Origin of the sequence: Myxococcus xanthus (assembly GCF_013116825.1) — a bacterium.
GTDB classification, from domain to species: domain Bacteria; phylum Myxococcota; class Myxococcia; order Myxococcales; family Myxococcaceae; genus Myxococcus; species Myxococcus xanthus_B.
The window spans coordinates 1-49186 of the sequence record NZ_JABFNS010000062.1 but is presented as its reverse complement, the minus strand read 5'-3'; the positions used below and the strand labels follow the sequence as shown (position 1 = coordinate 49186).

Sequence of the window (49186 nt, the reverse complement as noted above, 5' to 3'; positions counted from 1 at the left end):
TGTTTTAGGGACAGCCCGAAGAAGGTGAAGGCCCCCGCGCCCGCGCCCTTCCACCCGGGGACGCCCACGGGCGAATTCGTGGAGGCCGCCTGGCGTTATCTGGAGGACGACGAGAAGACGCGCACGCGCTTCACCCATGCCTTCGAAAACCGACAGGACGCGCTGCTGGGCGCGCTTGACGCGGCGGCGCTCACGGACGAAGGATATGGCGTCGCCCGCCACCTGCTCCTCGAGCTGTACGCCATGCTGGAGCTGGGCTGGCCGCCGGGACTCACGTCCGTCAAGCCGGCGGTGATGGAGGCGGACACGGATGCCCCGCCAGTGCCTCAGCCGCTGAAGGACTACGCGGACGAGGCGCTCTTCGAGGCGGAGCAGGACGAGGAGCAGCCCCTGTCCTCCCAGGAACTGGAGGTGGTGCGGCGCCTCGTCCATCGCGGACTGGCGGCGCTGTGGGGCGCTCGCAAGGAGAGATGAAGGATGGCCAAGGACAGGGACGACAACGGCGGCGGCGGCTTCTCCGGCAAGCGCAACAAGAGCTGGCGCGAAATCGACGCGGGGCGCGGCAAGGGCAGCAAGTACGCCTCCCGCCAGGACGACCCCGCGCAGCAGAAGCTGGAGCGCAGCGCGAGCTACCAGAAGTACAAGGCCGCCGCGGACGCGCTCTTCACCGGCGGCGAGCTGCCGGAGGGGCTGGCGAAGACGTTCGACCCCGAGGGCAAGCGCAAGGCCCAGAAGCAGGCCATGCAGAAGGTCACCGAGTCCGAGACGCGCGCCGACTGGGTGAAGGCCGTGGTGGACTACCTGGAGAAGTACCCGGAGCTGCCCGAGGACGCGTACTTCCTCGACAGCCTGCTGGACCACCCGCGCGAGCGCATCGTCGACAAGGCGCTGGCGAAGCTGGAGGTGCTCGGGGAGGAAGGCAAGCTGAAGGCCAAGGTGCCGCAGAGCCTGGACCAGCGCCTGAAGTCCGTCGAGCTGACGAGCATGGATCCAGACATGCAGGGCCGCGCCAAGGCGCTGCGCGAGAAGCTGCGCGCCTGAGCTTCAACGCACGACGGCGGCGGGCCCAGGAGGCGGCGGTGGCACGCTCCGTCCGCCGCGGTACACCAGCACCACGGCCCGCTGGTTCCCCTCGCCCGGCTCGTGCACCACGCGCAGCTCCTCGCCCGCGCGCACGTAGAAGGACGTCTCCCCTTCCTCCAGCCTCCAACCCGCGCGCGTGAGCGCCTGGGCGTAGAAGGCGTCCACGGCCTCGCCGGACAATGGGACGTGGAAGGCGAGCGTGCGTGAGCTCTCGCTGTTGACGCGCAGCACCTGGCTGGCCAGGGGCGGCATGGGCGCGAAGTCCCCCGCCGCCGCCGGGTCCCTGCGCAGGGCGTGATTGGCCTCACCGAGGTACATCAGCGTGGTGCGGTCCGGCCGCGGCTGGAAGATGACGGTGTAGGTGATGCCCCGGTGGCCGTCGATGGCGGTGAGCATCACCGCGCCGCTGGCGAGCTGTGGCTGCTCGTGGCCCGGCGGCAGGTGCAGGCCCGCCTGGATGAAGGCGTCCGCGAAGCGCTGCACCAGGTCATCCATCCGCTCCTTCGCGTGCACGGCGCGCAGCGCGACGGGGATGCCCCCTGCCTCGACGATTTCATTCGACTCGACGGTGTCGATGACCTGCACGCGGGGCCAGGCGAAGCGCGGCCGCGCGGGAGCCTCGGGCTGTGCCGGGGACGCGGCGGGTGCCTTGCTCGCCGTGCCCTGGGCGGCCACGGGTGCCTTCGCCGCCGTGCCCTGGGCCCCCACCGGCGCCGCGCCGAGCAGGCACGCCGTGACGAGCAGCCTCCGGCGCCACGTCACCGCGGCACCCCGAGCCAGTGGTTCGCGCGGCCCACGTTGTACGAGCGGATGTTGGGCGCGTCGAAGGGCGTCACCTCCCAGCGCGTCTGGCCGCCGGCGTGCGTGGAGCCGAGGTTCTCCTCGTAGTTGTCCTCCTCGCCGCGGAAGCTCATGAAGAACTGGTCCTCGTTGACGCCGGCCGCGCCGGTGATTGCCGCGAGCGCGGAGCCGGCGTTCCCGCCCGCGCCGTTGGCCCGGTACACGCGCTGCGCCCACTCGTAGTAGTCCGGGTTGGCGCACCGGCGCGCGCCGTTGATGTTGAGCGCGCAGGCCCGGCCCTCCTCCACGCCGCCCAGCCCCCAGTCATCCAGCAACATGCCGAAGCGCGCCGTGCAGCGGCCGCCCGAGGCGCGCCCGGCGGCGCACACCGTGAAGGCATCGGCGGCCCGGCGCTGCGACACCTTGAAGAACCCCTCCCGGCCATTCTCCAGATAGCGGCCAATCCGGACGCCGCGAATGCTCGAGGACGCGGTGCACCCCATGCCCTGCGTCCCCATGGTGATGGTGCCGGCCAGGCCCGGGGCCGCGTCCGCCATGGAGAGGCCGCGCACGGTGCCCGGCAGCTCCGGGCGGCAATCCACCTGGATGGGCTGCGCGCGGGCAATGGCCTGCTGGACGGCCACGCCCGTGCGGCCCATGCGCTGACGTCCGTCGAAGTCCGCGTAGCGGCCGTTGGCCTCCGCCTCGGCGGCGAGCACCGTGCCCCGCCGGCCCCACTCGTTGTCCTGCGGGTCGTGCATCACCCGGCCGGTGGCGTTCCACATCGCGAAGTTGGCGGCCTCCTGCACCTTGAGCGTCAGCGCGCCCACCTCGGCGAAGTAGATGCCGAACAGCAGGATGGTGACGAACACCATCACCCCCAGCGCCGTCTCCACCAGCGACTGGCCTCGTGCATGGCGAACCCGCATGTCAGTAGCCCCTGTCGCCGGGGCCACCGCCCCGGTAGCCCACGGAGTGCAGCTCTCGCAGCGCCCGCGCGTGCCCGGAGAAGCCGGCGGCGGACAGGCTGTCCGCGGGCCGGTCATCCCGGGCGCCCTCCGCGCTCACCAGCGTGGCGCGCCAGAAGGGGTTGAGGAAGTTGGGAGGCTCGCGCCAGCCGCCGCCCTGCGCCGCGGGCCGGGGCCGGTGGTAGTAGACCATGCCGGCGGAGAGGGCCACCTGGTTGCGGTGCACGTCCTCGCGGCCCGTGGGGCGGATGCGGCCCAACGGGCTGCTGTTGTCGAACTCTGTTTCGGTCCCCGCGAAGCGGAAGCGGAAGAAGAGGTTCCACGGGTCCGGACGGGCCTGGCGCTCCGCGCTCGCGTAGTCCCGGTACAGGATGCTGTACAGCTTGGGCTGGCCGTAGTGGTTGGACGCGCCCGCGTGCAGCTCGTCCACGTTGTAGCCAACGGAGTAGGGCCAGATGCCGGGGCACACCACGCACGCGCCCAGCGTGTGCGTCTCGTAGGTTGGCTTCCCGTCCTCCGGCGCCTGGCCCGGGGGCAGGCGCGCGCCGTAGACGTGCTGGTCCTCGTGCGTCTGCTCCTCGTCGGACATCACCCACGCATCCGTCGCGATGGGCGGAAGCGTCGGCGCTCGGGTGCAGCGCGTGGGGATGACGACGCGCCCGTGGTCATGCGCCGTCGAGTTGCGGCCCGACACGGTGTGGTACGTCGCGGGGTCCATCTGCGACACCGAGCCGTAGCGGCGAAAGCTGCTGGAGATGGCGGCGCCGCCGGTGCCGAAACCAGCGGTGCCTCCCGGACGGTTGTGGACCCACGTCCACCCCATGCTCCCCATGGTGGCGTTGAGCGCGGGGGTGCCGCCGCCCGAAGGGCAGAGCGCTCCGTCCCCCACGCCGCAGCCATAAGTGCCCGCCTTGATGGACTGGATGACGGCGTCGCGCTCCGGGACGTCGTTGCCACCATTGAGCTCGGAGAAGCTCTTGGCCGCGCCAGCGGACGGCGCGCGGAGCTCCGAGTTGACCGCCTGCGCGACACGCCGGGTGAGCTCCTGCTCCGCGATGTGCTCGCTCAGGAGCTTGCCGTAGATGTTGAGCCCGGCCTGGAACAGGTTGCCGGCCCGGCCCTGGAGCTGCCGCACCTGCGTGGCGGCGGCGGCGTCCGCAGCGAACCACACCGGCGGCGGGATGGAGCCGGGGCAGGCCACGTCATGCGCCGCGTATTCCTGGCTGCTGTGGCTGATGAGCGACTGGGTGCCGGCCATGGCCACCATGTGCGCCACCTGGGCGCGGTTCATCACCGAGATGGCGTTGAAGGCGCGCGCCGTGGCCACCGCCTGGCTGTAGGCGGCCGCGTCCGCGGCCATCTGGATTTCGACGCGCTCCTTGGCGCGCATCCCGAAGCCCAGCGTCATCAGCACCATCAACGTCAGCAGCAGCAGCGTCAGCGCGAACAGCACCAGCGCCTGGCCTCGCCGCGAGCGCCTCACGAGCCGTGGAGATTGCACGCGGGACCTCCCATGAAGTACTCGGACATGACGGGCGTCATCATTCGCATGGCCGCGTTGACCTGGATGGGGAACACGAAGTGTCCCTGGTCGCTCCAGCGCACCATGCGCGTGCCCAAATCACCGCCGGGCCAGCCGTCGCGCCCCAGCGTGGCGCTCGACTCGCCCCACCACGCGGAGCGGCGCTGCACTGGCATCAGCGGGTTGGCCGCCGTGTAGCGCCGGAGCCGGAAGTGGGCCAGCAGCATGCGGCTCATCACCCAGTTCGCGAAGGGGACGCGCATGTAGTACCAGGCCACCATGCGTATCTCCAACGTGCGGGCCCGAAGCGCCGCCGCGTTGTCCGTGGGCTGATCAAAGAGCAGGTCCTCGCCCCCCGTCAGCTCCTGCGCCCAGCCGGCATCCGGCGACTCCCGGACGATTTCAATCAGCGGCTCGTTGAAGTCGCGCCCGTAGGAGCTGCGCACCCGGAATTGGTTGTGACGGCGCGGGGAGAAGGCCGCCGCCAGGGTCTCCGAGCTGTCCGTGCGCGCCACCGTGGGCAGCATGGTCACCAGCGCCGCGTGCATCATCGGCAGGCAGTTGCCGTGGTTGATGCTGCCCGCGCGCACCGCCCGGTATGCCGCCACCTGCGCCAGGATGCGGGCCTGGAGCATCATGAAGAGCTGCAGTGTCCCCAGGACAAGGAACACCACCAGCGGAAGGGTCAGCGCCGCTTCCACCGCGGCCTGTCCCGACTGACGTCGTGTGCGTGGGGTGCCTCGGTGGATCATACGAGCCTCCACCATCCTATTTCTCGTTGATTGAGGAATCGGTCAAATGGCCCGGCATCCTGAAGACGCGCGATTTCACTGGGAGAATAAAATCAGCAATTCTTGAAGTCCCAGCAACACGCCATCACGCGTCAACAGGTGGACATTGGGGGGCGCCTTCAGCGGTTGAGGACGAAGCCGCAGGCGGAGTCGAGCACCACCTTGGCCCCCGCCAGCGCGTCCAGCAGCCGGGCGTAGTGGGTGCGCTCCGCGTCCAGTTGCGCCTCCACGGCCTCGGTGGAGAGGCCCTGGTGTCCCAGGGACAGGCGCAGGCGGGCCACGGCGGCGTCGCGCTCGGCTTCAATGGCCTTGCGCGCCCGGGTGGCCAGCTTCGCCAGCTCCGCCTCGGCGGCCTTCTGGCCCACGGGCACCGCCGCGTCCACGAAGTCCGCGAAGCCGGGGAAGGCAAGCGACACCTCGTCGCCCTTGAGCGACTTCCCTTCCTTCTCCAGCGCGGGCAGCAGCGTGGGGTCGGGCTTGGGCTTGCCGCCCGCATCCACCACCGCGACGTGCACCAACGTGCGCTCCAGGAAGCGCGCCAGCTGGCGGCTGGGCACCCGGGCCCCCGGGGACGTGTCCTCTGGCTCCGGCAGCTGGGCGTGGAAGAGCAGCTCCACGCCGCGCCCCTTCTGGGGTCCGCGCCGCTCGATGAAGCGGAAGGCGCTGCGCCCGTAGGGGCCGTCACGCAGGAAGCCGAAGAGCGCCTCCACCAGCGGGTGGCCGGTGGCGAAGTACTCCAACTCCTCCGCCTCCACCGCGGTGTCGCGCCAGAAGGTGCCCAGCTGCGTGCGGTCCTCCATCACGTCGATGCCCGGCAGTCCGTCCACCTTCAGCGCGTGGCCGAACTGGAAGGCCACCTGGAAGGCCTCCACCTGCTCGTCGGTGTCCACGCCGATGCCCACCCGGCGCGCCAGCTCCGTCACCGTCTCCTCCAGCCGCTCGTCCAGGTCGCGCGCGATGCCCCACAGGCCATCCTCCACGCCGGACGCCTCCGCCTCGCCGTCCTCGTCCTCCTCGTCGGCCTCGATGCCCATGCGCTCCTGGGCGCGCTTCACCAGGCGCTCCACCGCGGGCCGGTCGAAGCTGCGCACGTCCAGGAGCGGGTCATAGGCGCGCTTCACCTGCGCGCGCGCCGCCTCCACGCGGGCCTTCAGCTCCTGCGCGTAGGCCATGCGGGCCTCGCGCGGCATCAGCGCCAGCTCGGCCAGCCGCGCCTCCACCTCTTCCAGCACCGCGTCCAGGCCGCCCACCGTCTCGCCGAAGACGCCTACCGCGTCCGCCAGCAACATCAGCACGTCGGAGGCCAGCGTGCCCGCCGGGTCGAAGACGTGAATCTCCACCGGGTGCGTCTGGCCGATGCGGTCCAGCCGGCCAATGCGCTGCTCCACCGTGGCCGGGCTCCAGGGCAGGTCGTAGTGCACCAGGTGATGCGCGAACTGGAAGTTGCGGCCCTCGCCGCCCACCTCCGTGCACAGCAGCACCTTGGGCCCCTCCGGGTCGCGGAAGCGCGCCACCTGCCGGTCACGCTCCACCAGGGGCAAGTCACCGTGGTAGCCCAGCGCCTCCACGCCCTCGCGGCCCAGCTCGGACTGGAGCGCGTCCAGCGTGTCGCGGCTCTCCGTGAAGACGAGCACCTTCGCCCCAGGCTCCGACTTCCAGACGCCGCGCAGCACGCCCAGGAAGGCGCCAAACTTCGCGTCGCGCGACGGCAACCGCAGCGCGTCCGCATGCCCCTTGAACACGGGGTTGGCGCGCACCGCGCCCGCGAAGGCGGCGGGGCTGGACTCCAGCCGGCGCAGCACGTTGCCCAGCGGCGCGCCGCGCAGGCTGGCCCCGGCGAGCACCGCCAGCGCGGCGTCGCGGACCTTCAGCTCCTCGGCGGGCAGCGCCACCGGGTGGCGGTGCAGCCGGCGCGTGGAGAAGCCGCCCACCACCGCGCGGCGGTTGCGCACCAGCCGGTCGCTGAGGCTGTACGTCTCCGACAGGTGTTGCAGCAGCGCGTCCCGGTCCTTCAGCGAGGACAGCTTCGCGTCCTCGGGGAAGCGCTTCGCCAGCGCCTGCACCGCGGCGGACGGCTTGCCGCCCTCCATCAGCGCGCGCACCGCGGCGGACAGCTCCTCCTGACGCTTGAGGCGCTCCTCGAAGCCCGCGACGGAGGGCGCCGTGGCCGCGTCGATGAGGGTGAGCAGGCCGTGGTACTCCGCCGGGTCCAACTGCATGGGCGTGGCGGTGAGCAGCAACAGGCCCCACGTGTTCTTCGCCAGCACCTGCGCGGCCTCGAAGGCGCGCTCGCCCTTGAGGTGGTGCGCCTCGTCGATGATGACCAGGTCCCAGAAGGCGTCCTCGCCAGCCAGCGCGCGGCGGTGCTCCTCGCTGCGCTGGAGCAACTCCAGGCTGGTCACCACCAGAGGGAAGCGTGCCCAGGGAGACACCTCCGGCGCTTCCTTCAGGGACTGCGCGTAGCGGTCCGAATCCATCAGCGTGAAGAGCTGGTTGAACTTGTGGAACAGCTCCACCAGCCACTGCACGGTGAGGTGACTGGGCGCCACCACCAGGCAGCGGCGCGCCAGTCCGGACAGGCGCAGCGCGCTGAACACCATGCCCGCCTCAATCGTCTTGCCCAGGCCCACCTCATCCGCCAGCACGAAGCGCGGACGGCTGGCGGACAACACGCGCTGCACCACGCCCACCTGGTGCGGCTTCACCATGATGCGGCTGGCCAGCAGCGCGCCCAGCGCGTCGCAGCGGCGCTCGTCATCCAACACCAGCGCCTGCTTGCGCAGCGTGAAGGCCCGCGCCTCGCCCACGCGGCCCTCGCGCAGGGTGGACAGCAGGTCGGAGCGGGGCGGCAGCGCGCGCAGCGAGGACTCGGGGAGCTCGTCCTCCTCGTCGTTCTCCACGTAGCGCAGCACGTAGCGGCGCAGGCCGCGCGCCCCCGGCTCCTCGCGCACCACCAGCGCCAGGCGGCCCTTGTAGGTGATGACCGGCTCGCCTGGAGGCAGCGGATACTGCACCAGGGCTCCACCCTTGGTGGACACCAGCACCGGAGCGTCTTCCCGGGCAGGGAAGGCGACGAGCGCCTTGGCGCCCTCCTCCTGCAACGACAACAGATGCCCCACACCCCATTCGGGCTGCGGGAGGTAACGGACCTTCGAACCTTCGACTAGAGACATGGAGCGTCCGCTCATAACCCCCTGTCCGGACGAAGGCCATTCCATGACGGCCTCCCGTGACGGCCTTTCGTCGGACGAAGCGCCCTCCGGAGGCCCGCACCGCACCGCCCGAGCGCCCCTGGGGTGGCCCCACCCCGTCCACCAGGACGATGTCCTCCAGCATGCAGTCTGGGTGATGCTTTCCTCACCGACGGCACGCCCGGAAGGGTGCCTTGGGGGGGAGTCACCACATGATGCGCCGTTGGACATTCGCCCAGCGAGTGAGCGCCGGCCTGTCCGCCTGCCTGTTCGCCGGGTTGCTGCTGCTCGCGACGCTGCTGTCCGCCGTCTACGCGCAAGCCAGCATGCCCCCGGGCCACGGCGCCCTGCCCCAGGCCGTCCTGGCGGGGCTGCTGGGTCTGGCCTGCGTGGCGGCGCTGGGCTTCGTGCTCCACCGCGCGCTGGCGCCGCTGCATGCGCGCCACCAATCCAGCGAGCAGCACCTGCAGCTCCTCATGGACGGGGTGACGGACTATGCGCTGTGCTTCCTGGACCGGCACGGACGGGTGACGGCGTGGAACGCGGGCGCCGAGCGCCTCACCGGCTGGTCCGAGGTGGAGCTCGCCGGACGCGACGCGGACCGCATCTACCCGGTGGACGAGGTGGCCGCGGGCGTGCCCCGCGCGCACCGTGAGCGGGCCGCGCGCGAGGGGCGCCTGCTGGCGGAGGGCTGGCGGGTGCGCCGCGATGGCAGCCGCTTCTGGGCGGAGACGCTGCTCACCGCGCTGTACGACGCGCACGGGCGGCTGCGCGGCTTCGTGAAGGTGACGCGCGACATCACCGAGCGCCGCCGGATGGAGCGGGCCCAGGCGCTCTTCGCGGAAGCCGGCCGCGTGCTCCAGCCGCTGTCAGGCGCGCGCGAAGTGGGCGAGGCCCTCACCCGGCTGTGCGTGCCCGAGGTGGCCGACGCCTGCATCCTCTTCCTCCCCTCCGAGGACGGCACGGTGCGCCCGCACGCGGTGGCCTGCGAGGACATCGCCGCCACCCACCGCATGTGGGAGCCGCTGCTGCGCTGTCCAGAGGATGGCGAGGTGGGCCCCTCTCGCGTGGTGCGCACGGGCCGCAGCGAGCTGCTCCCGGAGCTGGACCTCGCCCGTCTCCCGCCGGCGCTGGAAGGCAGCGCACACGGCGAGCTGCTGTGCGCGCTGGGCGTGACGTCCGCCCTCACGGTGCCGCTGGCGGTGGGCTCCCGCGTGCTGGGCGCGCTGTGCCTGCTGTCCACCGGCACGCACCGCCGCTTCGGCGAGGTGGACCGGGCCTTCATGGAGGAGCTGGCGGCGCGCGCCGCGCTCGCGCTCGACAACGCCCGGCTGCTGGCGCAGGCGCAGGACGCGCTGGAGCTCATCGGCATCGCCGCGCATGACCTGGGCAACCCACTCAGCTCGCTCCAGCTGCGGCTGCGGCGCCTGTCCATGCAGAGCGCCGGCACCTCCGACACGCGGCTGCGCGAGGGCCTGGCCGGAGCCGAGGGCGAAACGCGGCGCCTGGGCCGGCTGGTGCACAACCTCCTGGACCTGTCCCGCCTGTCAGCGGGCCGCATGGTGCTGGACACGGAGCCGCTGGACCTGGCGCACCTGGTGCGCGAGGTGGTGGAGCGCCACCGAGACCAGGCCAGCGCCGCGGGCTGCGCCCTCAGCATCCGCGCGGAGGAAGGCGCCACCGGCCAGTGGGACCGGCAGCGCCTGGACCGCGTCGTCACCAACCTGCTGAGCAACGCCCTCAAGTTCGGCCGCGGCCACCCCGTGGAGCTGCGCGTCCAGGCCGACCCCCACTGCGTCCGCTTCGCCATCCGGGACGGCGGCATCGGCATGGGCGTGGAAGCACAGCAGCGCCTGTTCCACCGATTCCAGCGCCTCCATGCCGGCGGGCAGCACCCCGGCACCGGCCTGGGGCTCTACATCGTCCGCCAGCTCGTCGAGGCCCACGGGGGCACCATCCACGTCCAGAGCCGAACCGGGGAAGGCTCGGAATTCACGATTGAGCTTCCCCGCAGGACAAACAAGGCATCCTGCTCAGTGAATGAAGCGCAGGTATGACCCTGTGGGTGAGGCAGCCCTGCGGGGCAGGCATTCATCTCCTTGAAAACACAGCAGGTTTGACTCCAGGCGGATTGTTTTCCCAGAAGTTGAACAAATCTGTTCGTTGCAGATAATCTTCGTACGGCTAAAAAGGCCCGAACCGGGGAAACCCGGAAACGGGAGAGGCCCGGCCCACACCGCCCCACAGGCGACGGGTGACACGGCCCACTGGCCCCAGACGCCATGGCGGCGTCGGCTTTTACACGTACGAGGAGTTGCACCATGGGTGGACTTGGAGCCCCCCGGGCCCTGCTCGCGTCGCTCGCAGGGCTGATGCTCGCCTGCGGCGGGCAGGACACCCCGGACGCAGCCTCGCTGGACACGCAGGCGCCGGACACGGTCTCGCTGGAGACGCGCTCGCGGGACACACGGTCCGTGGAGAAGGCGCTCCTGGACGTGGATCCCCAGGCGCTGCTTGGTGGCTGGCCCTGGCCTGGCAACAAGACGCCCGCGGTGGCGCTGGCGCTCGACGTGAAGAACGGCGAGGGACAGCCGCTGCGCGTGCGCGAGGGCGCCACCTTCTTCATCAACCAGATTGATATCCGCACCTTCGTCACCTCCACCCGGGACGAGGGCCTGCGCAACCTCATCGCCCAGAGCGACTTCGGCGGCCTGGGCTGGTGGGGCGTGCGTCAGGTGGACCAGGAGTCCATCGGCGCCCCGGGGCCCTACACCCGCCGCCGCTTCTTCCGGGACGCGGCGTGGATGGACCTGCCCAGCCACTTCATCGTGGAGCCGGTGGACTCGCGCGGCCGGCTCACCGGCGTCCCCATCCTGCTCAACGCGGGCACCGAGCATCAGCGCCGTGCGGGCATGGACGACTTCTTCATCCGCCGCTTCCGCGGCATCCAGACGGCCTCCGGCTGCGCCACGCCCGACGACTGCTCGGCCTCCACCCACTTCGAGGAAGAGGCCATCCTGGAGCTGCGCAACGCGTACGAGCACGCCCAGCGCAAGACGCTCACGCTGCGCTCCGACACCCGCACGCTGCGCCTGCGCTGGAGCCTGCGTCCGGGCGCGCCCTACGAAATCCCGGTGGAGCAGGTGCGCGACGCGCGCTACGCCTACGGCTTCCGCATTGGCGTGGAGGCCCTCACCCCGCCTCGCCCGGACGGCACCTATGCCCCCGGCACGGAAATCAGCTTCCAGCTCACCCTGCGTGACGGCGCGGGCAACCGGCTCCACGACAAGGGCTACCTGCCGCCCTACAACGAAGTGGCCCCCGACGGCACCGACTCCGGGCTGCAGTACTACCGGGCCTTCGTCGACGCGACGACCACCTACTACCGGCGCAAGCACCGCGAGCGCATGCTGATGACGCAAATCATCGGGCCGGCGCAGAACATCCAGCCCATCCGCTCCATCGTCGCGCTGGAGGCGTTCCTGGACCCCGAAGTGGACGAGCAGGTGGTGGCCACGCCCGAGCGCGACGGCGTCTTCTCGCAGTTCGCCACCCTGCCCTTCGCCAACGTCCTCTTCGGCGGCGCCTTCATCGACCCGAACCTCTGGAACCAACCCAACACGGACACCTGGCAGTTCAAGCTGCCGGACAACGCGGCCCCCGGCACCTACCTGGTGACGGTGAAGGGCCGCCGCGTGTACCTGGGCGAGGACCTCCCCGGGTCGACGACCATTGAAATCCAGGTGGGGACCCCGCAGCGCACCCAGCCCAAGCACACCACCGGCCCCTGCACCTCCTGCCACAGCAAGGGCGGTGAGCTGGGCGTGGTGCTGCACGCCAACGACAACCGCGCCGCGTGCGCCGGGTGCCACGCCCCGCTCGCCTTCGAACTGGAGGGCCCCATCTTCGTGCGCACCCACTTCATCCACTCGCGGTCCAACCGCTTTGACGCGCCGCTCCAACAGTGCTCGTCATGCCACCTGACGAAGGAGAGCATCCAGCGCACCAGCAAGGCCGCGTGCCTGTCCTGTCACAAGAGCTATCCTGACAGTCACGTGGCGCAATTCGGACCCATCGAGAGCATGTATGTGGGGGGCGGTGCTGAGTCTTTCCAGCAGTGCACCGGCGCCTGTCATACTCGGCACCCCGGCAGCGGCCTCTAACCCCCGCTCGCGCACCTCGGAGTTCCTCCATGGCTCAGGTCAAGATGCAGACGGCTCGCACCACGCTGAGGGAGCCAGATGCCGCCGCGGAGGACCTCCTCAGTCAGCTGGGCAGCGACACGCCCCGCCTGGTGACGATGTTCGCCTCGCGGGAGCGTGACCAGCACGCGCTCAACCGCGCCGTGCGTCAGCGGCTGCCGGCGGACACGCGCCTGATTGGCGCCACCACCGCGGGCGAGCTGGACAACACCGGCATCCACGAGGGCAGCGTGGTGATGAGCGCCCTCTTCGGTGACTTCGAGGTGGGCCTGGGCCTGGGCACCGGCCTGTCCGTGGACGCCATCAGCGCGGGGGCAGCCGCCATCAAGCGCGCGTGCGAGGACCTGGGCGTGCGGCAGCAGGACCTGGACCCGCGCCGGTTCGTCGGCCTCGTGATTGACGACGGCTTCCGTTACAAGAAGGAAGAGCTGCTGCTCGGCATCCTGGAGAAGTGCCAGACGCTGGTGCTGGTGGGCGGCGGCGCCAGCGACACCAACCGCGACCCGGCCAAGCAGTCCGCCATGGTGCACGTGGATGGCGAGGTCGCCACCGACGCGGTGCTGGTGGCCCTCTTCAAGACGAGCGCGCCCTGGGCCGCGCTCCGCTCCCACTGGTACGTGCCCACCGGTGAGAAGCTCACCATCACCAAGGTGGATGAGAGCCACACCCGCGCGCTCGAAATCGACGGGTACCCGGCCGCCAAACGCTACGCGGAAATCCTGGGCGTGGGCGTGGAGGAGCTGGAGTTCGGCACGCCCCGGGGCTTCGCCGTGCGCCCCACCGCGCTGCGCGTGGGCCGGGAGTACTTCATCCGCGCCGCCTGGAGCCCGCAGGAGGATGGCTCCATCCTCTTCGCCAACCTGCTGGAGGAAGGCACCGAGCTGGAGCTGATGAAGCTGGGGGACATGGCCGGCATGACGCGCAGCTTCTTCACCGACGAGGTACCCCGCAGGGTCCAGAACCCCCAGGCCGCCCTGCTTTTTCACTGTGGTGGACGCATGTGGTACGCCAGCGCCACCAACACCGCGCAGCAACTGGCGGAAACGCTGAAGACCGCGCCAACCGCCGCTGGGATGAACGTGCACTTCGAAATCTATTCGGGGTTCCACATCAACACCACGCTGACCGCGCTGGTCTTCGGGGCGAACTGAGCCATGGCCTCCTCGCAGCCTCCCTCTGACTCTCCGGCGGACAATGCGTCGCTCCTGCTCGTGGCCGGCGAGCGTGAGTGCCAACGCGTGGAGGAAGCCCTCCAGCACGCGGGCGTGACGGTGGTGACGGAGCGCGCCACCACGGCGGCCGCGGCGGAGGCCGCGCTGTCGCGCACGTGGGGCCTGGTGCTGTGCGGCTCGGAAGTCCCCGACATGGGCTTCGCCGAGGTCCAGGCGCTGTGGAGCAAGCACGGCAAGGAGCTGCCCTTCGTGGTGCTGTCGCGTGACTGGTGCGAGGCCACGCTGGAGGCCAGCGTGCGCGCTGGAGCGCTCGACTACATCACCGAGGACCGCTTCAGCCGCCTGGCGCCCGTGGTGCAACGCGAGCTGCGGATGACGGCGGACCGCCGCCGCCACACCGCCACCGCGGTGCAGTTGGAGCGCACCAACTACCTGATGGAGAACATCATCGACGCGATTCCGTTCGTCCTCTTCGTGAAGGACGCGGACACGCGCCGGCTGGTGGTGGCCAACAAGACGTTCGCGGACGCCTTCCGCGTCACCAAGGAATGGCTGCTGGGGAAGCTGGACCACGACTACTTCCCCAAGGAGCAGGCCGAGTCGTTCATCGCCATCGACACGGAGATTCTCGAAACCAAGCAGATGAAGTCCTTTGAAGAGGTGGCCCGCGCCGACGGCGTGGACCGCATCTTCGCCACGCGCAAGCTGCCCCTGCTCGACGAGCACGGCGTGGCCCGCTACGTGATGGGCGTCACCGAGGACATCACCGAGCGCAAGCAGCACGAAGAGATGCTGCGCGCGTCCAAGGCGGAGCTGGAGGCGGCCAACAAGCAGCTCGCCGCCAGCCTGGAGGAAATCAAGCGCACCCGCGCCGTGTCCGCCCGCTCGCTGGCGTCCTACCAGCAGCGCGCGCTGCAGATGGAAATCATCCGTCAGCAGAACGAGGACCTGGACCGCCTGGCCCAGGAGCTGGCGGTGGCCAAGCGCAACGAAGAGGAGCGCGCCCGGGAAGCCGAGGCCGCCGCCCGCCTCAAGAGCGAGTTCCTGGCCAACTTCAGCCACGAAATCCGCACCCCGCTCAACGGCATCATCGGCTACTGCGACCTGCTAATGCGCGAGGAGGGCCAACGGCTGACGGCGCACGGCCGCCGCGACCTCAACGTCGTGAAGACGAACGCCAAGACGCTGCTGGCGCTCATCAACGACATCCTGGACCTGTCCAAGATTGAGTCCGGCCGCGTGGAGGTCGTCACCGAGCAGGTGGACGTGCAGGAGCTGGCCGAGGAGTGCCTGGCCACGGTGAAGGAGTACCTCAAGGGCAAGGACGTGGCCCTCACCACCCACATCGACCCGTCCGCCCGCATGCTCCGCTCGGACGCGCTGAAGCTGCGGCAGATCATGCTCAACCTGCTCAGCAACGCCGCCAAGTTCACCGACGCGGGCGAGGTGGCGCTGAGCCTGGTGCCCGCGGGCAGCGAAGTCATCATGACGGTGGAGGACACCGGCGTCGGAATCCCCTCCGACGAGCTGCCCTTCATCTTCGAGAAGTTCCGCCAGGTGGACGGCTCCACCACGCGCAAGGTGGGCGGCACCGGCCTGGGGCTGGCCATCGTCCGCGAGCTGTCCCGCGTGCTGGGCGGCAACGTCACCGTGACGTCCACCCTGGGCCGCGGCACCACCTTCACGGTGCGCCTGCCCACCACGCTGGAGACGCCGGACAACGGCGGCGGGCCGCACCTGGAGCGCGGCGTGCCCGTGTCGGAAGTGGCCCAGCACGTGGGCGCCATGGCCCAGCCGGGCAGCACGGTGCTGGTGGTGGACGACGACCCGCTCATCCAGCAGCTGGTGGCCGGGCAGTTGGAGCCCGCGGGCTTCAAGGTGGTGGTGGCCGAGGACGGCATCGCCGCGCTCAAGCGGGCCCGCGAGCTGCGGCCCCAGGCCATCCTCCTGGACATCCACCTGCCCAAGCTGGACGGCTGGTCGGTGCTCAGCCAGCTCAAGAGCGAGCCCTCGCTGGCCGGCATCCCCGTCATCCTCATCTCCGTGGAGGAGCAGCGCGCGCGCGGCTTCTCCCTGGGCGCGTGCGAGTACCTGGTCAAGCCGGTGGAGCCGGACCGCCTGGTGGAGGTGGTGCAGCGCAGCCTCCATCAGTCCTCCGGCACCTCCACCAGCGTGGGTGAGGTCCTGGTGGTGGACGACGACTCGGCCACCCGCGAGCTGGTCAGCCGCAACCTGCGCCGCGCCGGCTTCTCCACCTCCGAGGCCCGCAGCGGCGAGGACGCCCTGCTCAAGGCGCGCGTGTCCCCGCCCGCCCTGGTGGTGCTGGATTTGATGATGCCCAACCTGGACGGCTTCGAGGTCCTGCGCCGGCTGCGCGCGGAGAAGCTCCAGGTGCCCGTGGTGGTGCTCACCGGCAAGACGCTCTCCGCGGAGGAAGAGGCCCTCTTGCGTGACGGCTTCGCCGGCTTCGTGAAGAAGGGCGGCCACGCGCTGGAGGACGTCATCGCCCAGGCCAAGGGCCTGCTGCTGTCCCAGCGCGCCGCCAGCGCCGGCAAGCTGGCCCGCATCCTCTATGTGGAGGACAGCGCGCAGAACCGCGACATCGTCCGCCGCTACCTCAACGGCCACTTCGAGGTCATTGAAGCGGAGGACGGCGAGCACGGCTTGGAGCGCGCCATCCGCGACGCCCCGGACCTCATCCTGATGGACCTGTCGCTTCCCCGCCTGGACGGCTGGGAAGTCACCCGCAGGTTGCGAGCCCTACCCGCCGCGGCCAATGTTCCCGTCATCGCGGTGACGGCACACGCGGGGCGGGAGTACCAGGACAAGGCACACGCGGCCGGTTGCACCGCGTATCTCACCAAGCCCCTTGATCGTGACCAGTTGCTCGAGATGATTCGAAAGCATCTAGGGAGAACCCATGTCTGAAGAAAAAGCGCGCGTCCTGGTGGTGGACGACGACCCGGACCTGCTCGACCTCGTACAGCGCTCGCTGAGCGCCTACGGCTTCGAGGTGCTCACGCACACCTCCGCGCTGGGTGTCTCCAACCTCGTCCGCTCGGTGGAGCCGGACTTCGTCCTCATCGACGTGAACTTCCCCGCGCTCAAGGGCGACAAGGTCGTCAACCTGGCGCGCCAGTACGCGCTGCCGAAGACGAAGTTCATCCTCTATTCAGCATCCGACGAATCGAAGCTGCGCTCACTGGCGCTCGCGTCCGGTGCGGACGGATATATCTCCAAAAGCGTGCAGGGCGAGGAGCTGGCACAGCGCCTGCGCGCCTTCCACCTGAAGCCCCGGCCGCCCACCCCGACGCCCGCTTCCTGAACGCCGGATGACATGCCCGCGGGTCCCGTTGGGACGGGGCCAGCGATTCCACACCTTCCGAGCTCCCCCACTCAGGAGGGCCGTATGAGCGCGTCCATCAATTACAGCCACGCCGAAAAACTACGACTCGAACTGGCAGAACCCCTCTTCAACCCCCTCTTGAAGAAGTGGGTGGGCAAGGGCGAGCTCGATTACGAGGTCTACCTCAAGACGCCCACGCTGCTGTCGCTGCAGGCGCCGGACGGCGAGCGCGTCGCCCACGACGAGCTGATGTTCCAGGTGGTGCACCAGGCGCAGGAGCTCTGGCTGAAGCTGGCCTCGCGTGAGGCGGTGGAAGTCGTTGCGGAGCTGGACCGGGACGCGCTGTGGGCCGCCTCGTCGCGGCTGGAGCGCATCTGCCGGGTGCTCCAGGCCGTGAAGCAGGAGCTGGCCATCCTGGAGACGATGACGCCGGACACCTACCAGGTCATCCGGCGCAGCCTGGGCAACGGCAGCGGCCAGGAGTCCCCCGGCTACAACATGCTGCGGCGGGTGGCGCAGGGGCTGGAAGGCGCCCTGGACCGGCTGCTCGCGCGGCGCCGGCTGGCGCTGGCGTCCGTGTACATGGCGGGCGGCCCGGACGACTTGAAGCGCATCTGCGAGCAGCTGGTGGACATGGACGAGGCCTTCCAGGGCTGGCTCCATGCCCACTTCCAACTGGTGCGCCGCACCATCGGCGTGGACCGCTCCGTGAAGGCGCTGGATGGCCTGCCCACGCAGGTGCTCGCGGGGCGGATGACGCTGCCGCTGTTCCGCCAGCTCTGGGACGTGCGGCTGGAGCTGACGTCCGGGTGGCAACGCGAGGGCGGCATCGCCCCGGGCGCCAACCGGGCCCCTCCAGGCGGCGGCTGCCCCATGGCACACGCGGCCAGGATGCAGGTGGAACAGCCATGAAGGGGGAGGCCACGGCCCTGGCCACCACCCCTCGCGCACTGCTCCACCTGCTGTACAACGGCGCCCGCGCCGTGGACGTGTTGAGGACCTCCCTGGACCTGGGGCTGCTGGACGCCCTGGAGCCGGGCCCCGTCACCCTGGGAGAACTGGCGGCGCGGCACCGGCTGGTGCCCGTGCGGCTCTACAAACTGCTCGACTGCCTGGAGAGCCTGGGGCTGGTGCGGCGCGAGCAACCCACCGACGCATTGGAGTCCGCGCGCTACCAGGCCATCCCCGGCCTGCGCGCGGCCGCCCAGGCCGTGCTGGGCCCACAGTCCCTGGAGAAGGACCGGGAGCGCTACGCCTGGCATGAGCTGCACGGGCAACTGCCCCAGGTGCTGCGCGGTGAGCACTCCATGCCCCCCGCCGCCTTCGACTGGCCTCCGCGCACCGCCGAGCAGGTCGCGGGCTTCGAGGCCAGCATGGCCGCGGGCCTGCCCCCCATCCTGGAGACGTTCCGCGCCCACCGCGGCCGGCTCTGGGAGCGCGGCGGCCGCGTGCTCGACGTGGGCGGTGGTGACGGCACGCTGGCCGCCCACCTGGCGAACGACCACCCGGGCCTCCACGTGGACGTGTTCAACCTGCCCGCCACCGAGCCGCTGGTGGCGCGCACCCGCGAGCGCTTCGGACTCTCCCCCCAGCGCCTGGGCTTCCAGGGCGGAGACTTCCTCCGGGAACCGCTGCCCGGCGGCTACGACACGCTCTGCTTCGTGCGGGTGCTCCATGACTGGCCCGCCGACACGGCGCGCGCGCTGCTCATGGCCGCGCGCGACGCGCTCCCTCCCGGTGGCCGCGTCCTCATCTGCGAGGAGTTCCGCACCCCGGAGCGGCTGGCGGCCCAGTTCTTCTGGTCCTACTTCCTCATGGGCGTGGACACCTGCGTGAGCCGCCTGCGCGAGGTGGAGCACTACCTGCGCGTGCTGGACGAGACGGGTTTCAAGGACGCGGAAGTCCTGCCCGGCCCCTTCGAGCTCATCCTGGCCCACCGGTAAAAACGACAGGACCCCACAGGTGGGCCCTCCTGTTTGTCCCCCAAGTGTCACCGGCCCCACCGCACCGCGCCAGGGAAGCGCTGGTAGAATGGGCGCACCCCGTGTCCGGTGAAACCCTGGCATGGCTTCTGCAATCTTCCAGTCCGTAGCGCGTGTAGCACGGCAGCGACGCAGTCCGACGAAGAGGAGGGACTCCGCATGAAGAAGCAGGGTTCACGCAGGTCGGATGAAGGCTCGGAGAAGGCGGTCCGCGGGCTGGTGACGCAGCCGCAAGGCACGGGAGGCTGGACGCCGCCCGCCGCGGACGGAGAGGTCCGCATCCCCGTGGAGGAAGGGGTGGAGTTGAGGGGCCTGCTCCAGGTACCTCCGGGCGCCACCGGCGTGGTGGTGATGGTCCGGGGCCACGGCAGCAGCCGCCGCGGCGCCACGGACCTGGAAGTCGCCCGGCTGCTGCAGAATGAGGGGCTGGCCACCCTGGCGGTGGACCTGCTGACGGCGGCGGAAGAGGTGGCCTGCCGCGAGCGGGACCTGCGCTTCAACCTGGGCCTCTTCGGCGGACGCCTCGCGGGCGTGGCGCGCTGGCTGCGGCGCGCGCCTCGCACCAGCGCCCTGCGCATCGGCTACTTCGGGGCGTACACGGGCGCGGCCGCGGCCCTGGCTGCCGCGGCGATGCGGCCCGAGGCGGTGGACGCGGTGGTGTGCCGGGGCGGGCGCCTGGCGCAGCCGGGGGCGGCGCTGGCCCGGGTGCGCGCGCCCACCCTGCTCATCGTCGGCGCGGAGGACACGTCCGCGCAGGAGCCCCACCGCCGCACCTACGCCGCGCTGACGACGGAGAAGCGCCTGGAGGTCATCCCCGGCGCCACGCACCGCTTCGAGGAGCCCGGCACGCTGACGCAGATGGTGGACCTGGCGTGCATCTGGTTCCTCCAGCACCTGGGCGCGCCGCGCTGGGATTCCCTGCCCGCGCCGCGCGCCGCCGGGAGCTGAAGCACCGGCTTTCCACACGGTGGGCCAGGGCAGCCAGCAGCGCTGCCCTGGCCCCAGCGCACGCCTTGGCGTGGGGGGGAAGGCGCGAGCGCGCCTGACGCCCAGGCACCTCGACGGTGCCACCAGTCGTGGCGCGCTCCCAGTGGCCAGCGGTCTGACGCGCAAGCCCTCCGGGCTCAGAGGCTTGCCGGGCGCTGCACACCCAGCTGGCACCCGAGGACCGCCAGCTGGGTGCGGTTCTCCGAGCCCACCTTCTTGTAGATGGCGGTGATGTGCGCCTTCACCGTGCGCTCGGTGATGCCCAGGCATGCGGCGATCCGCAGGTTGTCCGCGCCCGCGGCGATGTAGCCCAGCACCTCGCGCTCGCGCGGCGTCAGCCGGCCCAGCTCGCCCCGCGGCGACGCCTCCGGCCGGGGCCACGCCAGCCCCGCGGGCAGCAGCCGCTCGCCACGCACCACCCGCTCCACCGCCTCCACCACCTCCGCGCAGCCCACGTTCTGCTTCCACAGGTAGCCGGCCGCGCCCGCCTGGAGGCATTGCTCCACCACCTCCGCCTCGTGGTGGCCCGACAGCACCAGCGGCCTCACCGCCGGGAAGAAGTCATGCAGACACTGGAGCGCCGACATCCCGCTGGTGGACGCCTCCCACCCCGGCAGCTCCAGGCGCAGGTCCACCAGCGCGACATGGGGCAGCGTCTCGCGCACACGCGCGAAGAACGGCGCGGACTCCCCGAAGTCCGCCACCACGTCCATGCCCGCGCCCTCCAGCACAGCCACCAGGGCCTCCCGGAAGACCTGCTGGTCCTCCAGGATGGCCACCCGGATGCGTTCCGATTCCATGGCCCTTCCACCCTCCCCTGTTCGTCCCCTGCGATTCAACCCCGCTAAGGGGATTCCCTCATGTGGGGGGCGACAGGGAATGACGTCTGGAGGATACTTACCCCGTCAGGAAACACCCGCAGTGCCATCCGCACGCTGAAGGGGGAAGCCATGCCGGAGACGAAGATTCGCGTCCTCATCGTGGACGATGACCAGGACCAGCTCTCCCTCGTGGAGCGCACCCTCTCCGCCTTCGGCTTCGACGTCCGCACCCACCGCTCCTCCCTGGGCGTGTCCAACCTGGTGCGCACCACTCAGCCGGACCTGGTGCTGCTGGACGTGAACATCCCCGCGCTCAGCGGCGACAAGGTGCTCACGCTCGCGCGCGGGCAGGCGCCCAAGGGCACGAAGTTCATCCTCTACTCCGCGTCGGACGAATCCCAGCTGCGCGCCCTGGCGCGCGCCTCGGGCGCGGACGGCTACATCTGCAAGAGCGTACAGGGCGAGGAGCTGGCCCAACGGCTGGAAGCGCTCCACCTCAAGCCCGCGGCTCCGGAAGCCGTGCAGGCCGCGCGTTAGCGCGGCGCCGGCCTCACGCGGGCAGGTCCGTCACCTCCAGGAAGACCGCGCGGAAGTCCCCCCGCGCGCCGATGAGCCTCAGGTTCTGCGCCAGCCCGCCGGTGGAGCGGAAGAACATCATCGCCTCCGGTGGCGGCCTGATTTTCAGGAAGCGCGGCGCGTTGCGCGAGAAGTGGTGGCGCATGTCGCGGTTGATTTCGCAGACCGCGTAGTCGTAGTCCGGCAGGCGCATGGGCCGCCCGGCGATGCGCAGCACCTCGGCGATGAGGTCCTCGGCCTCCTCGTCCGGAAGCTCCACGGTGAAGCCCACCTCCCGGCTCAGGCCCAGGATGTCCAACGGCTCCATGCGCATCGTCTGCCGGAGCATGCGCTGGTTGACGTCCACGAAGCGCGGGGAGAAGCGCTTGATGGAGCCGAAGTCCAGCAAGCCCAGCCGCCCGTCCGGCATCACCATGAAGTTGCCCGGGTGCGGGTCCGCGTGGATTTCGCCCGCGCCGAAGAAGGGTCCGTAGGTGGCGAGGATGAGCTGGCGCGCCACGCGGAAGCGCTCCTCGTTGGAGGGATTCGTCGGCAGCCAGTCCTTGAGGGTGAGCCCCTCCAGCAGCTCCAGCGTCAGCACCCGCTTCGCGCTGTGGCTGGAGATGACGGCGGGCACGCACAGCTCCGGCAACTTCGCCACGCTGCGCGCGAAGCCCTCGGCCAGCTCGGCCTCGCGGCGGTAGTCCAGCTCCAGCAGCATCTCGTCGCGGAACTCCTGGAAGTAGGCGCCGGCGTCGGACACGCGCAGCACCGTCGACGCCGTCTTCGCCACGAGGCCCAGGTTCGCCATGTCGTTGGCCAGGGACACGTCGATGCCGGGGTATTGCACCTTCACCGCCACCGCCCGGCCGTCCTCCAGCACCGCGCGGTGCACCTGCCCCAGCGACGCGGCCGCCAACGGCTCCTCGCTGAACTCGCGGAAGAGCGACTCCGGCGGCGCGCCCAGCTCCGCCTGGACCACGCGCGACACCTGCGCGTAGGACATGGAGGGCGCCTGGTTCTGCAGCCGCGCCAGCACCTGCCGCACCTCGGGGGTGAGCAGGTCCGGGTCCATGGAGATGGCCTGCCCCATCTTCATGGCGGCCCCCTTGAGCTCGCCCAGGGTGGAGACCAGCTTCTCCGCGGCCTCCTTGCTGAGCAGGTCGGGCGTGCTCCCGGACAGGCGCTTCGCGCCGCTCTTGAGCACATCCGTGCCCACCTGCACGGAGAGGCCTGCCAGCTTGCGCAGGCGGTTGAAGCGGCCCTGGGGAGGAAGCTTGTCGTCGGGGTCGGAGGCCATGGGAGCTGAAGTGGATTAACGAGGAGGGCCCCGCCAGACGCAAGGCATGACGCCCCGCCAAGACAGCCAGGCCGCCCTACCTGGAGGCGGGCGCGGCCCCCGGCGGCCCCCGGGGCGTGTACCAACGGGGAAGCCGCTCCAGCTCCAGGGCCTCTGGAGGCACCACGCCGCCGTCGAGCGCCACCGACGCCTGCAAGGCCGCGCGCAGCTCGGCCGCGCTGGCATAACGGTCCCCCGGGCGGCGCGCCATGGCCTTGACCAGCACGCGTGACAGCGCCGACGGGATGCCCGCCGGCAGCGGTGGCACCTCCCGAGCGTGGCCATGAGGCGGAGCCTCCGCCGCGTGCCCGCGCGAGGACAGCCGGCCCGAGACAAGCAGCGCGCCCAGCACGCCCACAGCGAAGAGGTCCGCGGCCACCGACAGGTCGGCGGCGCCGTCGGAGGGAGGGAGCAGCCCGGCGATGCCGAAGTCCAGCAGCTTCACGTGCTGGCGGCCATTCGCGTCGGGGATGAGGAAGATGCTGGTGGGATTGAGGCTGCCGTGTGCGATGCCGTGCGCATGCGCGGCGCCCAGCGCGTCACACACCTGGGTGAGCAGGTCCACCACCAGCGCGGACGCCAGCGGCCCCTTCGCGAAGGCGGTCAGGCCCTGTCCCTCCAGGTACTCCCTGACGAGGTAGGGACGCCCGTCGCGCATGCCCAGGTCGTAGAGCGAGACGATGTGCGCGTGCTGGATGAGCGTCAGCGTGCGCGCCGCCTGAAGGAACCGAGCGACCTGCGCCGGGTCCTGCGTCACGTGCGTGTGAAGCACCTGGATGGCCACGCGCTTCTGGATGAGCGCGTGCTCCGCGAGCAACACGACGCCCAGGCTCCCCCGGCCCAGCTCGCGCAGCAGCCGGAAGTGGCCCACCTGCTGTCCCACCAGCGAGGCCGCCGAGGACGGGAGCGGGGCCTCCCTCGTGGGCGGCACCATGAAGGATGGCGGACACCCCATGGACACACGACGCGCGCCCGCCCGGGCCGGACACTCGCAGGCCCCCCCGTGCGCGGGGACACAGCCACACGTGGACCGGAAGGCCTGGGTGAACACGGGAACGGAGGTGGTGACGTCCGACCAGGACATGATGCCAACGTCCTTCGCGCGACAGGCGCCCCGCTTCCGGCCAGCAGCCAGTGGGCCCACGCACGAGCCAGCGCGAAATGGGTTTCGGAAGATGTGACAGTGCCCCTTCGGAACGCGCGTCCTGGCGCTCCGATGTCCCCCTCCTTGAGCTGAAACCCTAACGCCGTCACGGCGCGTTTCGCGACGCACTTTGGGACGTGCGTCGAACGCGCAACGACCGCACTGTTGGGCGGAGCACGCACGCCTCGCGGGACCTCCAGGGTGGACGTCGCGCCACCGTCTGGAGCCTCGGCAAGTGTGCTGCGCTCAACGCGCATCCGCGCCCATGAGCCGAGCGCGGCGGACCTCCCCGCCCGACTGCGGACGGGGAGGTGCGTTCATCCACGTCAGCCGATGACGGGCTCGCACGTGTTGCCATCACCGCACACCAGCCCCAAGCAGCAGGCGGCGGCCTCACCACAGGCCTCGCCAATGGGCGCGCACACCGGAGCGCCCGCGTCCGGCTCCTCGCCGCCCGTGCCCGCGTCCGGCTCCTCGCCGCCCGCGCCCGCGTCCGGCTCCTCGCCGCCCGTGCCCGCGTCCGGCTCCTCGCCGCCCCCGTCGCAGGGGCCCAGCGTGTCTCCGTGCCGCTCATGCGCCGGCCAGGCCGACGTGGACACCGAGATGGTGTGCGCGTTGGCGGGGTTGCCCGGGGGGATGTGGCAGATGGTGACCTTGCCCGGCGTGGCGTCATCGTCTCCGGGGTACGTCGGCTCGTCGCCGAAGACAGGGCCTCCTTCGCCGGCCTTGCCGCCCAGCCCGCCGCTCTGCGGGGTCTGCGTGTCCGGGGACTCATCGCCCGACGGTGAACCGCCACAACCGCCCGCGAGCAGTGAGCACAGGGCCATCACCACCGCGGACGAGAAAACAGGATTGAGGCTTCGCATCGGTATGCTCCAGGTACGGGTGTACGATTGCTGCCACCCACGCTGGGCCTCCTCCACGACGACCTCTGCCACCGCGTTGCACTTGTCGGCAACCAGTCCGCGGGCAGGGGCGCGGCATCTGGAGTCACAAGCGCGGTTCGTCCAGGACTCGGCCCCCCGCGGATACAGCCACCACGGAGATTAGACTCGCCCAGGGCCCCATCGGCCACGTGTTTGCGCACGCCCTCACTGTGTCGACAGCACGACTGAAAACGTCCTGTATCAGCTCACGCTTTCGGCGCTGTATCGCGCGATGAGTCCAGTGCGCACGGCCTGTCGGTGTACCCGCGTGAAGAAGGCACACGCGAGCAGGATCTCCACCACGGCGAGGCCAGCTCCCCACAGCAGCGTGGACACCTGGAACGCGCCCCCCGCCGCGAGCGTGCGCATGCCCTCGAACACGTACGAAGGTGGTAGCAGATGGGACACGGCCTGCATCCACGCGGGCAGCGTGGACAGCGGGTAGAACACGCCGGCGAAGGGCGACAGCAGCGCGGGGATGGGCCAGACGAACCACTCCGACGCCGGGCCCAGGCGAAGCACCAGCGCGCAGCCGAAGATGCCCAGCGCGATGCCGAACAGGAACAGCACCAGCAGGAAGGGCACGAAGAGCACGCCGTAGGCGGCGAAGGACAGGCCGAAGACGGTGCTGGCCAGCACCAGCATCACCAACAAGCCCAGGGTGCTGGTGGCGATGCTGGAGAGCACCAGCCCGCCCAGGTATTCGGAGATGGTGAGCGGGGACGCGAACATGTTGAGGAAGTTGCGCGACCACACGTCCTCGAAGAACACCATCGTCACGCCCTGCATGACGCGGATGAAGAAGTCCCACAGCAGGACGGCGCCCAGCAGCACCGGGACGAAGTTGTATTCCTGAGAGGTGACGGTGTTGAGGTAGCGGCTCATGAAGCCCCACAGCACCATGTCGATGGCCACCCACGCGAAGAGTGGCAGGAAGCGCGCGAGGCTCCCTCGCAGGAGGTAGTAATGGCGAAGCGCGACGGCGGCGGCCCGGTGCAGGTGCATGGTCAGCTCCGCTCCAGCGCGAGCGGCTCGCGCGCCACGGCGATGAAGAGCTCTTCCAGCGAGGCCTGGCCGTGCTCGCCGGGCAGCGTCCGCGGGTTGCCTTCCAGGAGCACCCGGCCGCGCGCCAGGAACAGCACCCGGTCGCAGACCTCCTCCACCTCGTACATGTTGTGGGACGTCCACAGCACGCCGCCGGTGTCCCGCGCGGCGAACTCGCGAATCCGGGCGCGGATGTCCCGGGCCGTCGCGGGGTCCAGCGACGCGGTGGGCTCGTCCAGGAGCAGCAGGTGCGGACGGTTGAGCATCGCCTTCGCCAGCGCCACGCGGGTCTGCTCTCCGGAGGACAGCACGCCGCACTTCACGTCGCGGTACTTCACCAGGTCGAACTGCTCCAGCAACTCCGCGATGCGCGCCCCCAGGGACTTCACCCCGTAGATGAGGCCGAAGACGCGCAGGTTCTGGTACACGGAGAGGTTGCCCGGCAGCGGCGAGTAGACGGCGGCGAAGTTCGTCATCGCCAGCGCGGCGGAGCGCTGCGCCGCCAGGTCCAGGTCCTGGATGTGGATGGTGCCGGAGGTGGGCTGCAGCACGCCGAGCACCATGTTGATGGTGGTCGTCTTCCCCGCGCCGTTGGGGCCCAGCAGCCCGACAATCTCTCCGCGTCCCACCTCGAAGGAGACGCCCTCCACCGCGGCCTTGCCGCCGTACTCCTTCCGCAGCTTCGCCACCGACAACACCTTGGGCACGTCCGCCCTTCCCACGGTCACCATGGCGCGCATTGTGCCGTGGACCGGGGCAGGCGCACGGTGAAGATGGAACCCAGCCCGGGCCGGCTCTCCACCTCGATGCGGCCCCCCATGGCGTCGACGATCTGCCGGCTGATGTAGAGCCCCAGTCCCAGGCCGCCATAGTGCCGGTCGGACACGGCGCGCTCGAAGCGGCCGAACAGGCGCGGCAGGTCCTCCGCGGCGATGCCGATGCCCTCGTCACGCACCGACACCCGCACCATCTCCTCGCCCTCGAAGGCCGCCTCCACCAGGACAGGCCGGCCCGCGCCGTACTTGGCCGCGTTGGTGAGCAGGTTCACCAGCACCTGGTCCAGCCGCAGCGAATCCCACCTCCCCGGCAGCGGGCCCGGCACCTCCACCCGCACCGGACAGCCCGCCAGGGAGAACACCTCCTCCATGCGGTCCACCGCGTCGCGCACCGCCTGGCCCAGGTCCACGTCGGACGGCTCCAGCGTCAGCCGCCCCAGCGAAATCCGGCTGACGTCCAGCAGGCTGTCCACCAGCGCGCTCAGCCGCTGCACCTGCCGCACGGCCGTGGCCAGCCGGGGCCGCACCTTGTCCCCCACGGCGCCGAGGGCGGCGCGGTCGATGAGGCCGTGCTGAAGCTTCAGGCTGGTGAGCGGCGTCTTCAGCTCATGGCTGGCCACGGAGAGGAACTCGTCGCGCAGACGCACCGCGGCCTGCGCGTCCCGGTACAGCGACGCGTTCTCCAGCGCCACCGCCACGCGCCGCGCCAGCTCCTCCGCCATGGCCACGTCGGCGGGGACCAGCCGGCGGCAGGGGGCCGCGGTGCCCAGCGTGATGACGCCCAGCGTGCGCCCCCGCATGCGCACCGCCACCGCGAGCAGCGAGTGTGGATTCAGCGCCTCCAGGAGCGCGCGGTGCTCGGGCCCCTGACACATGCGCTCGCGCAGCTCCGGCCCCACCTCGGGCAAGAAGCGCGTCTCCCCCGACAGGAAGCACTCGCGCGCCGGGTGCAGCGTGCCCTCCACCCAGGGAAGGGACAGCGAGGCCAGCACCGCCCCGTCCCGCTCCGGCTCCCGGTGGGACGCTGCCACGCCGCGCGGCACGCCGTCCGCCCCCATCAGCTCCACCAGGCAGTACGTGGCCACGTTTCGCGCGGCCACGCGCGCCAGGTGCTCCAGCGTCCACTCCACGTCGTCCAGGTGCTCGGCCAGCGCGCGGCTCGCCTCCAGCAGGAAGAAGAGCCGCTCCTCGGCCTCCTTGCCCGCCTCCAGCGCCAGGTGCAGCTTGCCGCCGCGCTCACGCAGCGCCTCGTACAGCGCCGCGCGCTCCAGCGCCTGCGCGCACTGCTGCGCCAGCGAGGACAGGAAGCCGCGCTCCTCCGCGAGGAACACCTGCGGCCCGTCCCACGCGAACAGCAGGAAGCCCCGGATGCGGTGCTCCACCTTCAAGGGCAGCACCGCCCAGGCCCCGGTCCCCACCCCCTGGACGAAGTCCCCTGCCCACTCGGGCCCGGCGCGCGGCACCGCCGCGGGGTTGGAGAACCACTGCGGCTCCAACTGCTCCAGCGCCCGGTCCACGCCGGGCACCTGGTCCGCCCACAGCCCGCGCAGGGTATCCAACACCGCCGGCGCGTAGCCGAAGGAGCCCAGCACGTGCAGCCGGCCATCCTCCAGCATGCCGAGCACCGCGCCGCGCGCCGGGCCCGCGGGCCGCAGCTCCTCGCGCATCAGCGCTTCGGCCACGTCCTCGGCGGTGGCCGCGCGGGACAGGGCCGCGGTGATGGCCTGGAGGCGCTCGGTGCGCAGCTGCGCGCCGCGCGCCTCCGCGTACAACAGCGCGTTGTCCAGGGACAGGCTGGCGCGCCGGGCCAGCTCCAACGCCAGCTCCAGGTCGGACGCGCCGGGCACGCCGTCCGAGTCGCCCCGGACCAGCGACAGCGCGCCGAGCACGCGGCCTCGCGCCAGCAGCGGCACGATGAGGCCCGCCCGGATGCCCAGGCGCCGCGCCACCTCCAGCTGCGCCGCCGTGAGCACCACGCCCGGCAGCATCCCATCCAGGACTTCGGGAAGGAGGGTGGCCTTGCCGGTGCGCAGCACCTCCGGGATGCCGCCGTCGGCCGTCAGGTCCAGGGGCTGGAGGCGTGCCAGCTCGTGCACCAGCGGCACCTGCTCCGCCAGGCGGTGCGCCGCGGCCACCCGCTCCACCCGCCCGTCCGCCGTGAGCACGTCCACCGCGCACCAGTCCGCCAACAGCGGCACGGCCAGCTCCGCCAGCCGCTGGAGCACCGTGCCCGAATCCAGGGACGACGACAGCAGCTCGCCCGCGCTGGCCAGGAACGCGAGGCGCTCCTCCGCGTCGTCACTGCCGCGCAAGCGGACGGCATTCCCGGCCCCCCCCGCCTGGGACTCCAGCCCTCGCGGCGGACATACCGCGTCCGGTTCCGTGGAGACGGACCGCTCGGGTTCGCGCTCGTCCACGGACGCGGGCCGCGAGGATGAAGAAGGGCGGCGCGACATGGGGTGTCGGAGATAATGACGCCCCTCCACCTGCGACAACGGTTCCCGGACGCAGGTACGAGTCAACTGTCAGCCAGATGACCTGCCAGACAACGGCGCGGCCCTAGCCGGAGCCGTGGCGGTTCGCGCGGTTCTTGTCCCAGATGGCGTAGAGGATGAGCAGGAAGGCGAAGAGCCGCGCCACGTAGATGTAGTGGCGCCGCTCGTCATCCGCGTCCAGCAGCGCCGCCACCACCGAGTTGCCCGCCAGCATCGTGAAGGCCAGCGCGAAGAAGGCGAAGAGCCGGTCCTTCGACTGGACCCAGAAGCGCAGGAAGAACAGCGCGCTCGCCAGCCACGCCATCGCCACCGCACCGTTGAGCATGGGCTTGAGCATCACGGCACCTCAGGACGCGTCCCAGATGAGGCCATAGAGCAGGACAGAGGCACTGGACAACGTGGCGATGACGCGCGGCATGTACAGGTCGATGGTGACGGGCAGCAGCACCAGGTCCACGAAGAGGAGCACGTTGCTGGCCGCCATGCCCACGAAGCACAGCCCACTCCACAGGAGCAGCCGCATGCCCGTGCGCTTGTAGGCCCGGAGCAGCAGCACCGCGCACGCCACGCTCGTCAACGCACACAGGATGTAGACTGCTTCAGCCATCGCCGTCCTTGTCCTTTTTCAGGATGAATGCCTCGGCAAAGCCCCGCACCTTGTCCAGCGGCCTCGAGAAGATGAAGGAGATGACGCTGACGCGCTTCGCGCCGTACACCGCCGCCAGCTCCGTCACCGCCTGCACATCCTCCGACGACTCAGGACTGTAGCGATACGACGGAGGTGAGGCACCGTCACTCACCAGCATGCGTCGGTTCGTCAGGTCCTCCAGCCTGGAGGCGGCGGAAGCATCTGTAATGCGCAGCTCCAGACTCACCGCCGATGCCGTCCACTCCCTGTCCGCGCGCGCTCGAAGCAGGAGGAGCACCTCCAGCTTCTCCAGGGAGTCGATGTGCGTCGAGATGAAGCGCTGGACCCGCTGTGGGATTCCGGCGTCACTCACACGGCCACCTTGCCCATGTTATTTTGTGCGTCAACCATTTCTCGACCGGCGATGTTCAGCGCGCGGGCCGAGGAGGATTGCCCGCCTGGCTGCTCTCCTCTGCGCGCGAGGAGCCCTCCTCGCGCTCCTGTCCGGGGCTCCCGGTGCTCAAGCCCGGCAGGTTCCGCAGCACCTCGATGAGCCGAGTGAGCGGGCCTGTGTCCTCCCCCCGCGCCTCCAGTGTAGCGATGTGCTCCGTGACCGGCAGCGGGAGCCAGTCGTGGCGAGCGGCGGCTCGGAGCGCCGTTACGTCCAGGAGGCCCAGCACCATGGTCTCCGGGCGTCCATGCATGCGGGGCAGCCGCTCACTGGAAGCGAGCACCGAACCGCGCTGGCCGCCCACGTTCCACTCCACGGGGAACGCCTGGAACACCTCACCGCGCGCTGCGCGCATCAGCGGCAGGTCTTCATCCGCGAGCAGCCGGCCGTCCGCGCCCCGGAAGCATGCCTCCGCATGCAGCGCGCGCGCCTCACGGTAGGCCAGGCAGCCCCCCGCCAGCCCTTGCGCCGCCCGGTTGGCCAGCAGGGTGTGGCCACTTCCCGGCTCCACCAACGCCAGCGGCATGGGGAGCGCGGCCAGCGCCGCCTCCAGCCAGCGCTGCTGGTTTCGGTTGGTTTCTGAACGAAGCCGCTCGGCCTCCACGCGCCGCTGCGCCTCCAACAACTCCCGCGCGTGCTCGCGCTGCTGGGCCTCGCGCAGCGCCTCCGCCTGCCGCCGCACCAACTCCGTCTTGCGGTACAGCTCCACGAAGACGCTCACCTTGGAGCGCAGGATGGCCGGCTCGAAGGGCTTGAGCAGGAAGTCCACCGCGCCCATGGCATAGCCGCGCAGCTCCGGATGGGGCCCCCGCGACAGCCCGGTGAGGAAGATGAGGGGCGTGCCGCGGCTGCGCTCTCGTTCGCGGATGAGCTGGGCCGTCTCGAAGCCGTCCATGTCCGGCATGACGACGTCCAGGAGGATGACGGCGAAGTCCTGCGTCAGCAGGTGACGCAGCGCCTCGCGGCCGCTGCTCGCGGTGACCAGCCGCTGCCCCAGGGGCGCAAGCGCCGCCTCCAGCGCCAGCAGGTTCTCCGGCTGGTCATCCACCAGCAGCAGGCAGACCGGCTCCGCCGGAATCGCCGGCAGGCGCTCACGCGTGGGCGCGCCGCTCAAGGCAGCACCTTGGAACGCGGCACATAGGCCAGCCGCGCGAGCCACCCTCCCACGGACCCCAACGTCAATTGCGCCATCTCTCCCTCCTCGCCCGCTCCGCCCGTCTGGTTCGTGCCCACCACGGCCACCCGGGCGCCTCTCGCATGGAGCGCCTGCAAGCCCGCCACCCCATCCTCGTGCCCCGCGAAGAGCAGCCCCGCGGCCCTGGGGCCATGGCTGTCCGCCGCGGATTCGAAGAGCGCGTCCAGGCCGGGCCGCTGCCCATGCTCGGGCGGCTCCACGGACAGGGACACCCAGCCCCGGTCCACCAACAAGTGGTAGCCCGCGGGCGCCAGGTACACGGCGCCGGGCAGCAGCGGGTCCTTGTCGTCCGGCTCCACCACCGGCAGCGCGCAGCGGCGGCCCAGCGGCGGGGCCAGCGCGTCCAGAGGGCCCCGGTGCAGCGCCAACACCACCGGCACGGGCAGGTGCGGAGGCAACAGCGCCAGCACCGACTCCACGTCCGCCGCCGCGCAGCGCGGCGCCCCCATCACCAGCAGGCCCAGGGGATTCATGCCACCCTCCTGAAGATGCGACCGCAGTCCTCCAGCATCTCGTAGGCCCCCGCGTGCGGCGTGCGCGCCAGCGACTCCTTGCGCCCCAGGCACAGGAAGCCAAAGCGGGCGAGGCTCTCGAAGAGGCGGCCGTGGATGTGGTCGTGCAGTGCGCGGTTGAAGGTCAGCAACGTGTCCCGGCACACGATGACGTGGAACTCGTTGAACGAGCCATCCGTGGCCAGGTTGTGCTGGGTGAAGAAGATGCCGTCGCGCAGCCGGGGCTGGAGCAGCGCCCAGTTGCCGTCGCGCGTGTAGTAGTCGGAGAGCGCGCCCTTCCCGCCCGCCTCCAGGTAGCGCTGCGCGTCCTCCTGCGTGGGCAGCGGCAGCACGCCGGTGCGCGCGTCCGCCAGCAGCCCTTCACTCGCGTCGGACGCATACAGCCGGCACTTGCCCCACAGCCCTTCCTCATGGAGGAGGATGGCCAGCGCGTACGTGTCCTCGCCGGTGCCACAGCCCACGTGCCACACACGCACGGAGGGCCAGGTGCGAAGCACCGGCACCACCCGGGTGCGGAAGTCGCGGAAGAAGGCGGCCTCCGCGAACAGGGCGGGCGGTGTGCAGGACAGCGTGCGCAGCAGCGCGTCCAGCGCCTCGGCGTCGTGCAGCACGCGGGCCTGGAGCGCGGAGAAGCTGTCCAGCCGCTCCTCGCGGAGGTGGTGCCGCAGCCGCCGCAAGAGCTGCGGCCGGGAGCGGCTGCGCAGGTCAAAGCCCCATTGCCGGGCCACGCCCTCCAGCAGCAGGTCCACCTCCAGCGCCTCCAGCTCCGCGCCGCGCGCGCCGGGCCCCGTCATCCGGAGACCTCCGTGCGCGAACCGCGCGGCGGCACGCCCCGCGGCGCGTGCAGCCACACGCGCAGCAGGCTGAGCAGCTTCTCGATGTCCACCGGCTTGGTGATGTAGTCGGACGCACCCGCCTCCAGACACTTCTCCCGGTCACCCTTCATGGCCTTGGCGGTGAGGGCCAGGATGGGCAGATGGGCGAAGCGCTCCATGCGGCGGATGGCGCGCATGGCCTGGTAGCCGTCCATCTCCGGCATCATCACGTCCATCAGCACCAGCTCGATGTCGGGGTCCTTCTCCAGTTGGTCCAGGCCCTCGCGCGCGCTCTCCGCGAAGGCCACCTTCATGCCGTAGCGCTCCAGCACGGTGTTGAGGGCGAAGATGTTGCGCACGTCGTCGTCCACGACCAGCACCTTGCGGTTCACCAGCAAGGGGTCCCTCTCGCGCGCCTTCTCCAGCATGCGGCGCTTGGGCTCGGTCAGCTCCGAGGGCGAGCGGTGGAGGAACAGGCTCGTCTCCTCCAGCAGCCGCTCCGGGCTCTGCGCGTCCTTCACGACGATGGCCTCGGCCACCCGCCGCAGCTCCGTCTCTTGGGCGCGCGTCAGCTCGCGGCCCGTGTAGACGATGAGCGGCGGCCCGCCCGCGCCGTGCGCCTCATGGATGCGGCGGATGAGCTCCGCGCCGGGCATGTCCGGCAGGCCCAGGTCCAGCACCATGCAGTCGAAGCGGCGCTCGGCCAGCGCGGCCAGGGCCTCCGCCGCGGTCCCCACCGCCACCGTCAGCACGTCATCACTGCCCAGGAGCTCCGTCAGCGTCTGGCGGTGGACGGGGTCATCCTCCACCACGAGCAGCCCGCGGCCCTTGCGCTCCACGAAGCGCTTGAGGGACTCCAGCGCGGCCACCGCCGCCTCCGGGTCCGCCGCCGCGCGCAGGTGGCCAATGGCGCCCAGGTTGAGCGAACGCTCGCGGTGGTCCTCCACCGACACCGTGTACACCGGCAGCGCGCGAGTGGACGCGTCGTGCTTCAGCCGGTCCAGCACCACCCAGCCCGCCATCTCCGGCAGGTCCAGGTCCACCGCCACGGCCGCTGGCCGCGTGTTGCGGACGGCATCCAGCGCGTCCTCCACCTCGGTGGACACCAGCACCTTGAAGCCCGTGCCCTGCGCCGCGGCGCGCAGGCGCGCGGCATGGTCCGCCAGGTGCGTCACGGCCAGCAGCACCTTGTCTCCAGGCAGGATGGAGCTCCGGTCATCATCGATGTCCATCCGGCTCAGCGAAGACACCCGCGACTCCGTGACTGGCTCCGCGATGGACGCGGGGGGCACCGTGGGGACCAGCGGGGTTGGCTCCCAGCGCGCATGCTCCTCCGACGGACGCTCCGCCATGAAGGCCAGCGGCAGGTAGAGGGTGAAGGCGCTGCCCCTGCCCACGTCGCTCTCCAGCCGGATTTCGCCGCCGAGCAGCCGCGCGATTTCACGGCTGATGGACAGACCCAGGCCGGTGCCCCCGTACTTGCGGGCGGTGGAGCCATCCGCCTGCTGGAAGGCCTCGAAGATGATTTGATGCTTGTCCTTCGGGATGCCGATGCCCGTGTCCACCACGGTGAAGGCGACCACCGAGGGCGCGGAGGACAACATGGCGTGGTCCGGAGACCAGCCGCCCTTCGCCAGCCCGATGTGCAGCGACACCGAGCCGGACTCGGTGAACTTGAAGGCGTTGGACAGCAGGTTCTTGAGCACCTGTTGCAGGCGCTTCGCGTCCGTCTCCAGCTCGCCGGGCAGCGAATCCCCCAGGCCGATGTGGAACTCCAACCCCTTCTTGTCCGCCACCTGCCGGAAGGTGCGGTCCACGAACTCGCGCAGGTCGCCGAAGCGCAGCGGACCCACGTCCACGGCCATGGTGCCGGATTCAATCTTCGACAGGTCGAGGATGTCGTTGATGAGCTCCAGCAGGTCCGCGCCGGACGCGTGAATCGTCTTGGCGAACTCCACCTGCCGCGACGTGAGGTTGCCATCCACGTTGTCGCTGAGCGTCTGGCTGAGGATGAGCAGCGAGTTGAGCGGCGTCCGCAGCTCGTGGCTCATGTTGGCCAGGAACTCGGACTTGTACTTGGACGTGAGGCTGAGCTGTTCGGCCTTCTCCTCCAGGGCGAGCTTGGCCTGCTCCACCTCGCCATTCTTGCGCTCCACCTCCGTCTTCTGCTCGGAGAGCAGCTTCGCCTTCTCCTGGAGCTCCTCGTTGGTGCTGCGCAGCTCCTCCTGCTGACGCTTGAGCAGCTCCTCCGACTGCTGGAGCGAGGTGGCCTGCTGCTCCAGGCGCTTGTTCGTCTCCGTCAGCTCCTCCTGCTGCTTGCGGAGCTCGTCCGTCAGCGCCTGCGACTGCTTCAGCAGCGCCTCGGTGCGCATGTTGGCGGCAATCGTGTTGAGCACGATGCCGATGGACTCCGTGAGCTGCTCCAGGAAGCCCATGTGGACCTCACTGAAGGTGTGGAAGGAGGCCAGCTCGATGACGGCTTTGACTTCCCCTTCGAAGAGCACCGGCAGCACCACGATGTTGCGTGGCACCTCTTCGCCCAGGCCCGACGCGATGCGGATGTAGCTGTCCGGCACGTCCGACAGGAGGATGGGCTCCTTCTCCAGGGCGCACTGGCCCACCAGCCCCTCGCCGTACTTGAAGGTGTTCGCCAGTCCCTTGCGCTGACGGTACGCGTAGGACGCCAGCAGCTTGAGCATCGGGTCGCCGCCGTCCGCGCGCTCGGAGATGTAGAAGACGCCGTGCATGGCATCCACCAGCGGCGCCAGCTCCGACAGGATGACCTTGGACACCGTGAGCAAATCCCGCTGCCCCTGGAGGACGCGGGTGAACTTGGCCAGGTTCGTCTTGAGCCAGTCCTGCTCCGTGTTCTTCCGCGTGGTGTCCTTCAGGTTGCGGATCATCTCGTTGATGTTGTCCTTCAGGGCGGCCACTTCGCCCTGCGCGGACACGGTGATGAACCGCGTGAGGTCACCCTTCGTCACGGCGGTGGCCACCTCGGCGATGGCGCGCACCTGCGTGGTGAGGTTGGCGGCCAGCTGGTTCACGTTGTCCGTGAGGTCGCGCCAGATGCCCGCCGTACCAGGCACACGGGCCTGACCGCCCAGCTTCCCTTCGATGCCCACCTCGCGGGCCACCGTCGTCACCTGGTCGGCGAACACCGCCAGGGTGTCAATCATGCCGTTGATGGTGTCCGCCAGCTCCGCGATTTCGCCCTTCGCGTCCACCACCAGCTTGCGCTTCAGGTCACCGTTGGCCACCGACGTCACGACCTTCGCGATGCCGCGCACCTGCGTGGTGAGGTTGGAGGCCATGGAGTTCACGTTGTCCGTGAGGTCCTTCCACGTGCCGGCCACGCCCTTCACCTCGGCCTGTCCGCCCAGCTTGCCCTCCGTGCCCACCTCGCGCGCCACGCGCGTCACCTCCGACGCGAACGAGTTGAGCTGGTCCACCATCGTGTTGATGGTGTTCTTCAGCTCCAGGATTTCGCCCTGCACGTCCACGGTGATTTTCTTCGACAGGTCGCCCTTGGCGACGGCCGTCGTCACCTCGGCGATGTTGCGCACCTGCGACGTGAGGTTGGAGGCCATGGAGTTCACGTTGTCCGTGAGGTCCTTCCACGTGCCGGCCACGCCCTTCACCACGGCCTGCCCGCCCAGCTTGCCCTCCGTGCCCACCTCGCGCGCCACGCGCGTCACCTCCGACGCGAACGAGTTGAGCTGGTCCACCATCGTGTTGATGGTGTTCTTCAGCTCCAGGATTTCGCCGCGCACGTCCACGGTGATTTTCTTGGAGAGGTCGCCGTTCGCCACGGCCGTCGTCACCTCGGCGATGTTGCGCACCTGGGACGTCAGGTTCGACGCCATGGAGTTCACGTTGTCGGTGAGGTCCTTCCACGTGCCACCGACACCGCGCACGACGGCCTGCCCGCCCAGCTTGCCTTCGGTCCCCACTTCGCGCGCCACGCGCGTCACCTCCGAGGCGAAGGACGACAACTGGTCCACCATCGTGTTGATGGTGTTCTTCAGCTCCAGGATTTCGCCGCGCACGTCCACGGTGATTTTCTTGGAGAGGTCACCGCGCGCCACCGCCATCGTCACCTCGGCGATGTTGCGCACCTGGGACGTCAGGTTGGACGCCATGCTGTTCACGTTGTCGGTGAGGTCCTTCCACGTGCCACCGACGCCGCGCACGATGGCCTGACCACCGAGCTTTCCTTCGGTGCCGACCTCCTTCGCGACGCGCGTCACTTCCGAGGCGAAGGACGACAACTGGTCCACCATCGTGTTGATGGTGTTCTTCAGCTCCAGCACCTCGCCCTTGGCGTCGACCGTGATCTTCTTGGACAGGTCGCCCTTGGCGACGGCCGTCGTCACCTCGGCGATGTTGCGCACCTGGGACGTCAGGTTCGACGCCATGGAGTTCACGTTGTCGGTGAGGTCCTTCCACGTGCCGCCGACGCCGCGCACGACGGCCTGTCCGCCCAGCTTGCCCTCCGTGCCCACCTCGCGCGCCACGCGCGTCACCTCCGACGCGAACGAGTTGAGCTGGTCCACCATCGTGTTGATGGTGTTCTTCAGCTCCAGGATTTCGCCGCGCACGTCCACGGTGATTTTCTTGGACAGGTCGCCGTTCGCCACGGCCGTCGTCACCTCGGCGATGTTGCGCACCTGCGACGTCAGGTTGGACGCCATGCTGTTCACGTTGTCCGTGAGGTCCTTCCACACGCCAGCCACGCCCTTCACGTCGGCCTGACCGCCCAGCTTTCCGTCGGTGCCCACCTCACGCGCCACGCGCGTCACTTCCGACGCGAACGAGTTGAGCTGGTCCACCATCGTGTTGATGGTGTTCTTCAGCTCCAGCACCTCGCCCTTGGCGTCGACCGTGATCTTCTTGGACAGGTCGCCCTTGGCGACGGCCGTCGTCACCTCGGCGATGTTGCGCACCTGGGACGTCAGGTTCGACGCCATGGAGTTCACGTTGTCCGTGAGGTCCTTCCACGTGCCACCGACGCCGCGCACGACGGCCTGTCCGCCCAGCTTGCCCTCCGTGCCCACCTCGCGCGCCACGCGCGTCACCTCCGACGCGAACGAGTTGAGCTGGTCCACCATCGTGTTGATGGTGTTCTTCAGCTCCAGGATTTCGCCGCGCACGTCCACGGTGATTTTCTTGGACAGGTCGCCCTTGGCGACGGCCGTCGTCACCTCGGCGATGCTGCGCACCTGCGCGGTGAGGTTGGAGGCCATGGAGTTCACGTTGTCCGTGAGGTCCTTCCACGTGCCGGCCACGCCCTTCACCTTGGCCTGACCGCCCAGCTTTCCGTCGGTGCCCACCTCGCGGGCCACGCGCGTCACCTCGGAAGCGAAGGCGCCGAGCTGCTCCACCATCCCGTTCACCAACCGGGCGGTGCGGAGGAACTCGCCTCGGAGGGGACGTCCGTCCACTTCCAGGGCCATGGTCTGCGACAGGTCACCCTTGGCCACAGCGCCGATGACGCGGCCCATCTCCGTCGTCGGTTGCACCAGGTCGGCCACCAGCGTGTTCACCGACTCGACGCAGTCGCCCCACGAGCCCAGCGCGCCCACCACGTTACCGCGCTGGGTGATTCGGCCTTCCTTGCCCACCACGTTGCCGATGCGCTCGAACTCACGGGCCATGCGCTCGCTGAGTTCGATGATTTCGTTCAGGGTGTCCGCCACCTTGCCGGCGCTGCCCACCTTGTCCACCGGCATGCGCACGGAGAAGTCGCCCTTGCGGACGGCGGTGAGGACCCGCAGCAGCTGGCGCGAGTCGAGCGACTGCGAATCATCCTCCCGGATTCGCGCTGGAGGGGGAGCCGCGACAGCTGCACGGCGGGAGGAAACCTTCTTCGTGGCCATATGAGTTCCTGGTCGGTCCCGGGACGGCGAAGCACGGGCTGCCGTCCTGCGGGAATCTCGCAGCTGGAGCGTGTTCTCTCGCGCTTTCGCACACTTGGACCAGTCCCCCCGGGACGCCCGGCTGGCCATCAGGCGACATTCCAGGAGGACTTCGTCCGGCAGCCAACACTGGCGCGGACACGGCGCGACTCGGTGTGAAAGTCGGTGCGCTCGCTGACGGAGCAGGCGGGCTCAGTGCCGGACGCGGGGCGCGGGCGCGCGGACGCGCACCTGCATCTGCTCATCTCCGGCCACGACGCTGCTGAGCACCTCGCGCTGCTCCGGTGACAGCCGGGCCACCGCGCGCAACGACGCCACCAGCACCAGGGACTCCAGCGGAGACGGCACGCTGATGCCGTCCGGCCCTGTCTTCAGGGGCAGCGGCAGGCGCGGCGCGCGCCCCGCGGCGGTGAGCGCGTCCACGGCGTACGAAGGGGACGTGTCCAGCGTGACGGCAATCGCGGGCAGGTTGGTGGCGGCGTCTCCCTGGCCACGCGCCTGCATCTCCATCAACATCTGCAGCGCGCCGGGCTTGAAGTACAGCGCCAGCCCCGCGCGCCCGTCCCCCATGTGGAAGACGCACCCCTCGAAGGTGTGGTTCATCGGCCCGGTGACGGCCACCTCGAAGGGCTGGCTGTCATCCCAATGCGTCCAGGGCCGCGCATCCCAGTACTCCGTCGACGCCTGCACGAAGAGCAGCGCCTTGTCCGAGCCGAGCCCGGACAAGCCTCGCTGCCCCCACGCCACGAAGGTCGCGATGGCCGCGCAGGAAGACAGCGCTTGCGGTGAAGGCTCCGCCACGGCGAGCCCCAGCTCCGCGCCCGCGGCGGCCAGCGCCGGCACGCAGCGCACCTCCGCCGCGTCCACCCCCTCCAGCAGGGCCCGCAGCCCCGCCCCGTCGTCCGATTCGAAGACGGGCGCGGCGGGCTCTCCGGAATCGGAGATACGCAGATACACCTGGACCTGTGTGTTGCCCTGACTGAGTGGCACGGGGCCCAGCTTGAGCAGGTAGAACATGGGGCTCAGCCTTGCTTTCCGTCCAGGGCCTTGCGGACCTGTCGCATCAGCGCGTGGATGTCGAAAGGCTTCTGGAGAAACGGCATGCCAGGATACCGAGGCCGCAGCGCGGACACGTCCACCGCGCTCATCCCCATGAGTGACACATCCTTGTAGGCCGGCTCAGCCCGGATGCGCTCGATGAGTGCCGGTCCATCCAGGACGGGCATCATCCAGTCAGTGAGGACCAGGTCCGGCCGAAGCTCCGCCATCCGCTCCAGCGCCTCACGGCCGTGAGAGGCCGTCAGAACGCGGTAGCCCTCCTCTCGAAGGAGGTCCGCCAGGGCTTCCAGGATGCCCTGCTCGTCATCCACCACCAGGACCGTCTCCATACGGGTGGTACTACTCCTCGAGGTTCGTTCAGAAATGGCCAGCGCCCGGATGCCGGGCAAGTCCCGTGAGCAGGGTATCCACAGCGACACTGAAGGGGGGCAGCACCTCGATTCCCTGGGGTGTGATGACGAACTCCCTCAGGGTGGGGTCATAGTAGGTGTCACGCATCTTGAAGATGCTCAGCAGCCTGCGCAGGCGGCCTTCGAGCTCGACATGTCTCAGGAAAAAGAGGTTCTCCGCCACAGCGGAAGGGCCGACCTCCATCGGGACGTCCAGCACCGGACCGAAGAGCCGCGGTGTCTCCATGCTGAAGAGGGTGGTGGTCCCCGTGCAACGCAGCTCCTGGGTGAGGGCCGCGAAGAACGAATTGATGCGCGCGGGCTCGGGCGAGGACTGTTGCATGGCGCTGAGCCCGTCCACGAACACGCGCTTCACGTTGCGCCGCCGCACGTCCGACAGGAGCTGGTCCGCCAGCACGTCGAGAATGCACTCGGAAGGCGGTTGCCAGATGAAGTTGAGCCGTCCGTCCGCCACGGCGCCGCCCAGGTCGATGCCCGCGGATGCCACCTTGCCCAACAGCCGGTTGGGCGGCTCATAGAAGCCCATGTACAGGCAGTGCTCGCCCTGCTTCAGGCCCTCCGCCAGCAAGCTGCTGCCCAGCAGCGTCTTGCCCGCGCCAGGCGGACCGAGCAGCAGGGAGGTGGACCCCACCGCCAGCCCCTCCGGGAAGAGCGCGTCCAGGGACGGAACGCCGAAGTGGAGGCGATGGGCGCCCGGGTCCGGCGGCGGCGTGCGCTGCACCCGCGACTCCAACCGGGGGAAGACCTCCAACCCGTCGCTGGTGATGCGGAAGGCGTGGACGCCGTGCAGCGTGGGGCTCCCCCGGAACTTGCGCACTTGCAGCTCGCGCCAGGAGCGCACGCCCTGGGTGCGCTCGCGCAGCTCCAGGATGCCATCCACCATGGTGTATTCCGGGTGGACGGCGGGACCGTTGGCGCTGGTGAGCAGCAGCGCCGTGAAGCGCGTCAGCCCGGCGGCGACCTGGAGCTCGTGGATGAACTTCTTGAAGTCGCGGCTGCTGCCGGCCGCCTCCTGCGCCTGCACCAGACCATCCAGCACCAGGATGCTGGCGTTGTGGTTGCGCACCTCGCGCCGCAAGAGCTCCAGCAACCCCGGCAGCCCATGCTCCTCCAGCGTGCGGAAGCCGCTGACGTAGTAGACGCCCTCGGGCAGCAGCGCCGAGTCGAAGAAGGCCATGTCCCGCATGTTGGCCAGCATGCGAGCGTGAGACTCCGCCAGCAGCGTGACATACAGGCACCGCGCGCCGGCGCGTCCCTGGTGATAGCAGAGCTGGTTGGCGAAGAGGGTCTTCCCCGCGCCCGGCTCCCCCACGAAGATGTAGACACCCGACGACACGAGACCGCCGCCCAGCACGGCGTCAAGCCCAGGCACGCCAGTCGATACGCGTGCGTCCTGCCGTGCCGGTTGCTCGGAAGAGGACATGATGTCCGTTCCATACCGTAATTCGCCCCAGCGCGCGCCTCGGAATGTGAGAAGAGAACCGCGCGAGCCGTGAACAGCGAGAGGGCCTCAGCGGTCAGCGTCCAGCAGGGCGCGCAGGTCGTCGGGAATGGGCATGGGCGTGAGGATGCCCACGTTCGCGCCACCGGTGTTTCCCAGCGGTGCCCGCCCGAGCCATGAGCCTGGCGCGGCGACCAGCAGCCGCACCACCTGCCCCACCCACTCCGCGGCGCTCCGCCGGCGCCACCCGAACCCCAGCATGCGCCAGTGCACCCGCACGTGAGGGCCCGCGTGGGCCTGGCTGAGGACGTGGGCCCGCTCGAGGTGCCGCCAGGCACGCCCATGCTCCGCACGCGACTCCGCTTCATGGGCCTCGCGCAGCTCCGCTTCGAAAGCGGCGCGCAGCTTCGCCTTCATCGACATGGATTCTCCCCGGTCATGTCGCCACCATCGCGCCACGAAGCCCCCGCCGGCTTGTAAGAACGCGCTATCGCGAGGGCGGGCGCACCCACTCCACCACCCCGGCAATCTCCGAGGGCTTGAGGCCGAAGGTGCGGCGGAAGGCGTGATTCAGATGCGCGCTGTCGGTGAAGCCCGCGGCGTGCGCGGCCTCGGTGAGGGACGCGCCTTGTTGCAGGTGCTCGGCGGCCCGGTGCAGGCGCAGCCAGAGGATGTAGGGCCGCAAGGGGAAGCCCACCTGCGCGCTGAACAGATGCGACAGCCGGCCCACCGACAAGCCCACGCGCGGAGCGAGCGTGGCCAGACGCACGTCTTCATCCAGCGCCTCTGGCAGCAGCCGCAGCAGCTTCTTCACCGCGGGGTGGGTGGGCTTCGCGACGCCCGCGTCGGCTTGGAGCTCACGCAGCAGGACCTGCGTCTGCGCCTCGGCCTCCGCCCAGCGCACCGGCAACCGGCCGATGCCACAGGCCCTCAAACGTTCGCCCGCAGCGCCCCACGAGGCCGCGTCCACGCCGATGCCCAGCGTCGCCAGCCGGCGGCCCACCAGGTCCTCCGCCGGGACGTGGAGCAGCACCGCGGCCAGGGTGCCTTCGACGATGGCGTGCTCGGCGTCCGGAGGAACGACGGCCGCCTGACATTCGACCTCCTGCTGACGGGCGTCGCGCAGGCGCACCGGCGCGTCCAGGGATAGCAGGACCTGAAAGGTGGGGTGGGCGTGCGGGTCCGTTGGGGCGAGCGGCCCCGCGTACATCAAGCGCCGGGGGCCGAAGAAGACGCGCCCCAGCCACCGGTCTTCACGGGAAGGCTGCACACGGGCGCGGGCGGGGCGAGGAGGCGTCATGGGGCGGGCTCGGTGCGCCATCCTCGCATGTCTCCGCCTGCGCATTCCCCGCGAGGAAGCAAGGCCCTGCCCCGGGGCGCCCCGGCCTGCCCGGTTCCGGGGATTCGGCGGACGATGCACCCCTGGCCGTAAGGGGCCGGTGGCGCCCGGCTCCCCGGGTGTATTGATTGAAGAAGGTCCGAGACACGGGAGAGCCCCCGCTCCAGGGGAGGGAGCGCGCCATGGTGGAGAGGGAGCCGGGCCTCGACGCAGCCGGGGACGTCAGCCCGCCTGCCCGGGGTGGACATGACGCGCTGATCGACAATGTCGACGGCATCGTCTGGGAGGCAGACCCCTTCGTCCGCTTCATCTTCGTGAGCAAGCAGGCGGAGCGGCTGCTCGGCTATCCGGTGGAGCAGTGGCTCACGGAGCCCGACTTCTGGATGGAGCACCTGCATCCAGACGACCGGGACTGGGCCTCCACCTACTGCCACTCCGCGGTGGAGCAGTGCCTTCCCCACGAACTCGAATACCGGATGATTGCCGCGGACGGCCGCGTCGTCTGGCTGCGTGACATCGTCACCGTGCTGTCCCAGGACGGCCGCGCCCACCGGCTTCAAGGCGTCATGGTGGACGTCACCGAGCAGCATCAGGCCCAGGAGCGGCTGGAGCAGACGGTGTCCCTGCTGGAGGCCACGCTCGACTCGACGGCGGACGGGCTGCTGGTGGTCGACCGGGACGGACACATCACCGCCTGCAACCGCCAGTTCGAGCAGCTCTGGGGACTGACGGGACTGGCGGCCTGCACGCACGACGCGGCGCTGCTCGCGGCCGTGCGCGAGAAGCTGAAGGCCCCGGACGCCTTCTTCTCGCGGGTCCAGGCCCTGTACGAGAAGCCATGGCAGGAGAGCTTCGACATCATCGAACTGCGCAACGGCCGCATCCTGGAGCGCTACTCCCTGCCCCAGCGGCGGCGCGGGCGCATCACCGGCCGCGTCTGGAGCTTCCGCGACATCACCGAGCGCGTGCACGCGCAGCGCGCGCAGGAGCGGCTGCTGGCCGAGGCGCACGAGGCCATTCGCGTGCGCGACGACTTCCTCTCCATCGCCGCCCACGAGCTCAAGACGCCCCTGACGCCGCTGCGCCTCCACCTGGAGCTGCTGAAGCGGACGCTGGCGGCCCGGGAGCCCATCGCGCCCGAGCGCGTGGACAAGGCCATGGCGCAGGTGGACCGCCTGTCCGCGCTGGTGAATGATCTGGTGGATGCCTCCAGTGTGGAGGCGGGCCGGCTGAAGCTGCACCGTGAGCCCGTGTCGCTCCTGAAGGTGGCGAACGAGGCGTGCTCGGAGTTCCGCGCCCTCAGCGCGGCGCATGCCTTCACGTGCGAGCTTCCCCAGGAGGACCTCCTCGTCATGGGCGACCGCGGCCGGCTGTCGCAGGTGCTGGCCAACCTCCTGGAGAACGCCGTCAAATACAGCCCGCTGGGCGGCACCGTGCGCGTCTCCCTGGCTCACGCGGACGGCAACGCCGTGCTCAGCGTGGCGGACGGCGGCATCGGCATCTCCCAGGAGCAGCAGGCGCACCTCTTCGACCGCTTCTTCCGCGCGAGCAACGCGCCCGTGTCCGGCTTCGGGGGCCTGGGCCTGGGGCTCTACATCTGCCGGGACATCATCGAACGGCACGGCGGTCACATCTGGGTGGACAGCGAGCTGGGCCGAGGCTCCACGTTCCATGTCTCGCTGCCCGTGCTGACCGCGACGGCGCAACGGGAGGCCCGGCCCTGAGGCCGGCTCACCGCAGGACCGAGCCGCTGCTGAGCCGCGACACGGCGCCGTGCAACATGCCCAGTTGGCGAGGCACCCGTTCGAGCAACGCGCCGAAGACGGGGTCATCCGTCTTGCACGACACCTGCAGCGGCGGCAGGGGTGGCGGCACGCGCAGGTCCGTGAGCGCGTCCGCGAGTTCGTCGAGCGCGCGCCCCGCCTGGTGCGCCAGTTGCTTCAACTGGCCGGGAACCTCCTCCTCCGGCCGCTCCATGCCCAGGGCCGTCACCACGGTGGCGAAGCGGCGCGCATAGGTGATGACGGCCATGCCCGACTCGAGCTGCTGGGGCGGGCCGTGGTACTCGGCGGTGAGCCGCTCGAAGGAGGCCTCCGCGTCCAGCAGCGCCAGGCTGAAGGTGCGCCGCGCGGCGCCCACCTCGGGCCGCGTGCCGCTGCGGCGGGAGATGACCTCGCGCAGGTATTCACCATCCGCGCGTAACGCGGCCGCCGCGGCTTCCGGGAAGCGGCGGCGCTCCGGCATGGGCCACAGCAGCCACGCGCCCGTCAGCGCCAGCGCGCAGGCCACCAGCACGCCCAGCGCTCGCTGGCCGGCGAGGCTCCAGTCCCCCGAGCCCAACGTGGCCAGCAGCAGGTAGTCGGGCGTGAGCAGGACCTGGAAGGCCCCGAAGTTGATGGGCAGGAGGGACACCGACACCGCCGTGAGCAGGACGATGACGACGAGCAGCGCGGAGGGAGAATGCACGCGCGTGGCAATCACCGCCGCCAGGCAGGCGCCCAGCAGCGTCCCGCCGACGCGCTGGAGCGCGCGCTCCTCGGTGATGGCCGAATACGGTTGGAGGATGGCGATGACGGTGAGGCTCACCCAGTGGGCGTCGCGGATGCCCAGCGCCCGCGTCACCACCAGCGCCACCGTCGCCACCAGCCCCACGCGCAGCGCGTGCCGGAAGACGAGCGAGTCGGAGCGGAGGTGGTCGCGAAGCGGGGCCAGCCAGGAGCGCGCGTGCCGCGGCTCCTGGCCCACCACGCTCCGCCCGCGGTCGGACACCGGGTCGCCATGGAGCAGGCCCGCGGCCGTCTCGTGCGCCACTCCCGCCAGCTCCCGCAGCTTCCCGAAGAGCGCCTCCACGTGGATGGACAGCGGGTCCTCGCGGCTCCGGATGCCTGGAGCGGGCCGGTAGTGCCGTCTGCGGGAGCGAGGCACCATCCGGGGCGCGCGCGGGACACCTTCATTTCGCTCGCGCACCAGCACCTGCTCCACCCAGCTCGCCATGGCCGCGTAGGCGTCACACAGCGAGTCCACGCGCGCGCGCAGCGGCAGGAAGCGGGGCTCGCGCACGGCCGCCTCCATGGCCTCGGCCAGGGCGATGAGCTGGGCGGACATCGGCTCGCACGTCTCGAGCAACACGAGCAGGTGCTCGCCCCGCCGGGACCTGCCCAGGTGGGTGCCGCGCATGGCCCCCAGCGTGGCGCGCGCCTGCTCCATGAGGGGCCGCACGCTCATGTGCCGCTCCGCGGCCTCCACCCACTCGTGGGAGCTGGCGCCCTCGCGCGACAGGCGGCCCAAATCCCAGCACGCCTCCGCCAGCTCCCCGTACACGCGCGCGATGGCCCTCCGCGCCGGGCGGTAGGGCCGCAAGGGCCACAGCACCAGGGACAGCATCATGGCCCACAGGCCGCCGAAGAGCAGCCAGAAGGCGCGGACCAGCGCGGCATCCACGCCCACCGCGGGCGCGCCCAGCGACACGACGAAGATGACCGCGAGCTGCCCGCCAACGGAGCCCGCCGTCTCTCCGTAGCTCCGCGCGAAGGCCGCCGCCGTCACCCCCAGCCACATCAAGGAGACGTCCAGCCACGGCATGGACCCGCCCGGCGCGCCCAGCGCTCCCACCAGGGCCCCCAGCAGCGTCACCGCGCCCAGCTCCTTCGCGCGCGTCCGGTACGAGCCGCCCTTGTCGGCCAGCGACACCAGGAGGCCGGACAGGCCCCCCCAGCTCGCGTCCTTCACGCCCAACAGGAACGCGAGGACCAGGGGGACGGAGGTGGCCAGCGCGGTCCGCAAGCCCGCGCCAATGGCGGGCTTTCCTGGCCGGACGCGGAGGACGGAGCGCAGGTGTCTCAGCAGTCGGCGCATCCTGGAGCGTTGACACCGTGCGGCGCGGAAGGAACCTCCGCCCTCCCTCTCCGGGCCCCCCCGCGGCCAGGGGAGCCTGCGCGCCCGGGCTCGTGCGGCCAGGACTCGCGACGGGATTGCGCCGCCGGCGCGCCGCACATGCCGTAACGTGCCGGCCCTGCCCAGGAGCGACACCTCGTGGAGACCCTTGTCCGCATCGCGGAGAGCCTCGGCCGCTTCTCTTCGCGCTTCGTCCCCAGCGCGTTCGCCATCGCCGTCCTGCTCACGCTGCTCACCATGGCGCTGGCCACCGGCTGGGCTGGCGCCGCGCCGCCCGCCGTGCTGGACGCCTGGGGCGGCGGCTTCTGGGAGCTGCTCGGATTCTCCATGCAGATGGCGCTGGTGATGTTCACCGGCTACCTGCTGGCCCTCACCGGCCCCGTGCGCGCGTTGCTGGAGCGCGCGGCGCGGGTGCCACGCACGCCCCGGGGCGCGGCGGCGTGGATGGCCTTCGTCTCCATGGCCCTGGCCTACGTCAACTGGGGTCTGTCCCTGGTGGCCAGCGCCATGCTGGTGCGCTTCATGGTGAAGCGCCGGCCGGACGTGGACTACCGGCTGCTGGTGGCGTGCGCGTACTTCGGCCTGGGCGCCACCTGGCACTCCGGCCTGTCCGCCTCCGCCCCGCTGCTGGTGGCCACGCCGGGCCACTTCCTGGAGAAGAGCCTGGGCGTGCTGCCCATCGACAGGACGCTCTTCTCGCCCTTCAACATCGGCCTCACGCTGGCCGTGGTGGCGGGGCTGACGCTGCTGGCGTGGGTGCTGCACCCGAAGCCGGAGAACACCGTCCGCGTGGACCCGGCGGTGCTGGAGTCCCTGGGCGACTTCACCCCGCCCCCGCGCCCGGCGGAGCGAAGCTTCGCCCTGTGGCTGGACCACTCGCGGCTGCTCAACACCGTCATCGGCATCCTGGGGCTCGTGTGGCTGGCGCGGCACCTGTGGATGAATGGCGGCTGGCGCGCGCTCAACCTCAACGTGGTGAACTTCACCTTCCTGGTGCTGGCGGTGCTGCTGCACGGCACCCCCGCGCGGCTGCTCAAGGCCAGCGAGGAGGCCGGCACCGTGCTGCACGGCATCGTCCTCCAGTTCCCGCTGTACGCGGGCATCTACGGCATCTTCAAGGCCACCGGCCTGACGGAGCGCATCGGCGAGCTGTTCGTGTCGCTGTCCACGCGCGAGACGTTCCCCGCCATCGTCTACCTGTACAGCGGCGTGGTGAACTACTTCGTCCCCTCCGGCGGCTCGAAGTGGGCCATTGAAGCGCCCTACCTCCTGGACGCCGCGACGCGGCTGGGCGTGGCGCCGGAGAAGGTGGTGCTGGCGTATGCGTGGGGCGACATGGCCACCGACCTCATCCAACCCTTCTGGGCGCTGCCGCTGCTGGCCGTGGCGCGCTTGGAGTTCAAAGAGCTCCTGGGATTCCTGCTGGTGGCCTTCCTCGTGTACCTGCCGCTGGTGACGCTGGCCTTCTTCCTCTTCGGCTGAGCGGCGGGACGGGCTGTGGTAGACCCAGCCTGGCAAGGCGGGCCTGGGGGCCTGCCACATCACGAGAACGAGGGGACTTGAGATGGCGAAGATGCTGACGCGGGGCCTGCTGTGCGCGGTGCTGGGAATGTCGCCGGTGGCCATGGCGCAGGACGCGGAGCCCGCCGCCGCGCAGGTGAAGGCGCCGGACGCGGACGCGGTGCGTGACACCTGGAACTACTTCTACAAGGGCCAGGGCCAGGGCCCCGTGCTGGTGGAGGCCAAGGTCTGCACCGAGGTCGCCAAGGAAGGCCCCAACAAGTACGAGTGCACCGCGGAAGTCGGCCCGGAAGGCATCAAGGCCGGCACCAGCGTGATGCTGTGGCAGGCCTACCTGGTGCCGCAGGGCGACTCCGTCGAGGACATCATGGTGCAGTCGAAGCAGGGCACCGTCGTCCGTGAGACGAAGGACGTGAAGATCAAGGGCGAGGGCTGGCGCGCGCGGCAGTGGACGGGCCTGCGGCTGAACAAGCCTGGCACCTGGACGGTGTCGGTGCTGCGCGGGGACCAGGTGCTGAAGGAGATTCAGGTCAAGGTGCTCTGATTCACCCCTGAAGCAGGTGGAAGCACCCCAACGCCCGCCAGCGGCCCTCAGGCCACCTGGCGGGCGTTTGCGTTGGCGCACCCGGCACACACCTGCCCCCAAGGCCGGGCAGTCCGTCGTTTTTCCCCCGACGTTCCCTGCCGGACAGGGAGTTTTTTCAGCGCACCCGACACCCGCCTCTGCCCCGAGGGCAATGTTCCGTCCATCTCCAGAGGAGAGCCGCCCCGCAACGGTGTCTGGCAATGCCCTTGCACAAGAGGTCCTGCGGTTGAGGGGCAGGGAGTTGTCGGGCTGTCTCTTATACACAACTGACGCTGCCGACGATAAGGCTCGTG

The 49186-nt window shown here is 70.4% G+C and carries 38 protein-coding genes and 1 pseudogene; 14 read left to right on the top strand and 25 right to left on the bottom strand.

What is annotated here, in order from left to right; translation table 11 throughout:
* Both HNV26_RS19400 and HNV26_RS19395 read left to right on the top strand, forming a co-directional pair.
* A pseudogene (locus HNV26_RS19400) lies at positions 1-474 on the top strand (hypothetical protein); the annotation flags it as partial.
* 3 nt (positions 475-477) lie between these two features.
* Entirely contained in the window at positions 478-1041 is a 564-nt protein-coding gene (locus tag HNV26_RS19395) for a hypothetical protein (protein ID WP_171444051.1), read from the top strand.
* A 3-nt stretch (positions 1042-1044) separates the two neighbouring features.
* Here the strand turns inward: HNV26_RS19395 and HNV26_RS19390 are convergent, their stop codons facing one another.
* The 5 genes from HNV26_RS19390 to HNV26_RS19370 form a co-directional block, all read right to left on the bottom strand.
* Positions 1045-1845 carry a hypothetical protein gene (locus HNV26_RS19390; protein WP_171444050.1) on the bottom strand — a complete coding sequence of 267 codons (801 nt, stop codon included), beginning with the start codon at positions 1843-1845 and terminating at the stop codon, positions 1045-1047.
* Positions 1842-2792 (bottom strand): hypothetical protein, encoded by a 951-nt coding sequence (locus tag HNV26_RS19385; protein ID WP_171444049.1) that lies wholly within the window; start codon positions 2790-2792, stop codon positions 1842-1844. Before HNV26_RS19385 ends, HNV26_RS19390 begins: the two co-directional genes overlap by 4 nt.
* A gap of 1 nt (position 2793) precedes the next feature.
* A complete protein-coding gene (locus tag HNV26_RS19380; protein WP_171444048.1) occupies positions 2794-4332 on the bottom strand; it encodes a pilus assembly protein in 1539 nt (512 codons plus the stop codon).
* Positions 4311-5120, bottom strand: coding sequence for a TadE/TadG family type IV pilus assembly protein (locus HNV26_RS19375; protein WP_171444047.1), 810 nt, complete (start codon positions 5118-5120; stop codon positions 4311-4313). The genes HNV26_RS19380 and HNV26_RS19375 overlap by 22 nt, the downstream gene beginning before the upstream one ends.
* Positions 5121-5263: 143 nt before the next feature.
* Entirely contained in the window at positions 5264-8317 is a 3054-nt protein-coding gene (locus tag HNV26_RS19370) for a helicase-related protein (protein ID WP_171444046.1), read from the bottom strand.
* 230 nt (positions 8318-8547) lie between these two features.
* Here HNV26_RS19370 and HNV26_RS19365 point away from each other — a divergent pair, with 230 nt between their 5' ends.
* The 8 genes from HNV26_RS19365 (at position 8548) to HNV26_RS19330 (ending at position 19985) form a co-directional block, all read left to right on the top strand.
* A complete protein-coding gene (locus tag HNV26_RS19365; protein ID WP_171444045.1) occupies positions 8548-10392 on the top strand; it encodes a sensor histidine kinase in 1845 nt (614 codons plus the stop codon).
* A 225-nt stretch (positions 10393-10617) separates the two neighbouring features.
* Positions 10618-12498, top strand: a complete 1881-nt coding sequence (locus HNV26_RS19360; protein ID WP_171444044.1) for a cytochrome c3 family protein — start codon at positions 10618-10620, stop codon at positions 12496-12498.
* Positions 12499-12527: 29 nt separating this feature from the next.
* A complete protein-coding gene (locus HNV26_RS19355; protein WP_171444043.1) occupies positions 12528-13688 on the top strand; it encodes an FIST signal transduction protein in 1161 nt (386 codons plus the stop codon).
* A gap of 3 nt (positions 13689-13691) precedes the next feature.
* Positions 13692-16637, top strand: a complete 2946-nt coding sequence (locus HNV26_RS19350; RefSeq protein WP_171444042.1) for a response regulator — start codon at positions 13692-13694, stop codon at positions 16635-16637.
* Positions 16630-17034: a response regulator gene (locus tag HNV26_RS19345; protein WP_171444041.1), complete on the top strand. Its 405-nt coding sequence runs from the start codon at positions 16630-16632 to the stop codon at positions 17032-17034. Before HNV26_RS19350 ends, HNV26_RS19345 begins: the two co-directional genes overlap by 8 nt.
* Positions 17035-17118: 84 nt before the next feature.
* Entirely contained in the window at positions 17119-17967 is an 849-nt protein-coding gene (locus HNV26_RS19340; protein ID WP_171444040.1) for a tryptophan 2,3-dioxygenase family protein, read from the top strand.
* Positions 17964-18998: a methyltransferase gene (locus HNV26_RS19335; protein ID WP_171444039.1), complete on the top strand. Its 1035-nt coding sequence runs from the start codon at positions 17964-17966 to the stop codon at positions 18996-18998. Before HNV26_RS19340 ends, HNV26_RS19335 begins: the two co-directional genes overlap by 4 nt.
* A gap of 198 nt (positions 18999-19196) precedes the next feature.
* Positions 19197-19985 (top strand): dienelactone hydrolase family protein, encoded by a 789-nt coding sequence (locus HNV26_RS19330; RefSeq protein WP_216612505.1) that lies wholly within the window; start codon positions 19197-19199, stop codon positions 19983-19985.
* 176 nt (positions 19986-20161) lie between these two features.
* On the opposite strand, the gene HNV26_RS19325 is transcribed toward HNV26_RS19330, so the two are convergent.
* Positions 20162-20824: a response regulator transcription factor gene (locus HNV26_RS19325; protein WP_171444037.1), complete on the bottom strand. Its 663-nt coding sequence runs from the start codon at positions 20822-20824 to the stop codon at positions 20162-20164.
* 150 nt (positions 20825-20974) lie between these two features.
* On the opposite strand from HNV26_RS19325, the gene HNV26_RS19320 reads away from it, so the two are divergent.
* Positions 20975-21382 (top strand): response regulator, encoded by a 408-nt coding sequence (locus HNV26_RS19320; RefSeq protein ID WP_171444036.1) that lies wholly within the window; start codon positions 20975-20977, stop codon positions 21380-21382.
* Positions 21383-21395: 13 nt separating this feature from the next.
* Here HNV26_RS19320 and HNV26_RS19315 read toward each other — a convergent pair whose 3' ends face one another.
* From HNV26_RS19315 to HNV26_RS19230, 18 genes are all read right to left on the bottom strand, one after another.
* Positions 21396-22700, bottom strand: a complete 1305-nt coding sequence (locus HNV26_RS19315; RefSeq protein ID WP_171444035.1) for an ABC1 kinase family protein — start codon at positions 22698-22700, stop codon at positions 21396-21398.
* A 76-nt stretch (positions 22701-22776) separates the two neighbouring features.
* Positions 22777-23823, bottom strand: coding sequence for a serine/threonine-protein kinase (locus HNV26_RS19310; protein ID WP_171444034.1), 1047 nt, complete (start codon positions 23821-23823; stop codon positions 22777-22779).
* Between the two features lie 386 nt (positions 23824-24209).
* Positions 24210-24749 carry a hypothetical protein gene (locus HNV26_RS19305; protein ID WP_140860481.1) on the bottom strand — a complete coding sequence of 180 codons (540 nt, stop codon included), beginning with the start codon at positions 24747-24749 and terminating at the stop codon, positions 24210-24212.
* A gap of 261 nt (positions 24750-25010) precedes the next feature.
* Entirely contained in the window at positions 25011-25814 is an 804-nt protein-coding gene (locus HNV26_RS19300; RefSeq protein ID WP_140787285.1) for an ABC transporter permease, read from the bottom strand.
* A gap of 2 nt (positions 25815-25816) precedes the next feature.
* Positions 25817-26593, bottom strand: a complete 777-nt coding sequence (locus HNV26_RS19295; RefSeq protein ID WP_171444033.1) for an ABC transporter ATP-binding protein — start codon at positions 26591-26593, stop codon at positions 25817-25819.
* Entirely contained in the window at positions 26578-29085 is a 2508-nt protein-coding gene (locus HNV26_RS19290) for a sensor histidine kinase (RefSeq protein WP_253816789.1), read from the bottom strand. Before HNV26_RS19290 ends, HNV26_RS19295 begins: the two co-directional genes overlap by 16 nt.
* A gap of 103 nt (positions 29086-29188) precedes the next feature.
* Positions 29189-29461 (bottom strand): DUF5985 family protein, encoded by a 273-nt coding sequence (locus HNV26_RS19285; RefSeq protein ID WP_171445377.1) that lies wholly within the window; start codon positions 29459-29461, stop codon positions 29189-29191.
* Between the two features lie 9 nt (positions 29462-29470).
* Complete coding sequence (locus HNV26_RS19280) at positions 29471-29731, bottom strand: DUF5985 family protein (RefSeq protein ID WP_171445378.1); 261 nt, start codon at positions 29729-29731, stop codon at positions 29471-29473.
* Positions 29724-30125, bottom strand: a complete 402-nt coding sequence (locus HNV26_RS19275) for a hypothetical protein (protein ID WP_171445379.1) — start codon at positions 30123-30125, stop codon at positions 29724-29726. The genes HNV26_RS19280 and HNV26_RS19275 overlap by 8 nt, the downstream gene beginning before the upstream one ends.
* A 55-nt stretch (positions 30126-30180) precedes the next feature.
* Entirely contained in the window at positions 30181-31317 is a 1137-nt protein-coding gene (locus tag HNV26_RS19270) for a response regulator (protein ID WP_171445380.1), read from the bottom strand.
* Entirely contained in the window at positions 31314-31871 is a 558-nt protein-coding gene (locus tag HNV26_RS19265) for a chemotaxis protein CheB (protein ID WP_171445381.1), read from the bottom strand. The genes HNV26_RS19270 and HNV26_RS19265 overlap by 4 nt, the downstream gene beginning before the upstream one ends.
* Complete coding sequence (locus tag HNV26_RS19260) at positions 31868-32704, bottom strand: CheR family methyltransferase (protein WP_171445382.1); 837 nt, start codon at positions 32702-32704, stop codon at positions 31868-31870. Before HNV26_RS19260 ends, HNV26_RS19265 begins: the two co-directional genes overlap by 4 nt.
* Entirely contained in the window at positions 32701-38604 is a 5904-nt protein-coding gene (locus HNV26_RS19255; protein ID WP_171452845.1) for a HAMP domain-containing protein, read from the bottom strand. Before HNV26_RS19255 ends, HNV26_RS19260 begins: the two co-directional genes overlap by 4 nt.
* Before the next feature lie 231 nt (positions 38605-38835).
* Positions 38836-39660, bottom strand: a complete 825-nt coding sequence (locus HNV26_RS19250) for a hypothetical protein (RefSeq protein WP_171445219.1) — start codon at positions 39658-39660, stop codon at positions 38836-38838.
* A gap of 5 nt (positions 39661-39665) precedes the next feature.
* Positions 39666-40031, bottom strand: a complete 366-nt coding sequence (locus HNV26_RS19245) for a response regulator (RefSeq protein WP_171445220.1) — start codon at positions 40029-40031, stop codon at positions 39666-39668.
* 28 nt (positions 40032-40059) lie between these two features.
* Positions 40060-41535 carry a DUF7125 family protein gene (locus HNV26_RS19240; RefSeq protein ID WP_171445221.1) on the bottom strand — a complete coding sequence of 492 codons (1476 nt, stop codon included), beginning with the start codon at positions 41533-41535 and terminating at the stop codon, positions 40060-40062.
* Between the two features lie 87 nt (positions 41536-41622).
* Positions 41623-41976, bottom strand: a complete 354-nt coding sequence (locus HNV26_RS19235) for a DUF3703 domain-containing protein (protein WP_253816788.1) — start codon at positions 41974-41976, stop codon at positions 41623-41625.
* Between the two features lie 64 nt (positions 41977-42040).
* Positions 42041-42853, bottom strand: coding sequence for a helix-turn-helix domain-containing protein (locus tag HNV26_RS19230; RefSeq protein WP_253816786.1), 813 nt, complete (start codon positions 42851-42853; stop codon positions 42041-42043).
* 221 nt (positions 42854-43074) lie between these two features.
* Between HNV26_RS19230 and HNV26_RS19225 the strand changes: the two genes are divergently transcribed.
* Positions 43075-44616, top strand: a complete 1542-nt coding sequence (locus HNV26_RS19225; RefSeq protein ID WP_171445226.1) for a PAS domain-containing sensor histidine kinase — start codon at positions 43075-43077, stop codon at positions 44614-44616.
* A 7-nt stretch (positions 44617-44623) separates the two neighbouring features.
* Here the strand turns inward: HNV26_RS19225 and HNV26_RS19220 are convergent, their stop codons facing one another.
* On the bottom strand, positions 44624-46747 hold the full coding sequence (locus tag HNV26_RS19220; protein WP_171445223.1) for an FUSC family protein: 2124 nt from the start codon (positions 46745-46747) through the stop codon (positions 44624-44626).
* A 177-nt stretch (positions 46748-46924) separates the two neighbouring features.
* Here HNV26_RS19220 and HNV26_RS19215 point away from each other — a divergent pair, with 177 nt between their 5' ends.
* Together HNV26_RS19215 and HNV26_RS19210 are read left to right on the top strand one after the other, a co-directional pair.
* Entirely contained in the window at positions 46925-48268 is a 1344-nt protein-coding gene (locus HNV26_RS19215) for a short-chain fatty acid transporter (RefSeq protein ID WP_090485948.1), read from the top strand.
* An 82-nt stretch (positions 48269-48350) separates the two neighbouring features.
* The gene (locus HNV26_RS19210; protein ID WP_171445224.1) at positions 48351-48851 is read left to right on the top strand and encodes a hypothetical protein; all 501 of its coding nucleotides are present in this window, start codon (positions 48351-48353) and stop codon (positions 48849-48851) included.
* The last annotated feature ends 335 nt before the right edge of the window (positions 48852-49186 follow it).

What these genes read in the sequence shown, in the direction of transcription:
- HNV26_RS19395 (WP_171444051.1), top strand. Translation starts at nt 478, where the DNA reads ATGGCCAAGGACAGGGACGACAACGGCGGCGGCGGCTTCTCCGGCAAG.
- HNV26_RS19235 (WP_253816788.1), bottom strand. Translation starts at nt 41,976, where the DNA reads ATGTCGATGAAGGCGAAGCTGCGCGCCGCTTTCGAAGCGGAGCTGCGC.
- HNV26_RS19295 (WP_171444033.1), bottom strand. Translation starts at nt 26,593, where the DNA reads ATGCGCGCCATGGTGACCGTGGGAAGGGCGGACGTGCCCAAGGTGTTG.
- HNV26_RS19320 (WP_171444036.1), top strand. Translation starts at nt 20,975, where the DNA reads ATGCCGGAGACGAAGATTCGCGTCCTCATCGTGGACGATGACCAGGAC.
- HNV26_RS19265 (WP_171445381.1), bottom strand. Translation starts at nt 31,871, where the DNA reads ATGAATCCCCTGGGCCTGCTGGTGATGGGGGCGCCGCGCTGCGCGGCG.
- HNV26_RS19220 (WP_171445223.1), bottom strand. Translation starts at nt 46,747, where the DNA reads ATGCGCCGACTGCTGAGACACCTGCGCTCCGTCCTCCGCGTCCGGCCA.
- HNV26_RS19300 (WP_140787285.1), bottom strand. Translation starts at nt 25,814, where the DNA reads ATGCACCTGCACCGGGCCGCCGCCGTCGCGCTTCGCCATTACTACCTC.
- HNV26_RS19345 (WP_171444041.1), top strand. Translation starts at nt 16,630, where the DNA reads ATGTCTGAAGAAAAAGCGCGCGTCCTGGTGGTGGACGACGACCCGGAC.
- HNV26_RS19245 (WP_171445220.1), bottom strand. Translation starts at nt 40,031, where the DNA reads ATGGAGACGGTCCTGGTGGTGGATGACGAGCAGGGCATCCTGGAAGCC.
- HNV26_RS19285 (WP_171445377.1), bottom strand. Translation starts at nt 29,461, where the DNA reads ATGCTCAAGCCCATGCTCAACGGTGCGGTGGCGATGGCGTGGCTGGCG.
- HNV26_RS19250 (WP_171445219.1), bottom strand. Translation starts at nt 39,660, where the DNA reads ATGTTCTACCTGCTCAAGCTGGGCCCCGTGCCACTCAGTCAGGGCAAC.
- HNV26_RS19290 (WP_253816789.1), bottom strand. Translation starts at nt 29,085, where the DNA reads ATGTCGCGCCGCCCTTCTTCATCCTCGCGGCCCGCGTCCGTGGACGAG.
- HNV26_RS19310 (WP_171444034.1), bottom strand. Translation starts at nt 23,823, where the DNA reads ATGTCCTGGTCGGACGTCACCACCTCCGTTCCCGTGTTCACCCAGGCC.
- HNV26_RS19355 (WP_171444043.1), top strand. Translation starts at nt 12,528, where the DNA reads ATGGCTCAGGTCAAGATGCAGACGGCTCGCACCACGCTGAGGGAGCCA.
- HNV26_RS19385 (WP_171444049.1), bottom strand. Translation starts at nt 2,792, where the DNA reads ATGCGGGTTCGCCATGCACGAGGCCAGTCGCTGGTGGAGACGGCGCTG.
- HNV26_RS19315 (WP_171444035.1), bottom strand. Translation starts at nt 22,700, where the DNA reads ATGGCCTCCGACCCCGACGACAAGCTTCCTCCCCAGGGCCGCTTCAAC.
- HNV26_RS19335 (WP_171444039.1), top strand. Translation starts at nt 17,964, where the DNA reads ATGAAGGGGGAGGCCACGGCCCTGGCCACCACCCCTCGCGCACTGCTC.
- HNV26_RS19330 (WP_216612505.1), top strand. Translation starts at nt 19,197, where the DNA reads ATGAAGAAGCAGGGTTCACGCAGGTCGGATGAAGGCTCGGAGAAGGCG.
- HNV26_RS19365 (WP_171444045.1), top strand. Translation starts at nt 8,548, where the DNA reads ATGATGCGCCGTTGGACATTCGCCCAGCGAGTGAGCGCCGGCCTGTCC.
- HNV26_RS19230 (WP_253816786.1), bottom strand. Translation starts at nt 42,853, where the DNA reads ATGACGCCTCCTCGCCCCGCCCGCGCCCGTGTGCAGCCTTCCCGTGAA.
- HNV26_RS19350 (WP_171444042.1), top strand. Translation starts at nt 13,692, where the DNA reads ATGGCCTCCTCGCAGCCTCCCTCTGACTCTCCGGCGGACAATGCGTCG.
- HNV26_RS19305 (WP_140860481.1), bottom strand. Translation starts at nt 24,749, where the DNA reads ATGCGAAGCCTCAATCCTGTTTTCTCGTCCGCGGTGGTGATGGCCCTG.
- HNV26_RS19255 (WP_171452845.1), bottom strand. Translation starts at nt 38,604, where the DNA reads ATGGCCACGAAGAAGGTTTCCTCCCGCCGTGCAGCTGTCGCGGCTCCC.
- HNV26_RS19210 (WP_171445224.1), top strand. Translation starts at nt 48,351, where the DNA reads ATGGCGAAGATGCTGACGCGGGGCCTGCTGTGCGCGGTGCTGGGAATG.
- HNV26_RS19225 (WP_171445226.1), top strand. Translation starts at nt 43,075, where the DNA reads ATGGTGGAGAGGGAGCCGGGCCTCGACGCAGCCGGGGACGTCAGCCCG.
- HNV26_RS19260 (WP_171445382.1), bottom strand. Translation starts at nt 32,704, where the DNA reads ATGACGGGGCCCGGCGCGCGCGGCGCGGAGCTGGAGGCGCTGGAGGTG.
- HNV26_RS19370 (WP_171444046.1), bottom strand. Translation starts at nt 8,317, where the DNA reads ATGTCTCTAGTCGAAGGTTCGAAGGTCCGTTACCTCCCGCAGCCCGAA.
- HNV26_RS19375 (WP_171444047.1), bottom strand. Translation starts at nt 5,120, where the DNA reads ATGGTGGAGGCTCGTATGATCCACCGAGGCACCCCACGCACACGACGT.
- HNV26_RS19360 (WP_171444044.1), top strand. Translation starts at nt 10,618, where the DNA reads ATGGCGGCGTCGGCTTTTACACGTACGAGGAGTTGCACCATGGGTGGA.
- HNV26_RS19340 (WP_171444040.1), top strand. Translation starts at nt 17,119, where the DNA reads ATGAGCGCGTCCATCAATTACAGCCACGCCGAAAAACTACGACTCGAA.
- HNV26_RS19240 (WP_171445221.1), bottom strand. Translation starts at nt 41,535, where the DNA reads ATGTCCTCTTCCGAGCAACCGGCACGGCAGGACGCACGCGTATCGACT.
- HNV26_RS19325 (WP_171444037.1), bottom strand. Translation starts at nt 20,824, where the DNA reads ATGGAATCGGAACGCATCCGGGTGGCCATCCTGGAGGACCAGCAGGTC.
- HNV26_RS19280 (WP_171445378.1), bottom strand. Translation starts at nt 29,731, where the DNA reads ATGGCTGAAGCAGTCTACATCCTGTGTGCGTTGACGAGCGTGGCGTGC.